The 57671-nt window shown below is 40.6% G+C and carries 61 protein-coding genes (2 of these 61 running past the window's edge); 34 read left to right on the forward strand and 27 right to left on the reverse strand.

Annotation, left to right across the window (positions count from 1 at the left end; genetic code table 11):
• The 3 genes in view from AC2D6U_RS12045 to AC2D6U_RS12055 are tightly spaced (each overlapping or abutting the next) and all read right to left on the reverse strand, a layout consistent with a single transcriptional unit that may run on beyond the window.
• On the reverse strand, positions 1-135 hold the beginning of the coding sequence (locus tag AC2D6U_RS12045) for an SAM-dependent methyltransferase (RefSeq protein WP_484721235.1). Its footprint begins 573 nt before the window's first position; the window shows 135 of its 708 coding nt (coding positions 1-135); its start codon is at positions 133-135; the stop codon falls past the left edge of the window.
• A complete protein-coding gene (locus tag AC2D6U_RS12050) occupies positions 125-895 on the reverse strand; it encodes an alpha/beta fold hydrolase (RefSeq protein ID WP_484721236.1) in 771 nt (256 codons plus the stop codon). The genes AC2D6U_RS12045 and AC2D6U_RS12050 overlap by 11 nt, the downstream gene beginning before the upstream one ends.
• A complete protein-coding gene (locus AC2D6U_RS12055; protein ID WP_484721237.1) occupies positions 892-1605 on the reverse strand; it encodes a pyridoxine 5'-phosphate synthase in 714 nt (237 codons plus the stop codon). The genes AC2D6U_RS12050 and AC2D6U_RS12055 overlap by 4 nt, the downstream gene beginning before the upstream one ends.
• Positions 1606-1673: 68 nt before the next feature.
• Between AC2D6U_RS12055 and AC2D6U_RS12060 the strand changes: the two genes are divergently transcribed.
• From AC2D6U_RS12060 to AC2D6U_RS12110, 11 genes are all read left to right on the forward strand, one after another.
• A complete protein-coding gene (locus AC2D6U_RS12060; RefSeq protein ID WP_484721238.1) occupies positions 1674-2129 on the forward strand; it encodes a GatB/YqeY domain-containing protein in 456 nt (151 codons plus the stop codon).
• 17 nt (positions 2130-2146) lie between these two features.
• Positions 2147-2650: a CvpA family protein gene (locus AC2D6U_RS12065; RefSeq protein WP_484721239.1), complete on the forward strand. Its 504-nt coding sequence runs from the start codon at positions 2147-2149 to the stop codon at positions 2648-2650.
• Positions 2647-3213, forward strand: a complete 567-nt coding sequence (locus AC2D6U_RS12070) for an anthranilate synthase component II (RefSeq protein ID WP_484721240.1) — start codon at positions 2647-2649, stop codon at positions 3211-3213. Before AC2D6U_RS12065 ends, AC2D6U_RS12070 begins: the two co-directional genes overlap by 4 nt.
• 45 nt (positions 3214-3258) lie before the next feature.
• Positions 3259-3924, forward strand: coding sequence for a CBS domain-containing protein (locus AC2D6U_RS12075; protein ID WP_484721241.1), 666 nt, complete (start codon positions 3259-3261; stop codon positions 3922-3924).
• Positions 3925-3928: 4 nt separating this feature from the next.
• Positions 3929-4804 carry an NAD kinase gene (locus AC2D6U_RS12080; protein WP_484721242.1) on the forward strand — a complete coding sequence of 292 codons (876 nt, stop codon included), beginning with the start codon at positions 3929-3931 and terminating at the stop codon, positions 4802-4804.
• Between the two features lie 49 nt (positions 4805-4853).
• Complete coding sequence (gene porG / locus AC2D6U_RS12085; protein ID WP_484721243.1) at positions 4854-5570, forward strand: type IX secretion system protein PorG; 717 nt, start codon at positions 4854-4856, stop codon at positions 5568-5570.
• Between the two features lie 71 nt (positions 5571-5641).
• The gene (gene uppS / locus AC2D6U_RS12090) at positions 5642-6379 is read left to right on the forward strand and encodes an undecaprenyl pyrophosphate synthase (RefSeq protein ID WP_484721244.1); all 738 of its coding nucleotides are present in this window, start codon (positions 5642-5644) and stop codon (positions 6377-6379) included.
• 8 nt (positions 6380-6387) lie between these two features.
• A complete protein-coding gene (locus AC2D6U_RS12095) occupies positions 6388-9039 on the forward strand; it encodes a BamA/OMP85 family outer membrane protein (RefSeq protein ID WP_484721245.1) in 2652 nt (883 codons plus the stop codon).
• Positions 9040-9056: 17 nt separating this feature from the next.
• Positions 9057-9587, forward strand: coding sequence for an OmpH/Skp family outer membrane protein (locus AC2D6U_RS12100; protein ID WP_484721246.1), 531 nt, complete (start codon positions 9057-9059; stop codon positions 9585-9587).
• Between the two features lie 21 nt (positions 9588-9608).
• Positions 9609-10187, forward strand: a complete 579-nt coding sequence (locus AC2D6U_RS12105) for an OmpH/Skp family outer membrane protein (protein WP_484721247.1) — start codon at positions 9609-9611, stop codon at positions 10185-10187.
• Positions 10188-10245: 58 nt separating this feature from the next.
• Positions 10246-11145 carry a S66 peptidase family protein gene (locus AC2D6U_RS12110; protein ID WP_484721248.1) on the forward strand — a complete coding sequence of 300 codons (900 nt, stop codon included), beginning with the start codon at positions 10246-10248 and terminating at the stop codon, positions 11143-11145.
• On the opposite strand, the gene chrA is transcribed toward AC2D6U_RS12110, so the two are convergent.
• From chrA to AC2D6U_RS12140, 6 genes are read right to left on the reverse strand one after another with little or no spacing between them, the layout of a single operon-like run.
• On the reverse strand, positions 11122-12300 hold the full coding sequence (chrA, locus tag AC2D6U_RS12115; RefSeq protein WP_484721249.1) for a chromate efflux transporter: 1179 nt from the start codon (positions 12298-12300) through the stop codon (positions 11122-11124). The two genes, AC2D6U_RS12110 and chrA, sit on opposite strands and share 24 nt — an antisense overlap.
• A gap of 6 nt (positions 12301-12306) precedes the next feature.
• On the reverse strand, positions 12307-13281 hold the full coding sequence (locus AC2D6U_RS12120) for an isopenicillin N synthase family dioxygenase (protein WP_484721250.1): 975 nt from the start codon (positions 13279-13281) through the stop codon (positions 12307-12309).
• Between the two features lie 43 nt (positions 13282-13324).
• The gene (recO, locus tag AC2D6U_RS12125; protein ID WP_484721251.1) at positions 13325-14017 is read right to left on the reverse strand and encodes a DNA repair protein RecO; all 693 of its coding nucleotides are present in this window, start codon (positions 14015-14017) and stop codon (positions 13325-13327) included.
• Positions 14017-16272 carry a type IX secretion system anionic LPS delivery protein PorZ gene (gene porZ, locus AC2D6U_RS12130; RefSeq protein ID WP_484721252.1) on the reverse strand — a complete coding sequence of 752 codons (2256 nt, stop codon included), beginning with the start codon at positions 16270-16272 and terminating at the stop codon, positions 14017-14019. The genes recO and porZ overlap by 1 nt, the downstream gene beginning before the upstream one ends.
• A complete protein-coding gene (locus AC2D6U_RS12135) occupies positions 16211-16810 on the reverse strand; it encodes a thymidine kinase (protein WP_484721253.1) in 600 nt (199 codons plus the stop codon). The genes porZ and AC2D6U_RS12135 overlap by 62 nt, the downstream gene beginning before the upstream one ends.
• Positions 16810-17133: a 2Fe-2S iron-sulfur cluster-binding protein gene (locus AC2D6U_RS12140; protein WP_484721254.1), complete on the reverse strand. Its 324-nt coding sequence runs from the start codon at positions 17131-17133 to the stop codon at positions 16810-16812. The genes AC2D6U_RS12135 and AC2D6U_RS12140 overlap by 1 nt, the downstream gene beginning before the upstream one ends.
• A gap of 33 nt (positions 17134-17166) precedes the next feature.
• Here AC2D6U_RS12140 and AC2D6U_RS12145 point away from each other — a divergent pair, with 33 nt between their 5' ends.
• Complete coding sequence (locus tag AC2D6U_RS12145) at positions 17167-18159, forward strand: hypothetical protein (protein ID WP_484721255.1); 993 nt, start codon at positions 17167-17169, stop codon at positions 18157-18159.
• Here AC2D6U_RS12145 and rodA read toward each other — a convergent pair whose 3' ends face one another.
• From rodA to AC2D6U_RS12235, 18 genes are all read right to left on the reverse strand, one after another.
• On the reverse strand, positions 18160-19434 hold the full coding sequence (gene rodA, locus AC2D6U_RS12150; RefSeq protein WP_484721256.1) for a rod shape-determining protein RodA: 1275 nt from the start codon (positions 19432-19434) through the stop codon (positions 18160-18162).
• A complete protein-coding gene (locus AC2D6U_RS12155; RefSeq protein ID WP_484721257.1) occupies positions 19431-21278 on the reverse strand; it encodes a penicillin-binding transpeptidase domain-containing protein in 1848 nt (615 codons plus the stop codon). The genes rodA and AC2D6U_RS12155 overlap by 4 nt, the downstream gene beginning before the upstream one ends.
• Entirely contained in the window at positions 21278-21748 is a 471-nt protein-coding gene (locus AC2D6U_RS12160) for a hypothetical protein (protein ID WP_484721258.1), read from the reverse strand. Before AC2D6U_RS12160 ends, AC2D6U_RS12155 begins: the two co-directional genes overlap by 1 nt.
• Before the next feature lie 38 nt (positions 21749-21786).
• Positions 21787-22632 (reverse strand): rod shape-determining protein MreC, encoded by an 846-nt coding sequence (mreC, locus tag AC2D6U_RS12165; protein WP_484721259.1) that lies wholly within the window; start codon positions 22630-22632, stop codon positions 21787-21789.
• Between the two features lie 6 nt (positions 22633-22638).
• Complete coding sequence (locus AC2D6U_RS12170; RefSeq protein ID WP_484721260.1) at positions 22639-23667, reverse strand: rod shape-determining protein; 1029 nt, start codon at positions 23665-23667, stop codon at positions 22639-22641.
• 73 nt (positions 23668-23740) lie between these two features.
• The gene (gene purH, locus AC2D6U_RS12175) at positions 23741-25270 is read right to left on the reverse strand and encodes a bifunctional phosphoribosylaminoimidazolecarboxamide formyltransferase/IMP cyclohydrolase (RefSeq protein ID WP_484721261.1); all 1530 of its coding nucleotides are present in this window, start codon (positions 25268-25270) and stop codon (positions 23741-23743) included.
• Positions 25271-25307: 37 nt separating this feature from the next.
• Entirely contained in the window at positions 25308-25883 is a 576-nt protein-coding gene (purN, locus tag AC2D6U_RS12180; RefSeq protein ID WP_484721262.1) for a phosphoribosylglycinamide formyltransferase, read from the reverse strand.
• The gene (locus tag AC2D6U_RS12185) at positions 25883-26743 is read right to left on the reverse strand and encodes a geranylgeranylglycerol-phosphate geranylgeranyltransferase (RefSeq protein WP_484721263.1); all 861 of its coding nucleotides are present in this window, start codon (positions 26741-26743) and stop codon (positions 25883-25885) included. The genes purN and AC2D6U_RS12185 overlap by 1 nt, the downstream gene beginning before the upstream one ends.
• A 53-nt stretch (positions 26744-26796) precedes the next feature.
• Positions 26797-27573, reverse strand: a complete 777-nt coding sequence (locus tag AC2D6U_RS12190) for a Rossmann-like and DUF2520 domain-containing protein (RefSeq protein WP_484721264.1) — start codon at positions 27571-27573, stop codon at positions 26797-26799.
• A 41-nt stretch (positions 27574-27614) separates the two neighbouring features.
• Complete coding sequence (gene tnpA, locus AC2D6U_RS12195) at positions 27615-28004, reverse strand: IS200/IS605 family transposase (protein WP_484721265.1); 390 nt, start codon at positions 28002-28004, stop codon at positions 27615-27617.
• A 115-nt stretch (positions 28005-28119) separates the two neighbouring features.
• On the reverse strand, positions 28120-29409 hold the full coding sequence (locus AC2D6U_RS12200) for an aminotransferase class V-fold PLP-dependent enzyme (RefSeq protein ID WP_484721266.1): 1290 nt from the start codon (positions 29407-29409) through the stop codon (positions 28120-28122).
• A 54-nt stretch (positions 29410-29463) separates the two neighbouring features.
• Positions 29464-32010 carry a cytochrome c biogenesis protein CcsA gene (ccsA, locus tag AC2D6U_RS12205; RefSeq protein ID WP_484721267.1) on the reverse strand — a complete coding sequence of 849 codons (2547 nt, stop codon included), beginning with the start codon at positions 32008-32010 and terminating at the stop codon, positions 29464-29466.
• A gap of 3 nt (positions 32011-32013) precedes the next feature.
• Positions 32014-32367, reverse strand: coding sequence for a four helix bundle protein (locus AC2D6U_RS12210; protein WP_484721268.1), 354 nt, complete (start codon positions 32365-32367; stop codon positions 32014-32016).
• A gap of 17 nt (positions 32368-32384) precedes the next feature.
• On the reverse strand, positions 32385-32813 hold the full coding sequence (locus AC2D6U_RS12215; protein WP_484721269.1) for a cytochrome c maturation protein CcmE domain-containing protein: 429 nt from the start codon (positions 32811-32813) through the stop codon (positions 32385-32387).
• Between the two features lie 24 nt (positions 32814-32837).
• Positions 32838-33095, reverse strand: a complete 258-nt coding sequence (locus AC2D6U_RS12220; protein WP_484721270.1) for a CcmD family protein — start codon at positions 33093-33095, stop codon at positions 32838-32840.
• A gap of 4 nt (positions 33096-33099) precedes the next feature.
• The gene (gene ccsA, locus AC2D6U_RS12225) at positions 33100-33762 is read right to left on the reverse strand and encodes a cytochrome c biogenesis protein CcsA (protein ID WP_484721271.1); all 663 of its coding nucleotides are present in this window, start codon (positions 33760-33762) and stop codon (positions 33100-33102) included.
• 94 nt (positions 33763-33856) lie between these two features.
• Positions 33857-33964 (reverse strand): four helix bundle protein, encoded by a 108-nt coding sequence (locus AC2D6U_RS12230; protein ID WP_484721771.1) that lies wholly within the window; start codon positions 33962-33964, stop codon positions 33857-33859.
• A gap of 302 nt (positions 33965-34266) precedes the next feature.
• Positions 34267-34935, reverse strand: a complete 669-nt coding sequence (locus AC2D6U_RS12235) for a heme exporter protein CcmB (RefSeq protein WP_484721272.1) — start codon at positions 34933-34935, stop codon at positions 34267-34269.
• A 21-nt stretch (positions 34936-34956) separates the two neighbouring features.
• On the opposite strand from AC2D6U_RS12235, the gene cysC reads away from it, so the two are divergent.
• The 22 genes from cysC to AC2D6U_RS12345 all read left to right on the forward strand — a co-directional run.
• A complete protein-coding gene (gene cysC, locus AC2D6U_RS12240; RefSeq protein WP_484721273.1) occupies positions 34957-35865 on the forward strand; it encodes an adenylyl-sulfate kinase in 909 nt (302 codons plus the stop codon).
• Positions 35858-36763 carry a sulfate adenylyltransferase subunit CysD gene (gene cysD, locus AC2D6U_RS12245; protein WP_484721274.1) on the forward strand — a complete coding sequence of 302 codons (906 nt, stop codon included), beginning with the start codon at positions 35858-35860 and terminating at the stop codon, positions 36761-36763. Before cysC ends, cysD begins: the two co-directional genes overlap by 8 nt.
• 64 nt (positions 36764-36827) lie before the next feature.
• Entirely contained in the window at positions 36828-37181 is a 354-nt protein-coding gene (locus AC2D6U_RS12250; RefSeq protein ID WP_484721275.1) for a four helix bundle protein, read from the forward strand.
• Between the two features lie 158 nt (positions 37182-37339).
• The gene (gene cysN / locus AC2D6U_RS12255) at positions 37340-38581 is read left to right on the forward strand and encodes a sulfate adenylyltransferase subunit CysN (protein WP_484721772.1); all 1242 of its coding nucleotides are present in this window, start codon (positions 37340-37342) and stop codon (positions 38579-38581) included.
• Positions 38578-39327, forward strand: coding sequence for a 3'(2'),5'-bisphosphate nucleotidase CysQ (gene cysQ / locus AC2D6U_RS12260; protein ID WP_484721276.1), 750 nt, complete (start codon positions 38578-38580; stop codon positions 39325-39327). The genes cysN and cysQ overlap by 4 nt, the downstream gene beginning before the upstream one ends.
• Positions 39328-40596: a nucleotide sugar dehydrogenase gene (locus AC2D6U_RS12265; RefSeq protein ID WP_484721277.1), complete on the forward strand. Its 1269-nt coding sequence runs from the start codon at positions 39328-39330 to the stop codon at positions 40594-40596.
• Between the two features lie 12 nt (positions 40597-40608).
• The gene (locus tag AC2D6U_RS12270; protein WP_484721278.1) at positions 40609-41667 is read left to right on the forward strand and encodes an NAD-dependent epimerase; all 1059 of its coding nucleotides are present in this window, start codon (positions 40609-40611) and stop codon (positions 41665-41667) included.
• Positions 41668-41751: 84 nt separating this feature from the next.
• Entirely contained in the window at positions 41752-42321 is a 570-nt protein-coding gene (locus tag AC2D6U_RS12275; protein WP_484721279.1) for an acyltransferase, read from the forward strand.
• Positions 42321-43295, forward strand: coding sequence for a Gfo/Idh/MocA family protein (locus AC2D6U_RS12280; protein ID WP_484721280.1), 975 nt, complete (start codon positions 42321-42323; stop codon positions 43293-43295). Before AC2D6U_RS12275 ends, AC2D6U_RS12280 begins: the two co-directional genes overlap by 1 nt.
• Complete coding sequence (locus tag AC2D6U_RS12285; RefSeq protein WP_484721281.1) at positions 43292-44422, forward strand: DegT/DnrJ/EryC1/StrS family aminotransferase; 1131 nt, start codon at positions 43292-43294, stop codon at positions 44420-44422. The genes AC2D6U_RS12280 and AC2D6U_RS12285 overlap by 4 nt, the downstream gene beginning before the upstream one ends.
• Before the next feature lie 344 nt (positions 44423-44766).
• Positions 44767-45237, forward strand: a complete 471-nt coding sequence (locus AC2D6U_RS12290; RefSeq protein ID WP_484721282.1) for an ArsR family transcriptional regulator — start codon at positions 44767-44769, stop codon at positions 45235-45237.
• Positions 45227-45736, forward strand: coding sequence for a UpxY family transcription antiterminator (locus tag AC2D6U_RS12295; RefSeq protein ID WP_484721283.1), 510 nt, complete (start codon positions 45227-45229; stop codon positions 45734-45736). Before AC2D6U_RS12290 ends, AC2D6U_RS12295 begins: the two co-directional genes overlap by 11 nt.
• A 5-nt stretch (positions 45737-45741) precedes the next feature.
• A complete protein-coding gene (locus AC2D6U_RS12300; protein ID WP_484721284.1) occupies positions 45742-48285 on the forward strand; it encodes an SLBB domain-containing protein in 2544 nt (847 codons plus the stop codon).
• On the forward strand, positions 48285-49460 hold the full coding sequence (locus AC2D6U_RS12305; RefSeq protein WP_484721285.1) for a hypothetical protein: 1176 nt from the start codon (positions 48285-48287) through the stop codon (positions 49458-49460). The genes AC2D6U_RS12300 and AC2D6U_RS12305 overlap by 1 nt, the downstream gene beginning before the upstream one ends.
• A gap of 42 nt (positions 49461-49502) precedes the next feature.
• Positions 49503-50483, forward strand: coding sequence for an NAD-dependent epimerase/dehydratase family protein (locus tag AC2D6U_RS12310; protein ID WP_484721286.1), 981 nt, complete (start codon positions 49503-49505; stop codon positions 50481-50483).
• Positions 50484-50486: 3 nt separating this feature from the next.
• Positions 50487-51689, forward strand: a complete 1203-nt coding sequence (lhgO, locus tag AC2D6U_RS12315; RefSeq protein ID WP_484721287.1) for an L-2-hydroxyglutarate oxidase — start codon at positions 50487-50489, stop codon at positions 51687-51689.
• A 108-nt stretch (positions 51690-51797) separates the two neighbouring features.
• Positions 51798-52634 carry an ABC transporter permease gene (locus tag AC2D6U_RS12320; RefSeq protein ID WP_484721288.1) on the forward strand — a complete coding sequence of 279 codons (837 nt, stop codon included), beginning with the start codon at positions 51798-51800 and terminating at the stop codon, positions 52632-52634.
• 5 nt (positions 52635-52639) lie between these two features.
• Positions 52640-53929: an ABC transporter ATP-binding protein gene (locus AC2D6U_RS12325; RefSeq protein WP_484721289.1), complete on the forward strand. Its 1290-nt coding sequence runs from the start codon at positions 52640-52642 to the stop codon at positions 53927-53929.
• Positions 53930-53938: 9 nt separating this feature from the next.
• Entirely contained in the window at positions 53939-55081 is a 1143-nt protein-coding gene (locus AC2D6U_RS12330; protein ID WP_484721290.1) for a DegT/DnrJ/EryC1/StrS family aminotransferase, read from the forward strand.
• 1 nt (position 55082) lies between these two features.
• Positions 55083-56981: an asparagine synthase (glutamine-hydrolyzing) gene (gene asnB, locus AC2D6U_RS12335; protein ID WP_484721291.1), complete on the forward strand. Its 1899-nt coding sequence runs from the start codon at positions 55083-55085 to the stop codon at positions 56979-56981.
• Positions 56982-56987: 6 nt separating this feature from the next.
• Positions 56988-57620 (forward strand): class I SAM-dependent methyltransferase, encoded by a 633-nt coding sequence (locus AC2D6U_RS12340; RefSeq protein WP_484721292.1) that lies wholly within the window; start codon positions 56988-56990, stop codon positions 57618-57620.
• Positions 57620-57671, forward strand: partial view of a GNAT family N-acetyltransferase gene (locus AC2D6U_RS12345; protein WP_484721293.1) — the beginning only. Its footprint extends 980 nt past the window's final position; only the first 52 of its 1032 coding nucleotides appear in the window; its start codon is at positions 57620-57622; its stop codon lies beyond the right edge, outside the window. The genes AC2D6U_RS12340 and AC2D6U_RS12345 overlap by 1 nt, the downstream gene beginning before the upstream one ends.

Here is a 57671-nt window from a genome sequence, read left to right on the forward strand (position 1 = left end):
GCGTCGAGCGGTACGAACATTTTCCACCAAGAAAAGGTCACATTGTTTAATGGTGCTTTCAACCTGAGGAGGTAAAACAGCATGCTGCGTTTCATCAGCGATGATCATCGGAATAAGAAAGACTTTACCTTTCATTCGCTAGGAATTTTATCACCATGTCATGAAAGTCCTGTGGTTTTTCTGCGTGGAGCCAGTGCCCAGCTCCTTTAATAGTTTGCAATTTCGCGCTTGGGAAAATACTATTGATCAAATTGAGGTCTCCGTCTTGAATATAATCAGATCTTTCTCCTCTTATAAAAAGTGTCGATTTGTCAAAATGTGCATTTTGATTGAGTCCTTTTCCTACCTCTTCGATGTGTTTTGCAATAACATCTAAGTTCATTTTCCAACGAAAGGTATTTCCATCCCTCAGGAGGTTTTTCAATAAGAATTGACGAATACCAACATCTTTGATAAGTTCACTCATTTTTTCATCAGCATCTTTTCTTGCATTCAACTCATCAAGTCTGATGGCATACAAGGCTTTAATGATTTGCGTGTGATGAACGGGGTAATATTTAGGACCAATGTCTGCAATGATCAGCTTATCTACTTTCTCTGGAAAGTTGGTGGCAAAAGTCATTGCCGTTTTTCCTCCCATGGAGTGACCAATGAGATGAGCGCTGTCAATTTTTTCTACTTTCATCAAATTGAACAGGTCATCGGCCATTCGTTCATAATTGAATTCATCGTCGTGGAATGACAACCCGTGGTTGCGTTGATCCACAATGTACACTCGGTAGTTCTCCGCGAATTTGCGTGCAAGCGTGATCCAATTATCCAAAGAGCCAAAAAGGCCATGCAAAATGATCAGTTCTTTTCCCTCTCCAAAAACTTTAAAATTCAATTGATTCATCTCAGGGCTCTCAAGTATAGTTGAATGGTATTTTCTAGTCCAAAATAAAGGGCGTCACAAATCAGTGCGTGACCGATGGAGACCTCTTTTAAGTTGGGTATTTCTTGTTTGAAGAAAGCAAGATTGTCCAAATCAAGATCGTGCCCGGCATTGACTTCCAGTCCAAGATCTTGCGCTTTTAGAGCTGCCTCCTTGTAGGCAACTATTGCCTTTTTCGGGTCAATACGATGCTGAGTGGCATACATTTCTGTATACAATTCAATACGGTCTGTTTCAACGGCAAGGGCACCTTCAATCATTTTCAATTGCGGATCGACAAAAATAGAGGTACGGACACCCATGGATTTAATTTCCTGAATGATCTCTTTCAGCAGTTGTTCATTCTTCAAAGTGTCCCATCCTGCGTTTGACGTCAAAACATGAGGAGGGTCGGGCACCAATGTCGCCTGATCTGGTCGCACGTCTTGAATGATCTTTAAGAAGCGTTCATCGGGGTAACCTTCAATGTTGAATTCAGTTTTCACCACTTCTTTCAGGTCATAAACATCTTTAGTTGTGATGTGCCTTTCATCGGGCCTAGGATGGATAGTAATGCCTTGCGCTCCGAAGGCTTCACAGTCCATGGCAACCTTGATCAGGTTTGGGTTATTACCTCCTCGCGCATTGCGAATGGTAGCGATCTTGTTGATGTTAACACTCAGCTTTGTCATGTATAAATGCTTTATTGCATAACTTCGTGTGCAAGTTAATGATTTAGAATCTTCAAAATAATTGTCAAATGAGTTTGAAATCGCAAATAGAGGCGGACATTAAAAAGGCAATGTTGGCCAAGCAAAAAGATGAATTAAAAGCACTAAGGGCTATAAAATCCATGATTCTGCTGGCTGAAACCGAAAAAGGATCAGCTGGTACGATTTCTGAAGATACTGAAATGAAAATGTTGATGAAGGCCGTGAAGCAGCGTAAAGATTCAGCATCCATTTATAAGGAGCAGGGAAGAGAAGATCTTTATGCAATCGAAATGTCAGAAGTGCAAGTAATTGAGCGCTATTTGCCTCAACCTTTGACGGAAGAAGAATTGAGAAATGAACTGCAACAAGTCATCAAGCAATCAGGAGCAGAAGGACCAAAAGATATGGGTAAGGTCATGGGTATGGCCAACAAGGTTCTAGCGGGAAAAGCGGACGGAAAAACAATTTCATCTTTAGTAAAGGAAATGCTTGCTAATTCTTGAAAACCCTTGACATAATATTGCTGATACCGTTGGTTTTTGGAGCCATTATGGGTTTCAAAAAAGGACTATTGATCGAAGTCATCGGTATTGTTGCATTTGTTTTAGCCATTATTGCCGGCTTTAAATTGATGGAAGTCGGCATTACCATACTTTCAGAGTACATTGATGGCTATTCTGAATTGCTTCCTTTCATCTCCTTCATTGTGATCTTCCTAGCAATAATTCTACTCATCAACATGCTAGGAAAGCTTTTGAAGAAAATGATCGATATGACTATCCTTGGAGGCTTTGATAGGGCAGCTGGGGCTGTTGTCGGTTTACTAAAATGGGCAATTGGTGTAAGCATTTTGCTATGGCTTTGCCTTAGTTTCGGCGTAGAACTTCCAGGGCAGGAAGAAGAGCTGATACTTTATCCGTTTTTGGCTGAACTAGGGCCTAATCTTATTTCAAAGTTAGATGCAGTGTTACCCTTTGCTCAGGACATGTTGGACTCCATAAAAGAAATGCTCTCACCGGTTTGATCCTCATCATCGATAATTACGATTCCTTTACCTATAACCTCGTCGATTATTTCGAGCAGTTGGGTTGTGAAACACGAGTAGTTCAAAATGACATTTCTCCGGAGAACCTGGTAATCGACGGAGTAAAAGGAGTTGTTATTTCTCCAGGTCCGGAATCCCCAAGTAAGGCAAATCATCTGACGGCATACCTTCCTTTGCTGGTTGGTAAACGTCCCCTATTGGGGATCTGTCTCGGCCATCAAGCGTTAGCAGAATATTTTGGGGCGAAATTGGTCAAGGCCACTAAACCCATGCACGGTAAAATCTCACAGATAGAGACCGCGGAGTCGGTTATTTTTAAAGGCATGCCAAATAAGATAGAAGTGGTGCGTTACCATTCGCTGATCATCCATGACTTACCCATGAGATTGAAACCCACAGCCTGGACATCAACAAATGAATTGATGGCATTTGAAGGCATCACCGACAAAGTACATGGCATCCAATTTCATCCAGAAGCGGCTTTAACTCAATACGGTTTGGATATGCTTAGAAATTGGCTGAGTTTTTATAATATTGTTTAAACCATCGCAGAACTGTGATGATACAATTTATGTTATACACTGTATATGATAGCACTCGAATTGATTAACCACATGATTCCACCACTGAAGCCAACTGACAATGGTCATAAGGCGATGGTGTGGATGGAAGAGCTACGTACCAATCAGCTTCCGGTTGTTGAACGTGGTGTTTTTCGAGGTTTCATTACAGATGAGGTCATACTCGAAGAGAATGACAATACGAAAAGTGTGGTTGACTATGAGTTGGAAGGAACGCAGTGTTTTGTCACCACAGATCAGCATTTCTATGATGTGATCAAGGCGGCGACCGATCACGACTTGCAAATGGTAGCCGTATTGAATGCAACGGGTCAATTCGAAGGCGTGATTGGATTGGAAAATACCATCAATGCTTTTGCCGAATCTACCGCTGTACAAGAGCCCGGTGGTATACTCGTTATGCTCATGAATCAGCGAGACTATTCATTGGCCGAAATTAGCCGCTTGGTAGAAGGAGAAAATGCTCGGATTCTTAGTGCTGCAGTCAATACAGACCCTAAAGACATGTCATTGCTTCGGGTCACTTTAAAATTGAATCAAACAGAAATTTCACACATCACCGCATCCTTGGAGCGATTTGGTTACAAGATCATTGGGCGCTTTCAAGAAGAGCAGATCAAATCTAACGATCAAGAGCGATATGATTTGTTAATGCGCTATCTAAACATTTGACCTAATGAGAATTGCCATTCATGGTAAGAGCACAGGACCTGAGGCACAAGAATGTATCAAGGGACTGTTAGAGATTGTTCGGTCAAATTCCGCTTCCTTGATGATTTCAGCGGCCTATAAGGCGGCTTTGAATGAAAAAAACTTCGACGTTGGAAACCTGCCTACCTTTGTGCAATCGGATGATCTTTCAAGCTGCGATTTTCTATTCAGCCTGGGAGGTGACGGTACCATTCTTGATTCCATTACTTATGCTCAGGCCTCTGAAATTCCGATCGTTGGCATCAACCTCGGTAGACTTGGTTTTTTATCCACCATTTCAAGAACCGAGATCTCTGAGGTAATGAAGCGGCTCAAAAGAAGAGAATTTAGAATAGAGTCTCGTTCATTGATTCACATGGATTCCAATCAGGGGCTTTTTGAACCGTTCAATTTTGGGTTGAACGAGATGACAATCACAAAAAAGGAAAGTTCGTCCATGATCGTGGTCCACGCCTACGTGGATGGAAGCTATTTGAATTCATACTGGGCGGATGGTCTGATCGTTGCTACACCCACCGGCTCTACGGGCTATTCACTAAGCTGTGGAGGTCCTCTGGTGCATCCGAGTCAGAAGAATTTCATTATCACACCAGTTAGTCCGCATAACCTCAATGTTAGGCCAATGATCGTTAGCGATCAGAGTAAAATTACTTTTGAAATTGAAGGTAGATCAAAAGAATTCCTTGTTTCATTGGATTCTCGTTCTGTACCGGTGGACGAAACGGTTGAAATATCTTTACAACGTGAGCAATTCGAGGCTAAACTCTTACGTTTTGCCGATAGTGATTATTTCGACACCTTGCGTAACAAACTCAATTGGGGCTTAGACGCACGCAATTGATTAACAATATTTAACTACGACACTAAATTAGGTTCTACAGATGTTCTCTATGTTGCGAACATATCAGAAGGGTATATCCTTCTCCGCTTTTTCGTTCTGCATTGGCTGCTGCTTGTCCTTTTTCACCTTGGATTCGGCAGCCCAGAATAGCGAAATTGGCATTGAGTTAGCAGGCCATCATTACCTGGGGGATGTCAACAGAAAATACGACATCAGTCAGGTAAAATTGGGAGGTCAATTCTTTGTGAGGCAGCATCTGAGTGATGGGTTAAGCATGAGGATGTCTGTTGGCGGTGGAGAGCTTCAAGGAATTGATGATGAAGCGTTTGACGTGTTTTCGGCAAATAGAAGGGCCTCATTCGACGGTCGGTTCATTAATGCAGATTTTCTACTGGAGTATCACTTTCTCAATTACCGCAACGAAAAATTGCAGCAGAACTGGACTCCCTATCTGTTCTTTGGATTAGGTGTTTATCGGATGCAAGGAAGCGATAATTTTGATGCACGCCTGGATACAGGAGCCAACTTTCGATTACCTGTTGGAGTTGGAATTAAATACCGCTTCAATAGACGTTGGATCTTAGGCATTTCAACTGCTGCTATAAAGACCAACTCTGACGAGATAGATAATGTCTCTATTGGAAATCCATCCCTCAAGAATTATCGAGGTGGAAATCCGAACGATGACGATTGGATGTTTTACACCGCCCTATCGATTAGTTTTACCTTTCATAAGATTGTTTGTCCTGAAGGTTGGTTTAGGTAATAAAGCCCAAGACAAAAATTTAATTTCTGATTCATTTTTGTACCTTCGTGGCTGCTTTTCGCAGAATGGAGATGAAGGAACTCATTAAGGCTGAAATACTTCCCAAGCATATCGCGGTAATCATGGACGGCAATGGACGCTGGGCCAAAGGAAAAGGCGCAGCCAGAGTCTTTGGCCATAAGAATGCCATTAAGGCGGTGAGAGACGTCACCGAAGGTTGTGCTGAGCTTGGTGTTGAGTACTTGACCCTTTTTGCATTTTCTACTGAAAACTGGAGTAGGCCAAAGCATGAGGTATCAGCTTTAATGGAATTGCTCGTCTCTACTTTAAGTTCCGAGATCAAAACATTGATGGATAATGACATCAAATTGGCCATGATCGGGGATTGGGAAAGTTTGCCGAAAAAGAACCAAAGAGAATTGACTGAGGCCATGCACAAGACCAAGGACAACCAGCGCATGACGTTGGTGCTTGCCTTGAGCTATAGCGGAAGATGGGACATTACCCAAGCCATGCAAAAAATGGCACGAGATATTGAGCAAGGAACATTATCTGCAGAAAGCATACGTCAGGAAACAGTCGATGAATACTTGAATACTTCAGGGATTCCAGACCCTGAGTTGTTAATAAGAACAAGCGGTGAACAAAGAATCAGTAATTTTTTGCTTTGGCAAATGGCTTACACTGAGTTCTTTATCACTGAAACACTGTGGCCTGATTTCAGAAAACAAGATCTGTATGAGGCCATAATTTCCTATCAAGAACGTGAGAGGAGATTTGGCAAAACGAGTGAACAGTTAAAGGGTTGAACCTGAACATGTATAAGAAGTATTGGTTGGTGTTGGTTTTATGCTTGTCGAGTGTCCTTGCAATGGCACAGCAACGATTTGGTATAAACACTGGTGAAGGAGTTCAGATAGATTATTCTAATCCAAAGGTATTTGAGGTTGCAGAGATTAAATACACGGGCTTAGTCGTACTGGATGAGCGTGCAGTTACCTCTTACGCAGGGATTCAGGTTGGTGATAGAATACCCATTCCTGGTAAGGAAATTTCAGATGCCATTAAAAAATTGTGGGATCAAGGAATTATCGCAGACGTGCAGTTTTGGTTAGTGCGCACCGATGGGGATAAAGCCTACATAGAAGTAAAAGTCACTGAGCGGCCAAGAATTCTTCAATTTCAAATTGACGGTGTTACTTCAACACAGCAAACAGAAATTACAGATCAACTAGGGATTATCGGAAAGGTGGCGAGTGCTCCTTTAATTAAGAATACAGAGATCTTGATCAAGAAGTACTTCGAAGAAAAAGGGTTTCTGAATACGGTGGTCAAGACTACGCAAGTGACGGACACCTTGATCAATGATGGTGTTCGTTTGAATTTTGAAGTGGATAAGAAAGCCAAAGTAAAAATCAACAAGATTCACTTTGAAGGGAATTCTAATTTTGAAGATGCCCAGCTCAAAAAGCCTTTAAAGAACACCAAAGAAAGGGCGCGTTTTTGGTTGATCGCTCAGCTGTTCGATCAGATATTTAAGACTACTCCAAAATCAACGGTAGATTACATCGTTAAATCCGATACGGTGTCAAAACAGGAGTTTAAGGAATTCATCAACGACAATGTTAAACTCAATTTCTTCAAGTCGTCAAAATACATCAAAGCAGAATTTGAAACAGACAAACAAGCATTGATCAGCTGGTATAATTCCAAAGGTTACCGCGATGCTGAAATCCTCGACCATGAAGTTGAAGGGGTCAATGAAGAGTACATTGATCTTCGAATCAAGGTAGATGAAGGGAATAAATATTACATCAGAAACATCGATTGGGTAGGAAACTTTAAGTACACGGACGAATTCCTCACGTCCAAGCTAGGCATAAAAAAAGGCGACGTTTACAACAAGGAAAGAATTGACCAACGAACTCTATTTGATGGAGAAGGCGGCGACGACATTAACTCGCTTTACTCAGACGATGGGTATTTGTTCTTCAGACTGGATGTGGTGGAGGTAAGGGCCGATAATGACTCCATTGACCTTGAAATGCGGATGAGTGAGGGAGAGCAAGCGACCATCAAACGAATCATTTTAAGAGGGAATGATCGGACAAGTGATCACGTGGTATTGAGGGAGATCAGAACCTTGCCCGGACAAAAATATAGCCGGAAAGAGCTGATCAGAACGATCAGAGAACTGGGCCAATTGGGTTATTTCGATCCTGAACAAATCAATCCGCAACCGGTTCCAAACCTTGCTGATGGTACGGTAGACATTATTTTTGATTTAGTAGAGAAATCTTCCGATCAGATTCAATTATCGGGTGGTTTTGGAGGTCCTTTTGGCTTTGTTGGAACCGTAGGGCTATCCTTGAATAACTTCGCCATAAGGAACATCAATAAGTTTGATAAATGGCGCCCTTATCCATCAGGTGATGGGCAAAAACTGTCTTTACAGATTCAATCAAATGGAAGAAGATTCCAAAGTTATTCCTTGATCTTCTCCGAACCTTGGCTAGGCGGACGAAAGCCAAATAATTTTACGGTCTCTCTTAATAGAACAGCCAATAGAAGCATAGACCCTTTTACTGAAGAGGTGTTTGGTTTCTTGAAGTCCTCAGGAGTTACCGTTGGTTTGGGTCGACGATTGAGGTGGCCAGATGATTATTTCCAAATATCGAATTCTCTTTCTTATAACTTATATGAGGTGGCGAATTTTGGCCAGACGCTGGGTTTTGAAAACGGACGTTCAAATATCGTGACTTTCAATACCATCATTTCAAGAGCCAATATTGACAATCCGCAGTTCCCTCGGTACGGTTCGCAGTTCACGCTGGCCATTAATGCAACCCCTCCTTGGTCAGCCTTTAATAGAGACTTTTATTCAAATCCTGAGCTAGATGAGGAAGACCGATACAGATTGGTAGAATACCATAAGTGGATGTTTGATCTTTCACTCTTTATTCCATTAAATACCAAATTTGTAGTGAATACTCGTGCGCACTTAGGGTTTATCGGTTCTTACACCAACTTGACCGACTCAGGCCCATATGAGCGATTCTTCTTAGGAGGTAATGGCTTGAATGGAGCGAATAATTTTGTAATAGGGCAGGACATTATCGCGTTAAGGGGATATGACGACAATAGTATTGTGCCGATAGATCCTCAAACAGGCTTTAGAGGGGGTATCATCTATAACAAGTTTGTGACAGAATTGAGGTATCCTGTTACGTTAGCACCTACCAGTACCATTTATGTGTTGGGCTTTGCGGAAGCAGGAAATGCTTGGAATCAATTCTCGGAATATACACCGAGAAAACTCTTTAGGTCAGCAGGTGTAGGCGCTAGAGTATTCTTACCCGCCTTTGGTTTGTTAGGAGTAGATTGGGCGTATGGATTTGATAGTTCCAGAGAGTTTGGTATTGAAGCCGGTTCACAGGTTCACTTTACTATTGGTCAGCAAATTAGGTAACATGTAAATTGCACATCATGCTTAAATCATTGCCAACCATAGTAATATTCCTATTAATATATAACTTTGCCGCGGCTCAGCGACCTCCCAAATTTGGGCATATTGATACAGAGTATATTTTGAATCAAATGCCGGAGTACGGAGAAAAAAAGACTGAATTAGAGGCACTTGCAGATTCTTACGATAAAGAGGTACGGAGTTTGTATGATGAGATAGAAAAAATGAAGGCTGCACTAAAAGCAGAGGAAGTTTTGCTCACAGCAGCCATGAAGGAAGATCGTCAGAAGGAGATCGAGCAAAAGGAACAAGAAGCTTTGAATAAGTACACGGAGCTTTTTGGGTATGATGGCCTCTATTACAAGAAGGTGGATGAGCTAGTGAAGCCCTTAAGAGATAAAGTTTCACAAAAGGTTGAAATTGTAGCCAAGAGATATGGCTTGGATTACGTTTTCGATAAGGCAGAGAACATTGGTATTATTTATTCGAACCCTGTGCATGATTACACAGAGTTTGTTTTAGAGGAATTAGGTTTAAAACAGAGAAATTAAAGACTCATAAAATTAATGATGATGAAACGTAAGTTTTTAGTGATGCTGGCCTTGGTGCTAGCAGTAGGAGCAAAAGCTCAGGATTTTAAGATTGGCTATACAAATATTGATGCCATCGTGTTCAACATGCCAGAGATGGAAGGTATTAATTCAGAACTAGATACCTATCAGCAGCAGTTGGGTACTCAGATTCAAACAAAGCAGCAGGAGATTCAGACCAAATACCAAGCCTTGGTTCAGATGTCTCAAGATCCTAACGCAGTTCAAGCTGTGATTCAGGAAAAGGACAATGAATTACAAAAGCTACAGAGAGACCTTCAGGCCTTTCAAACGCAAGCTGAGCAAGCATACAATAACAAGCAAAGCACGTTGATGAATCCGATCTATACCAAGGTTCAGGCGGCAATCGAAGCAGTTCGAAAGGAGAACGGATTCAGTTTGATTTTGAACGCGCAAGTTACTGGTGCTGGTCCTGTGATCATTGCGGGAGAAGACGATTTGAATATTACTGAAAAGGTATTTGAGAAATTGGGCGTACCTATGCCTCAATTGCCTGATGATGGTGGTGCACCAGCAGCTGGTAGCGGTGGAAATAATTAATTCCTAAGAAACTATTGGAAAAACCCCTTCGTAAGATGGGGTTTTTTTATTTTCAAACATGCCGAATCTAGCGCCACTTCAAGAAGGAGACCATGTCGCCATAATAGCGACTGCGAAACGCATCGAATTTGAGATAGAGCCAGCTCTAAATGTGATCAAGAGTTGGGGCTTAGTTCCGGTCTTAGGTAAGCATGCCCTTGGTAAGAAAGGCTATTTTGCCTGTCAACCAGAAGAGAGCTTGCAAGACTTACAGTGGGCATTGGATGATGCAAAGGTGAAGGCAATCATCTTTTTGCGTGGAGGTTACGGAACCACACGCATCCTCGATCAGGTGGTTTTCCCTCCTAGACCCAAATGGTTAGTGGGCTACAGTGATTTGACCAGCTTCATTCTACAACTTAACAGGTTGAACCATGCCATGGTACATGGAGCGATGTGCTCTACTTTAGGGAATGACGAGGGGTCAGACAATTATTTGAAGGCCATGTTATTTGGTCAAAAGCACTTTGTTTTTCCTCTTCACGCCAGTCAATTGACCTCTGTGGGGATTGTTGAGGGGGAGATGACGGGTGGAAACCTTAGCTTAATTTATGAATCGATAGGTGCCGCGAATCAGATCAATGCATCGGGTAAAATTCTTTTTCTCGAGGAGGTGGGTGAGCAAATGTACGCGATAGACCGTATGCTCAATAAATTGAAGCGTATAGGAGCCCTAAATGAGTTGAAGGGGTTGATCATTGGAAGTTTTACAGGAATTGGAAATAAGGACGATTACTATAAAGAGTCGGTTGAAGAGTTGATCTGTCACTATTGTTCCAAAGAGATACCTGTTGCTATGGGACTTTCATCAGGACATGATAAAGCAAATTATCCGCTTTTGCTTGGACAGCAAGCACGCATTTCCATTACCACAAAGGAGTTAACCATCCAGTATTTAGAGGACAAAGCCAGCAATTAGGCCAGCCAATATGATCAGAGGTGAAGGTACTTTGGTATAGGTTAGCAGTAAAAAAGTACCAATAACCACAAAAACATTCAGCGGGCTGTTTTCTATGGGTTCGAACAGAATGAAAGCCGCCGCAGCCACCATCCCGGCACTAGCTGCATGAATTCCTTCCAAAGAGGCTCGAACCACCCTAAATCGTTTGAGGCTATCCCAAAAGCGAATCACAAAGAAAATGAGAAAAGTACCGGGCAAGAAGATACCACATGCCGCAATAAAGCCTGCCATTATTTGTCCACCCACCCCTAGATCACGAACCGAAAGAGCCCCAACATAAGAGCTGATGGAAAAGACAGGACCGGGAACGGCTTGTACCATGCCTAGTCCGGACAGAAATTCCTCAGAGCTAAGGAAGCCTTTCGCCTCAACAAATTCAGAATTAAGAAAAGGGATCAGAACCTGTCCACCACCAAAAATGAGGCTGCCATTTCGATAAAAGTTTTCGAAAAGCAACACAAACCGGTCTTGGGTGAAGCCGCCAAGTAGAGCCGCTGCAATCAGCACTAGGCCCCAAAGAGTGAAATTTCCCCACTTGATTTTGATCTTTTCTTTTTCCTCAATGGCGTGCTTCTTGTATTTCGAGGCCGTTAGGGTACCGGCAAAAACCAAGACAATGGGAAGGGCAGCCGGCTTATTGATGAAATAAGTGACGATAGCCGAAAGGACCATAAGCCCCCCGGCGGTTTTTGTGTTGATGACTTTTGTGCCAATGGTGTATGCACCAAAGGAAATGAAGCCAACCGCCATGGGTTGAATAAATTTGGTGAACTCAAGGTCAAAGTTTTTGGCCTGGTATTGTCCGATGAGGATGGCGGCCGTTGTCATGATGGCAACCGCAGGTAACATCCAAACCAAAAGGGTCAGATAAGCCAAACTGGCCCCACCAATTCTAAAGCCAATTGCGGTGATGGTTTGAGTGGATGTAGGACCAGGTAATATTTGACATAGCGCATTGAGCTCTAGGAGATCTTCCTCTGTCAAGTAGGCCCGTTTCTTTACCAGGATCTTAATGAACATGGCAATATGCGCTTGTGGACCTCCAAATGCACTAACCGCTAAAACGAGGACGTCGCGTAAGAAAATATAATACCTAATGCGCTTGACAGCCATCAGAACCTATTTCTTGCGTAAACCTATCTCCGCCAATCGCTGCTCAAGAAAATCCCCTGCCGTGATGTCGTCGAATTGTTTAGGGTGTGCCTCATCGATGCAATTCTCTAAGCAACTTAGGTCCATTTCAGAACGCGGATGCATGAAGAAGGGGATAGAAAATCGTGACGTTGTCATTTGATGCCGAGGCGGATTGACGACACGGTGGATGGTTGACTTCAATTTATTATTGGTCAATCGCGCCAACATATCGCCAACATTCACAATAATCTGCTCAGGAAGCGCCGTTATGGGGATCCACTCACCATCTCGTCTCAACACCTGTAAGCCATCGGCACTGGCTCCCATCAAAAGGGTGATCAGGTTAATGTCTCCATGTTCTGCTGCGCGGACAGCATCATCAGGAATGGCATCAGGGTTTTCGATCGGGAAGTAATGGATCGGCCGTAAAATGCTGTTTCCATTATGTACTTTGCCTTCAAAGTAGTTTTCTTCAAGCCCTAAGTATAAGGCAATGGCTTTTAACATTTGTTTTCCGGCTTGCTCTAGCGTGCGGTAAGTCTCCAATGCAACCGACTTCATGTCGGGGATCTCATCGGGCCAAATATTGTCAGGGTATTGCGCTTTGATGGGGTCATTGTCGACAACTTCTTGCCCTACATGATAAAACTCCTTAAGGTCGCCAGTGGTGCGGCCCTTTGCGTGTTCCTTTCCTTTACCGATATACCCACGTTGGCCTGCAAGCTCCGGAACTTCATAAGTTGATTTGACATCTTCGGGCAGGCTGAAAAACGCTTTTATTGTACTGTACAATCGCTTGGTTAAATCGTCCGATAAGCCATGATTTTTTATGGCAACAAATCCAATATCATGGTAAGCTGCCCCGAGTGCATCGACAAAAGCTTGTTTTTGCTCTGCAGTTCCTGATGTGAAGTGGGCTAGGTCTAGGGAAGGTATTTCATCATAAAGTCTCTGTGTCATGGCCTTGGCATTTGAAGTTAAATTTATAAAGATTTGATGAGGTCTACGCCTTTAATACGGTTTTCAATACATCAATTGATTTGATTTCAAGTCGTTCCTGCAGATGGATTGCATAAAACTTGATGATCTGATCTAGAATTTCTCTTCGATAGTCACTGGTTAATTTGATTTCTGCCCCGAAAGGTTGTTTGATCAATTGCTCAATGAATTTCTCTTCATTTTCTAACACCCTGAAATGCATTCCTGCATCCGATAATTGTTGCAGAAAATCAAGGTCTCCTTGAGGTCCGTATCCAAAATGAATGGCAGATTTAAGCAATAATTGAAGATGAAAATTCTCAATACCGTTTTGCTGATGGTCTAAATAAGCAATGGCATGAAATAAGAATTCAAATAAATCTGCATTGACCTCTTCCTCTTTCAGCACTTTGGCAAAAAATTCCGTGAGAAAAAGACCTATCGTTCTTTTGATCGGGTGGAAAGGGATCTCCTCAAAAGGGTTGGTGAGTTTTGCCTCAGAAATTCGCATCAGACCTTTGCCTTCTTTGTAATAGATGACCAGGTCAAGAAGGGATAGAGGTTGATAGAGAGCGGCTTTTCCCTTTGATCGGCTCGATCGAACTCCATTGATGATGAATGCCTGTGTTCCGTGAGCTTCAGTGAAGATTTTGGTAATGATGGAAGTCTCTTTGAACTTCAAACTACCAAGCACGATTCCTCTTGTTCTTTTTAGCACTAGATGACGACAATTTTACCTACAAATGTTTCAGATCCGTCTGCATTGCTACTAAAGATCAAATATACCCCAGCGCTCACGCGATTCCCTTGCACATCTTTCACATTCCAAATGGCGGTGCTTCCATTTGCCTGAATAACTCGAGTCAGTTTTCCGCTTGTATCGGTAAGCCTCAATTCAACATTATTCGCTAAGCCTTCGATAATGACCAAGCCATTAAAATTAGGACCAACGGGGTTCGGATAGATCTTTACATCTCCATGCTCAGGAGCACCTAATGTGGCATCACTTCTAAATGACGCAATACCTTTCGTTGTGGTGAAGTATACTTCGCCAGAGCCTTCGTCGATGGAGATATCCAGGATGTGGTTCGAAGGCAAGGGACTATTTTCAGAAGTGAAATACTGGATGAGCTCTTCTCCGGTTTCGCTGAAAAGCCACACGCCATTATCCAAGGTACCGATCCATTTACGGTTTGCCGGATCTATGGCGATTTTTGTAATGTGTTCGTCTCGTAAAAGGAAACTACCCTGAAAAATGGGGATACTTGCAGTAAGGGTTGCATTGGTCAAGATTTGCTCGGGCAAAGAATAAAAACAGATGCCTTCATCAGTACCGATCCAAATAAAACGTTCTTGATCTTGTACCACATCATTCACCAAACTTCCTGGAAGGCCGCCTTGGCCTCCATTAATGGTCAAATAACGCTCCCGATCGCTTTCTTCATTGTAGACCAATACTCCACCGCCTCGAGCATCATCTACGGTCATCCACTTATCACCATTGTCCATGATGAAAAGGTTGGTAAGGTGGTTTGCTTGGGGGTGGGTTAGACGGTAGGCCTGCCAAGTATTATTGCGTTGATCCCATTGATGAAGCTGCGGCTCAAGTCCTGTCTGTACCGACCAAAGGTCTGCTCGTTCATCGGTTTGAATGGCAGCAATGTTGTATCGACCATTGATGCTTGTTAGGCTATTGTTAGGTGAAAAGGAGGAAATGGGCTCAAAGCCTTGTGGTTTTTCCACGAAAAGGCCTTCCTCAAAAGACGAAATGATGCTGTTGATGCTTTTGGAGAAGTCATTGGGATCAGTGATCGGTGCTAACGTACCTTCAACCAGCAGTTCTTTTGAAGACCATAGTTGTTCTTTTGGATGATATTGGGAGATCGCTTCATTTGAGAGCCAAAAGAATTGATTCGCCGAGTCTGCTGCTAGGATGTGTTGATCTCCTGCCGGCCCTTGAGGGAGTATTTGGGTAGGTTCGTTATTGGCATTTTCGAAAAAAAGCAGGCCATGATTTTCCGTACCGATCAAAATATGCTCTTGCTGAAGAGATAGGCTTAAGAATTTTTGATTCGTATCGGCTGCGAGGAGCTGAGTTAATGTACCGTTATGAAAACGGAAGAGCCCACTTTCGATAAGAATGTAAAAGGCATCGGGTGTTGCGATAATTTCCTCGATTCGTGATGATAAATTCGAATCGAATACCCACTCACCGTTATTGTAAAGGAAAAGGTCGGTATCCGAAGAAGCGAGGATTCCGGTTGTGTTTTGTGCAATGGCATGAAAGGGGAGACCACTGAGTTGGCGCCTCCAAAAATTAAAATCTTGCCTGTTGGTTTGGTCATCCAAGCTGACAGATAAAATGCCATCATCAGAAGCGGCATAAATGCTGTCGTTTTTCAGGACAAGGTTGCGGATCGCTAGCCTACTACCATTTGGTCCTATATTCTGATAGCTCTCCACAATTACACCTTCGCTAAGGTCATATTTGGCGATACCAAAGTCGCTGCTGACCCAGAGGAATTCATTCTCAAATAGGAAATCATTGATTCTTTTTTGCGGAATGTTTTCAGCGTTAAGGATGTCATCTACGTTCCTAATTTCACTACCATTGAGTATGTCAATGTTGCCATTTTCATAACCTATGGCAAAAAGTGACCCACTGGCACTGCTCCTAAGCGCTGTGATGGCGATGTAACTCAGTCCGGTATTTTTATTCAGTAGGTTGATGCTTTGATCTTGTTGATCGATAAAGTAGGCTGCCAGTGTGGAAGCGGCAACATAACGATCGTTGGAGGAAGCTACGAAAGGAATTTGATGGTAGCTAAAATGACTTTTCCAGCCAAAGACAGGAATATCCTGAGCCGTGATGCCTAAACATACAAGGATCAGGAAAAAGCTAAGGAGAGACTTACTTGCGTTTCTTTTTCTCAGCTTGGCCTTCATAAAAATATTTACGATTTCTTGCCTCATAGATGTCGGCTTCACCCAATTCAACGGTTTTCTCTGAGTCCGTTAATTTATAAGAGAACGAGGCCAATGAGCCACTTACTGTACAAATGGCATGTAATTTTGTGACGAATTCGGCTATTGCCAATAAGTAAGGCATTGGACCAAAGGGTTCTCCCTGAGCGTCCATGTCTAACCCTGCGATGATCACGCGCTTGCCATTGTTGGCCAGTTTCCTGCAAACCGCAACAATTTCCTGATCAAAAAATTGCGCTTCGTCAATGCCAATGACATCGCTATTCCCGGCAAGCAATAAAATGTCAGAAGCAAATTGAACCGCAGTTGACCGGATAGTTGTCTTATTATGAGACACCACGTTTTCTTGATCGTACCGCGTATCAATAGCCGGTTTGAAGATCTCGACTTGCTGTTTTGCAATGGTCGCTCGTCTAAGCCGACGGATCAGCTCTTCTGTTTTGCCGGAAAACATACACCCACAGATCACCTCAATATGTCCTGAGGCATGCTTATCGGTAATATTGGTTTGCGGCTCTACAAACATTAATCGGAATAATTGATGTGCGGAAATTTGTTGTTATCAGCAACTGAAATCTCAATATCGTCATTTAGTTTGTTTTGACAGGCGAGTCTTTCGTTTTTCGCTAACCGTCCATTTTCTATGAGTTTTTGTTCGGCCTCATTCGGGGTATCGAATGAAGCTAAGCCCTCATGCACGATCATTTTGCACGTTGTGCAGCGTCCTTTGCCACCGCATGAATGCATCCAGTCTAATGGTGCCTCATGAATAATATCCAAGATGCTCTTGGAGTTATCATTACTGACAACCTCTTGATTGTTCAGATTTCTGATTCGGATCTTTGTCATATTGCTTAATTTACAAATCAAAATAATTCACTGATGCCCTACAAACTAAAGATTGATGCTGTTGAAGCTGTAGCTACTCAAATTGCAAAGCGAACACTTGATAAGACATTCAAAGAAACGCAAAAGGTAGATGGTGAAAAATTAATTTCCTTAACTAATTCTAGGCAAATCAATTCTTTTTTGATTCGGTCATTGTTTCATCAATGGAGAAGGGAAGTAGAGCATTTAGAAAGTCCTTATTTTGATTTTAAACATGAAAAGGTAAAAGATGCCCTCAAACAGTTCATGAATGTGCTGTCCAACCACATCAGCATTGATGAGGAACACTTAAGGCCTTTGTTGGAGCGTGCCGTGCGCGATGCTTTTCTGATCAGCTTTGAACCGGGCGAATACCTGAAAGGAACACTTGAAAGAGCAGATAAGCCGATAGATGTCAAAAGGGAATTAAAGTACATCAAAACCAATAGAACGGTATTCAAGCAACTTTTAGAGCAGATTGATGAATTCAGTACCAAGGACCTTGTTTTGGGGGTTTTTGATCAATACAGCAAGGAAGGATTCGAAGAGGTGGATGCCAAAGAATTGTTGATCAAGCTTGAGGCAGAGCATTTGATCGATGAGCTTTTTGATTTTGAAAAGCCTCCCGTTGAACCAGATGTTGCTGCTCCTCTTCAAACAACCGCTAGTTCGAATGAGGAGCAGAAGACAGAAAAGGTGCCAAAAGTGGATGTCACGCTGAATGATCAGTTTCAAGGCAACAAACAAGCCATGACCTTGGCAGAAAAGCTCCAACAAAAGATGAAAAAGAGCATTGAGTCTGGCCTCACACTCAATGAGAAGTTCATGTTTCAGAATGCTTTATTTGGCGGAGATGCGGCTAAAATGAGAGAAGCCCTACGTGCCTTAGATACCGCAAGCTCATTGAATGAGGCCTTGGAAAAAGCAAATGCCTTTAATCAAGGTTGGGACATGGAAAGTGAGGAAGTTGAGGCTTTGATGTTTATGCTGCAAAAAAGATTCAGCTAATTAGAATCTCATCAATACCTGACTTCTGTGCATGTCGATCTTCAAAAGTACAAAAAGCATGATCGTAAATGACCAAAGAGAAGAACCACCATAGCTAAAGAAGGGCAGCGGAATTCCGACCACTGGGAAGAGGCCGATCGTCATGGCAATATTGATGGCAAAATGAAAGAACAGAATGGATGCCACGCTGTATCCATATATTCGTGAGAACTTAGATTTTTGTCGCTCAGCGATGACGATAATTCTCATGATGAGGACTAAGAACAAGGCAATCACCAAGGTGCATCCTAACCAACCATGCTCTTCCGCCAAAGTAGAAAAAATGAAATCTGTGCTTTGCTCGGGTACATAACCAAATTTGGTTTGTGTGCCCTCTAAAAAGCCTTTGCCGGCAAAACCACCAGAGCCTATCGCTATTTTGGATTGTTCCAGGTTCCAGCCTTCCGCTTGAGGGTCCACCAGTTCAGGTCTAAAGATCGCTTCAATTCTACTTTTTTGGTAAGGCTTGAGTACTTCATTCAGTAGATAGTCTGTGGCAAAAATGAACCCGCTGATCACGACAACCACGAAGATGATGGACGGGATTCTTTTGCGCTGTTTTAATGAAAAAAGGATCAGAACAATACCCAGGCTTATGATGCCGATCAATAACTGAAACTTTGGGATCAGTAGCGTAAGGATAAAGAAAACGACAACGCTGATGCCAATGATCAGGTAAATGGCAGGAAAGCCTTCTCGATATAAAGGGATAATGAGCGCAAAGAAGATGATGGCGGAGCCGGCATCGGGTTGAAGCAGGATAAGTGCAATGGGTAATCCTAAGATGGCCAGAGCCTTAAGCTGGGAGCTAAAATCGGTGAGTTTTACTCCTGTTCCCGCTACAAATCGTCCTAGCATAAGTGCAGTAGCCATTTTGGTAAACTCTGCAGGTTGTAACCTCAGGAAGCCAAAATCGAACCAGGCCCTTGCCCCATTGATCTTAACCCCAAAAAGGAGCACCCCAACCAGTAGGGCAATCATGAGTCCATAGAAAATTGGACTAAAGGATGCGTAAATGCGAAAATCTAGCAATAAGATGACCGTAATCAAGATGACTGTGGCGCCAATGAAAAGCATTTGCTTTCCGCTGTTGAGAGAAAAGTCCAGAATACTCTGATTCTGAACAGGATCATAGACAGAGGCAAAAATGTTGAACCAGCCAAATAAGACCAGCAGAAAATAAATGAGTACAACTAACCAGTCTAGTTCAGAAAATAAGCCACCCTCTCTTCTCACTCGTCAGTATTCTTGAGGTTATCGAGGAATTTGCTATTGAGAATATAGTCCTCCTTGTCAAACCAGCCTTTTTTGATATATCCTCGGATGTACTTTTCGATGATCAAGGTGGCGGTTACGCCTGCGGCGCCACCTCCCCAGCCTGCATTTTCTACATATACAGCGATCGCGATCTTTGGATCATTGGCCGGAGCAAAAGCCATAAACACAGAATGGTCCAACGATTCGTCTTTGACTCCGTTCTCGGCAGTTCCGGTTTTACCGGCTACCGTGATATCTCCCATGTTGAGGATCGCTACTTTGGCCGTTTGCTTGGGAGCCCTGATCATTCCTTCGATCACAGCGGGGTAATATTCGTTACCCTTTCCGGGGTAGATCTTCTCAAATTCCAACGGTCGGATCTCGCCATCTTCTTCTAATGCTTTCACCAAATGCGGTTTGATGTAGTAGCCTCGGTTAGCGATGATCGCAGCAAGATTAGCCACTTGAAGTGGAGTCACTAAGAGTTCACCCTGTCCAATCGACAAAGAGTAGATGGTACTGTATGCCCATGTCCCTGTCTCCTTAGGGTACATTTTGTGATAGAACTGGTCATCGGGTACTAGTCCGGGCTCTTCACCATCAATATCTAAACCTAATTCTTGGCCAAAGCCAAATTTTTTCACAGCTTTTGCCCATTTCGCCATACCGATATGTGTGTCAGTAAAAATGTTGTCGCCAATGCCCTGATTCACTGTTCGGCGCATCACTTCCCAGAAGTAATTGTTGGAGGAGTATTCAATGCCCTTGGTCACGTCGTATCTACCCAAGGCAGCGTGATCCCCTAGATTGTATTTTTTTAACAGAATGTCTTCATCAGTGCTGATCACCCCTTCATCTAAAGCGATCAAGGCTTGCACTGTTTTGAAGATGGATCCAGGGGGATAGGTTGCTTGAATCGCTCGGTTGAAAAGAGGAGCAGTGGTATCACTTTTGATTTTTTCAAAGTTTCTTCCAAACTCTCTTCCTCTAAGCAAATTGGGGTCATAAGAAGGTGCTGATGCCATTACGAGCACTTCACCTGTGGCCGGCTCGATGGCCACCACCGAGCCTCTCTTTCCTGCCAATAACTTTTCTGCATAGGCTTGTAATTCAAAGTCTATGGTGGTATGTAAGTTCATGCCTGGAATAGAAGCGGTATCATAAGCTCCTTCTTGATAAGAGCCTTTTTCGATACCATTCACATTGACGATCTTATGACTTACCCCACGTCTGCCGCGCATTTGTTCCTCGTAGGTTTTTTCCAAACCTGTAATGCCCACAAAATCGCCCGCTTTGTAATAATTGGTGCTGTCTGAATCAAGCTGTCGAGGACTGATTTCTCCTGTATAACCGATCACATTTGCGAGAATATTATCTTCGTACTTACGCACGGTTCTTGGGTTGACATAGAATCCTTTGAACTCAAAAAGCTTATCCTGAATCCTTGCGTATTCTTCATGAGAGATCTTTTGGACAAATGCTGAAGGTTTTACGGCTGAGTACTTTCTGCTCTTTTGCATGCGCTCATTGAAGCTTGCTCTGTCGATGTTGAGCAATTGGCAAAATGCGGTGGTGTCTTCGATGTACACATCGCGAGGCACGACCATGAGGTCATAAATGGGTTCATTGTAAACGATAAGACTGTCATTCCTATCATATACTAATCCTCTAAATGGGTATTCAACGATGCGTTGAACGATGTTCCTTTCCGCTTTGATCCTGTAGGTATCGTCCACAACCTGAAGAGCGAAAAGCTTCACTAGAAATACGACACCGACCAGAATGAAGGCGCCTTGAATCACATATCTTCTACTTTCAAACATCACCGGGCTTTTTTAAAGAAGAAATACTGTGTTAGCACTATAAAGATGAAGCTAATTACGGCTGTAATCAAGCCTCTTAACAAACTTTGACCGATCAAATCTGCATTGCTGGCTTCCATTAGGAAAACCATGACGGAATGGGCGAGGATCAGAGGCATAGCATAGGTCAAATACCATGAAAAGCCATAATTGGCAATGGTGGGCAATTGGTTGACTTCATAACCACTTCTGGGTCCGTTGATGCGTAGCCAATAATACCGCAAGAACATCAGCAACACGGAGGCGGCTGCATGAATACCCAGGGTATGATAGAATAGGTCAATGATTAACCCAGTGGCAAAAGCAATGAGCATACCCACGACTGCGCTCATTTCTACCGGCAGTAATAGCAAGCAAAACAGGTAGAAGAAATTAAAACCGGTGCCGTAGAGTACAAAGTTTCGAAAGACCAACACCTGTAGTGGTAGCAAAAACAGAAAGCTCAATATAAGGGTTGAATAACTCCTGTTCATGGTTGCTGCAAGGGGTTATTATTTACTAATGAATCCAATTGAGGCTTTGCTTCATTTTTTACCACATACACTTGCGACAGTCTGGCAAAATCCACTGAGAGTGCAACCTTTATGTTCAAGTAGGTACGATTGGCATCCGTTTCTACAGCGGTAACCGTCCCTGCCAGGATCTCTTTAGGATAGATGGCATTATAGCTTGAGGTGACGATCGTGTCTCCTTCCAATACCGGTACATCGGGAGTCATGTACAGCACATCTGCCGTTTTTGCATCTACTCCGTTCCATAATAAGGTACCAATTCTTCCCGAAGGCTTATGTTTGATGGAGACAGGGTTCTTGGTGTTTAGAATGGAGATGCCTTGAGCGAAATTCTCACTAACTGACCTGATCTTTCCGACGATCCCAAGGCTACTGATCACTCCCATTCCTGGTGCAATACTATCTGATGACCCCTTATTGATCATGAAGAAATTATTTGCTAAGCGAAAATTATTTTGAACAACCTCAGCTGGAATATACCGGTACTGGATCGAGTCGATATCATCTGCTTCGCGAAGTAGTTGAGCTAAGGTATCCACGCTAATGGGCTTTTGGCTTTGGAGTAACATTCTAAGCTTTGCGTTTTCCGCAGCCAACTCTTCGTTTACTCCCTTTAGCTCGAAATAATCTTGGATGTTCCTGGATGTATTGCTAACAGAACCAATCAGTCCTGAGGCCCCATTGATGAATGCAGTCTTTTGATAATCATTATTGCCAATAAGAAGCCATACACAAATGGCTTCAAGCCCAAGGAAGATAAGAACGATCCTTGATCTTATTAGAAATGCAATTAATTGACTCATTCATTTTTAGGTCATCAATACAGCTCTGTAGCTATTGATGTTTTTTAATGCCTCTCCAGTTCCTCTAACTACTGCTCTTAACGGATCATCCGCAATGTGAATAGGCAGTTTTGTCTTGAGCGCTAAACGTTTGTCCAGCCCTTTCAACATGGCGCCACCACCGGTTAGGTGAATGCCTCTATCATAAATATCGGCAGATAGTTCTGGCGGTGAAATTTCCAATGCTTTCAATACGGCCTCTTCGATCTTTGATACCGATTTGTCAAGAGCAAATGCGATCTCGGAATAAGAGATCTTGATCACTTTTGGTATTCCGGTCATTAAGTCACGACCTCTGATCTCGTAATCTTCTGGTGGATCGTCTAATTCCGTTAGTGCAGAACCGATGGCCATTTTGACTTTTTCAGCGGAACGCTCACCGATCAACAGGTTGTGCTGACGACGCATGTAATCTAGAATATCTTTGGTGAAGGTGTCCCCAGCTACTCTGATCGATTGATCACAAACAATGCCGCTCAGGGCAATTACAGCGATCTCCGTCGTTCCACCTCCGATATCTACGATCATTGAGCCAACAGGCTCGTCGATCTTGATCCCGGTTCCAATAGCTGCTGCGATAGGTTCGTAGATCATGTAGACTTCTTTTGCGTTCGCATGTTCTGCGGAGTCACGCACAGCTCGTTTTTCTACCTCGGTAATGCCGGATGGAATACAAATGACCATGCGATGAGAAGAGGGCATAAAGCTTCTCTTCTTGAGGTCGATCATTTTGATCATCCCCTTGATCATCATTTCAGCTGCTTCGAAATCGGCGATAACGCCGTCTTTGAGCGGACGAATCGTTTTGATGTTATCATGGGTCTTTTCATGCATGTTCATCGCCTCTTTTCCGATGGCAAGAACTTTATTCGAGTTCTTGTCAATGGCAATGATCGATGGTTCATCCACCACGATTTTATCTTTATGAATGATCAGGGTATTTGCCGTACCGAGGTCAATTGCTATATCACTTGTTAGAAAGTCGAAAAAACCCATTCAAATGGTCTCCTTATCTGATTTAATGTCTAAAATTGTATCTATTTACTAAAAAAAACGCCGTATCAAAAACTTAATGTTTGAAATGGCGAGTATCCGTAAATACCATGGCCATATTGTGCTCGTCACAATAGGCGATCGATAGTTCATCCTTGATCGATCCGCCCGGTTGTATTACTGCAACAATGCCTTCTCCGTTAGCGATCTCTACGCAATCCGGGAAAGGGAAAAATGCGTCAGAAGCCATTACAGCGCCTTTCAAATCGAATCCAAACGTTTTGGCCTTTTCTATGGCTTGTCGAAGCGCATCAACGCGCGAAGTTTGTCCTACGCCACTTGCGAGCATTTGTCCTTCATTTGCCAACACAATGGTATTTGATTTTGTATGCTTACAAATTTTTGAGGCAAAGACCAAGGCGCGCTTTTCTTTTTCAGAAACACCTCGCTTTGTCACCAATTTGAAATTTTCTGATGTGTCGGTCACCAAGTCTCTGTCTTGGACGATGACACCATTTAACAAACTTTTGAACTGCTTTTGAGCAGAAAGTTGCTGTTTCTTCACGAGCAAGATTCTGTTCTTCTTGCCTTTCAATAGGTCAAGGGCATCAGAGTCAAATCCGGGTGCGATCAACACTTCAAAGAAGAGTGTATTCAGTTCTTCTGCAGCGGCAAGGTTGATGGGTTGATTACAGACCAAAACCCCGCCAAAAGCACTTACCGTATCTGCTGCGAATGCTTTCAAGTATGCCTCTTGGACAGTGGCTCCTGTTGCCACACCACAGGCATTTGTGTGTTTTAATATCGCAAATGCATTTTCCGAGGCGTCAAATTCCTCTATTAAACAGACGGCTGCGTCAATGTCCACTAGGTTATTGTAGGAAAGTTCTTTGCCATTCAATTGGTCGAAGAGGTCGTTCAGCGGACCATAGAATTCGCCTGCCTGGTGAGGATTTTCACCATATCTTAGTGTTCTACCTTCTCTTTCGCTGACCTTGAATTTATCTAGTCCTTCCTCTTGATTGAAATAATTGAAAATCGCTGAGTCGTAGTGAGATGAGATGTCGAAGGCTTCGGCAGCAAACTTTCTCCGATCGCTTAGGTCAGTTGAACCGTCTTTTTCTTTCAATAAGGATTCCAGTGCACCATATTGTTCTCGTGAAGAAACGATTAAGACGTCTTTGAAATTCTTTGCTGCTGCTCTGATCAAAGAAATTCCTCCGATATCGATCTTCTCAATAATGTCTTGCTCAGAAGCACCGGAAGCAACGGTTTCTTCAAAGGGGTAAAGGTCAACGATCACTAAATCGATCGAAGGGATCTCGAACTCTTTGGCTTGACCTAGATCACCTTCATTGTCTCGTCGATGCAGAATCCCGCCAAATATTTTGGGGTGCAATGTCTTCACTCGGCCACCAAAAATGGAAGGGTAGCTGGTCAAGTCTTCCACAGGAACAACATCTGCTCCCTGTTCTTCTATAAATTTTTGCGTTCCGCCGGTTGAATAAATGGTGACTCCGTTGGCTTTTAATAGCGAGATGATCGGTGCCAGATTGTCTTTGTAAAATACTGAAACTAAAGCGGATTGAATTTTTACCTGCGACATGTTCGAGGGGATTAATTAGGTCGCAAAACTAGGCATTTTAAATGGATTTGAGAACTTCTCGCTCAACCACTTTTGGATAATTTTTATGTTCAATGGCAAGAACTTTTTTAGCAATGTCTTCGGCAGAATCGGTGGGGCTAATGGACACCGTTTCTTGGTAAAGAATTTCTCCTTGGTCGTATACTTCGTTGACAAAGTGGATGGTGATTCCAGTCTCTTCTTCTTGGGCGTCCTTGACGGCTTGATGAACATGCATGCCGAACATGCCTTGGCCGCCATACTTAGGTAGCAAGGCCGGATGAATATTGAAGATCTTATTTGAAAAGCGCTTGACTAAGGCTTCAGGAATGAGCAACATAAAACCTGCCAGCACGATAAAGTCGACACGTTCTTTTTCAAGATGTTCAATGACAAGTTCACCATCAGCCCAATAGCTTCTGTTGTAAATATAGTGCGGAATGCCAAAGCGTTCAGATCGTTGGATAACACCTGCGGATTTGTTATTGGTGAAGACAGATACGATTTCAATGGAAGGGTGCCCTTTGAAGTATTCAAAGAATTTTTCGGCATTGGAACCGCTGCCAGAGGCAAATACTGATAGTCTCTTTTTCATTAGATCCAAATCATGCTAAGTACGCCAAGTAACATAATGAGTTTGCAATAGCCGCTCAATCGATGAAAACCTTTCACAGTATCAGCCTTGGCAATCCCATAACCCAAAGCACTTAGCGTCAAAAGTAAGACCATTGGTAGTATGAATGAAATGTTGTGCAGTAAGATGAATACGGTAATGGCAAAAATGGCCATGACGACAAGCAGGAAAACTTTTGTTTTGGCGACGCCATAAATGATCGGAATCGTCTTACAGCCGAATCGTTCGTCTCCTTTGCGGTCTTCGATGTCTTTGATGATCTCTCTTACCAACGTGATAAAGGCAGCAAAGACTGCATAGCATGCGATAATGTAGGTTCTTTCCTGAAAGTATTCGGCAACAAGCACTAAGGTCAATCCTGTTAAAATGGCAATGGATAAATTCCCGACAAGTGGCAGTCTTTTCAGTTGATTAGAGTAGAGCCAAAGTAGGAAAGCAGCACCAAACATGGTCACACCAATAGGCCATGAGATGTAAAAGCCCAGGCCAATGGCTCCAAAATTCAAAGCGGTGTGCCCAGCCAATACCCACCTTCTTTTAAGCTTTTTGCCCACGACAACGCGTTCGGGTTTATTCACAAAGTCGATCTTAACGTCATAATAGTCGTTGATCAAGTAGCCTGCTGCCGTGATCATCACCGTGGCCGAGACCATGAGGAAAAAGCCTTGATCCGTTAAAACTTGTCGCCAGGAATCTCTTGTGCCTACCAAAAAGATGGCTGTTAAATATTGGGTTAAGGCCACCATGAACAAATTGATCCCTCTTATGAATTTGAGGTAACCAATGATGTAGGATGGTTTAAAGAGGGCTGTGAGTTGCATCAGTAGTGCTTACGTAACAAAGCTACGCTTGTTTGGCAGAATCTGGTAGCCCTTTATTCCGAATAATAGTCTAAAATGTGTTGAGAGATCATTTGGTAGAGCTGAGCAGTCTCAGGATCACCGGTTAATGCTTGAAATTGTTTATCCAATGTTTCGAGGTCTCCTCTTTTGGCAGGGCCTGTTTGTGCAAATTCGGGCCCATTACTCAACGATTTATTGATGGTTTCAGTGATCAAAGGTTTTATCAGGTCATAAGAGAGGTCATTGTGCTCCATAATTCCTTTCGCGATCGTCAGCATGTGATTGGAGAAATTACTAGCGAAAACAGCTGAAAGATGGAGCACTGCTCGCTCCTTGGAGCTTAATTCTACAATAGTTTGTGAGATGCTTTGTGCTAAGGACTTCAGTTGTTTCAATGCATGGTTGTTATCGGCTTCAACACAGATCGGAATGTGTTGAAAATCTACTTTTTTGCCGATGGTGAAAGTTTGTAAGGGATAAAAAACGCCAATATTCTCCGTTTGGGCATAACCTAAGCTAGACAAGGGTTTCGTTCCTGAAGTATGTGCCAAAATGCAAGTTGGAGGTAGGCTAAGGCCTTGAGCTACGTCTTCTATGGCATCATCACTGATGCAAATGAGCACAATGTCGGCTTGGACTTCAGAAAGATCTGTTCCTATAATGCCCTCAGCTTGATAGAAATTCGAGGCCAGTTTGTCGACGTTGTTTTGGTTTCTTCCTGCGATTGCAGTCACAACATGTCCAGCATTCTCTAGTGCCAGGCCTAAGTGCCAGGCAACATTCCCCGTTCCGATGATTGCGATCTTCATTGACGTAAAGATAAGACATCTCGTTCACACCAGCCACGGGTTTAAACCCGTGGCTGGTGTGAACAATTTTTCTTTTGATTTTGAATATATTTCTTAATCCTAAGCCGATCATTGTAGGAAACTGAAAAGGCAGAATAGCCATTCTGCCATTGAAATTTCTCTTCTAATTTAAAACTTGAATTAAGAAAGAATGAGGCCCCTCCCTTAAGTTGCTTTGCAATTTGAGCAATACTGAGCTGTTTGTTCTGTTTGAATAATATGTGAACGTGATCTTCCAGACCATTGATTGCTTCTAGATCACATTTCAATTCTTCTAATTTGCTTGTCAAAAATTGATAAATCTCTTTTTCAATTTCCCTATTAATAAATTTTTTTCGATGTTTCGTCACAAGGATGAGATGAATCCAGATGTGACAATATGAATGTCCCATAGTGTGTGTTTTATTCGAATATAATCAATATGGCCACGGGTTTAAACAATCTAGCCACGGGTTTAAACAATCTAGCCACGGGTTTAAACCCGTGGCTAGATTAGCCATTTTTGAATTATGATTTAGCCACCAACTCAATCGCCTCCACTAACCTGTCCAATTCATACAAGGAGGTATACACATGCGGCGTTACCCTTGGGCCGTTGACCTGCTCCCATTTGATCGGACTCGTATGCACCTTATGTGTGCTAAAAAGGGCATTATGGACAGGACCTGCGTCCATCCCTTCAATGCCAAAATTGAAAAGGGCACAGGTGTTTTCAGGTTCCTGACTTGAATATAAGTTAACCTTTGCCATGTCTTTTACCTGATGGACCCAGTAATTTTTGAGGTAATTCAATCGAGCTTCCTTTTTATCAGCTCCAATAGCTAAATGGAAATCAATAGCGGAACTGATGGCTTGCTCGATCGCAAATGATCGCGTACCAATGTTCTCAAACTTTCTGATGTTATCCTCTTGCCCTTCAGGGGCCGCCAGCAGTGGCCAAACATCAGCGATCTTATTTTTATTGATATAGAGCATGCCGGTGCCAAAGGGTGCGCAGAGCCATTTGTGTAGACTTGTGCCGTAGAAGTCACAGCCGAGATCGGAGATCTTAAAATTGAGATGGGCGAAGGTATGTGCTCCATCCACAATAGAGTAAATGTTGTTTTGGGCAGCCAACGAACAAAGGGCTTTTGCGGGCATAATATGACCCGTCCAGTTGATCATGTGCGTGATATGAAAAACTTTCGTTCTTGCGGTGATCGCATTTCTGAATTGATCAACCACCGTTTGATTGTCTTCCATCGGGATATCAAAATCCAACCAAACCAGCTTAATGCCATCTCGCCTTTCCCGCTGTTTCCAGGCATTGATCATATTAGGATAGTCGTATTTCGTGAGTACCACTTCATCTCCCTTTTTCAGATTAAGACCAAAAATGACATTGTTAATCGCTTCTGTCGTGTTTCGATTGATGGCGATCTCATCCTTGTCCACTCCTGCAAGATGTGCCAATTTGGCACGCAATGGCTCTCTCCCTTGATCCAAAATCCGCCACATGTAGTAGGAAGGGGCTTCATTGGAGTAAGCGTAGTAGCGATTGGCAGCTTCTTGTACGACCTTAGGTTGGGGACTAACTCCTCCGTTGTTCAAATTGATGATCTGATTCGAGGTAGTGTAAGCTTGCCGAATTCTCGCCCAAAGCGCCTCATCTTGGATGGCTTGTTCAACTGATAACTGATTAACGGTTTGAATGGCATCGGCCACATCTTCTGCCACCGAGTGCGAGAAGAATTTGGCTAATGATAAACTGCCTCCTGTTAGAAAGGCCTTTTTGATAAAGCTTCTTCTGTTCTTCATGAGCAGAAGTTAATGAATTCTTGACTTATGAGCGACTCAGAATAATGTAAGTGTTTAGGCTAAGCCTTTATTCCTCATTTTCACAAACTCCACATACCTTCTTCTTGTGGCGATGATGAAGCCAATGATCATGACAATTGTTCCTATCCACAAAATATTGATCTGAGGTTTTTCGATGGCTTGTAAAATGATCCAGTCTTTTTGGGTGGTTTCGATACCAAGATCAATAGAGCCGTCAGTTGGATTGATGTTTTCTAATGTCACTCGTGTTGCGATCTCTTGATTCAGTTCAACAGGTCTCCCCACATTGTTGTCCTTAATAATAAATTTTGGTTGCAACACAATGCGCTTGTCATTTTCTGCATACACTGAAATATTGGCTTGCACCGCAGCATCATTAGGGCCCAGATCTACAAAATTCACATTAGGAAGTCTTTCTAAGCCTTCAAAAACGGCAACATAATCATTGATGAAGAATTGTTCTCCTTGTTGAAGTGGCTTGACCTCTTTTTCACTCCATTCAGTGAATTCATCTTCAAAGTCAGACTGCAGGGCGACGAAAGTATAAAGGTCACGATTCCAAAGTTTTTTAATGTCAGGTGAAACAATGGTGCTGCCCATTTCTTCATTCACCTGAGTGCGAGGATAAAGCGTAAATGTCCTTCCTGTCTTGTTAGAAACATACTGCACCTCATGATAGGTGTTTTCAGGATTTCTGAAGTAAAGGGTATCTCCTTCTTTAGCGTAGATTTCTCCATCAACTACAATTTCTTGTTTTGCTACCTTGTAGTGAGGCGCTTCGGTATCTACTAAGTTCGATTTACTAATAAATCCCGGAATTCCTTCAGCTTCTACATTCTCACTCTTGTAAGTGAGTTGGTAGCCTGCCATTGGTTTTGGATCGTTGAGGAAGAGCACGATCATGTTGGAATTTTGCTCTTCAGTAAAATCACGGCTGATGATCGTTGTGTTCTTTGATACAATTCTTGAATAGCCTTCAGAGAACATAATACCGATCAATATCATGGCAATGCCTATGTGTGCCACAGAGCCACCAGTCAGTTTATAGCTACCCGATTTCATCAGATCGATCAAGATCTTGCCATTTGAAACGATAGAATAGACGCCTGCCAGTAGGACAATGATGTACACTGGGTTATGAATATCAGCTAACATAAATATGATCGCGGAAAGCAGTAGACTTATGATGACTGGAATGGTCAATGCCGCTTTCAGCTTTTCCTTGTCCATTTTCTTCCAGAAAAAGAATTGTCCAGTACCGGAAAGGAAAGCAATACCTATAGCGAACCAAACTTGCCATTTGGAATAAAAAGCTACCTGATCAGCTGGCGGCGCTAAGCTCGACAGGCCGCCAAATAGCTCCACAATTTTGTTAAAAACAGGGAAGGATGTAGGCACAATGACCTGAAAAGCCATTAAACAAAGGGTTAAGGCACCGATGAATATCCAAAACTCTCTTGAGTAGGTTGAAGCTTCTTTTTCAGAAGTCGGAATCTCTTTCCAAACCCTTCCAGCGATGATTACGGTGGCGATGATAAAGAAGAAAAGATAGATCAAGAGCTGACCAGAAAGACCAAGATCGGTAAATGAGTGCACCGAGGCATTACCAAGAATTCCGCTCCTGACCAAAAAAGTAGCGTAAAGGATCAACAAGAAAGTTGAAATCACAAGGACAAAAGATGTCTTTAAGGCTGTATCGCTTTTCTTGAATACGATCATGGTATGCATGCTGGCGATCAAAACCAACCAAGGAACGTAAACAGCATTTTCAACAGGGTCCCAGTTCCAATAGCCTCCGAAATTCAGGGTTTCGTAAGCCCAATATCCACCCATGATGATGGCAGTACCTAAGATCACCCCACCAAAGATGGTCCATGGCAGTGCCGGACGTATCCAATCTCTAAAGTCTCTTTTCCATAGTCCCGCAATGGCAAATGAGAAAGGAACCAAGGTACAGGCGAAACCTAAAAAGGTCATTGGTGGATGAATCACCATCCAGTAATTTTGCAAGAGAGGATTGAGCCCGGTTCCATCTTCAGGCACAAAATTAGGGTTGATGAGAAAAACAGGGTCGTTGATCACATCCCTCAGCAGCATAAAAGGAGAACTTCCAATTTTTAAATCACCGATGACTACGCCCAGAATCATTGAAGCTAGGAAAGCCTGCACTGCTGCAAAAACCGTCATCACGGGAGCCTCCCATTTCTTATTCGTTTTGATGAGGATGAAGCCGAGCAAGGCGTTCCAAACTGACCAAATTAGAAAAGAACCTTCTTGACCTTCCCAAAAACAGGCGATCATGTAATGCGTAGCCAAATTTACAGAAGAGTGACTCCACGCATAATGGTATTCGAAGTAATGGTTATAAATGATCGTAAATAAGACGACTGCACTTCCAAGTACCGCCAATCCATGGGTTAAGAAACTGATTCTACCAAACTTGGTCCAGGAGTTATTGAGTTCATTGCTCAAGGATGCTTTTCCATAGGCGACCGCGGCGATGATGGCACCAATAAAAGAGATGATGACTAATAAATGGCCGAGATTTCCTATCCCTGTATGTATAGTGTTAAGGAGCAAGGTTTAAGGGTTTTGGTTTCGCATTAATACAAATAGCATTGACTTAATTTCTTCGATCACTCCAATGTTTTGAGTGAAAACTTTGTTCGAAATTAAGCCATAATCATTAGAGAAAGTCAATAGGTATTCTGTTTCATGAGCAGAACCCATGGCAACGTTGAAGAAATACTTACGTTCCTTTTGACTTTTTCTTCCTGTTCCTTCCGCAATATTGGAAGGAATCGAAAGGCTCGCTCTTCTTAATTGAGCAGTCAATGTATACTGCTCGGTTGTAGGAAAATCTTTAGTCACGCGGAAAATGTCCAATGCCAATTGATGAGACTTTTGCCAAACTATCAGACTCCTGAACCCCTTCATCCTTATTCCCTAGGTCCTTACTGCTTAATCGTCGTTTCTTCGTACTTAGAAGGGCATTTCAACAAGACCTTATCCGCAACAAACTTATCATTCTTATAGCCACCGATCACCACTACTTTTTCAGAACGTAGCAGATCAGATGGCATGGGTTGATTGAGGTAAACGATCTCTTCTTTTTGTTGATCATCAACTAGGACAAAATTCACTGAAAGTCGATCTGCACTGGGATTTACTCCCACAATTTCGCCATTGGAATTCTTTTTCAGTTCTCCAACCACATGAATGGAGTTGGCATTCCCGACGCTTGACATAGAATATGCTTCATCGAAGGATACATATTCACTTGCATTTTCTCTAGTTGAAACGATGACCGCAATGGCGATCGCAATGACAATTAGACCTATGATACTCGATTTCTTCATCTCCTCTTCCTTTGCTTTGGCCAAAAATAATGTTCAAGTTATGATTTATTAAGACTTATTGACGAAAACCTCTTTTTCTAGTTTCGTAATTTTCCGATCAGTTTGAATCAGATATAGGATCAGACCGGCAAAGATCACCATTACTACGGCAACCACTACATAGATCTTACCATTTGACCTCATCATATCTGCCATTTCAATGTTCGTATTGCTGTAGTCTTCATCTGTGATCTCATACTTATCTTGAGCAATGGCGCCAAAGTTGAGGGTTAGAAATAGTGTTAAGACAAATAGTATTCTTTTCATGTGATTAATCTTCAATGTTTGCTTTCAGCCTTCTAATTCTTACTCTTAGTGAAACGATCCAAACGCCCAATAAGGTCCAAGCGATCACTGCCGGATAAAATACTAGCCTTAAGCGGCTATCAAGATCGTAGGCATTGAACCCCGGGTTACCTCCATTGCCCGGATGAAGGGAGCTATCGGTCATTCTGGGAAGAATGAATAATAAAGGAATCAGTGCGGCAAAAGCAAAGATATTATAGATAGCACTCACCCGTGCTTTTTGAATTGGGTCTTCCAAGGAGTTCCGAAGCACCAGATAAGCAAAATAGATCAATAAGGCGATGGCGGAACTATTTTGTTTTGGGTCGCCGCTCCATGGCTCACCCCAAGTATAGTTAGCCCAAACAGCTCCAGTGGTGATGCCTAAGATTCCTAGCAGAACGCCTGCATTCGCAAACTCCACGGAAAAGTCATCATGTTTGAGGTCTGTACTTCTTAAGTACCGGATAGCGTAAATCGCAGATGTGGTCAGCAGGATGATCATACCGAACCACATGGTGACATGGAAGTGCAGGTTTCTGATGGTTTCGTTGAGGATGGCCAAACGTGGCGCATCAAATAGCAAAGCACCAAGAATGCTGTAGGTCAGTAAAATGACGGTCAATATCTTCCACCAGACTTTTTTCATTTTCAAGCTTTTCGCTATTGGCCAATGGCCTTTATGAGTTTATGAAGCATTTTTATTTCAATATTTATATCGCATAACATCGAATCAAAACTGCTTATTGGCAACAAAGATAAATGAAAGATAGAATTAGTTGAGTTTCTAGTTCAAAACATGAGCCAAGAGCGTATTCCAAGAATCTTATGTAATCTTTGTCACCTGTTATTAAACCTAGAGAAGTGACTTAAAATGTGTCGATAGGTCGTCTTTCATTCCCATGCCGTCATTCAGAGGGAGGTACGACCTAAGAATCTCAAACCCTCCTTATTATTTGATGTATTTCTCTTTAGAAATAATTTTTCAAAACGTTCGATGTATGCAATTACATACTAAGAAGCAATCTATTCGGGAGACTCTTCGTTCCATTGCATTTCACTCTGGGTGACGTTCTTTTTTAGTTCGTCTTTAGAGTGATGTGCTCTTATAGGAATCCTAATTCAGTCTTTTCAGAAAAAGAATATGCGGCCTTTAGCTCCTCCATAAATATGGAAACAACATATATGAAATGGTAACCACAATGGCATTTATGGCTGCTAGAATCAGGAGATCATCATAATAAAGGCTTCTTTCTATTCCATCTATGGCATTTTTTGAGCATTTGATCAGTAGCAGTAGCAATGGGATCAAAACTGGAAAGCTCAAAACAGCCACTAGCGTGCTGCTATTGGGTGTTTTGGAAGCGATACCTGAGATCATCGTAAGTGATGCCGCCAAACCAACAGCCCCTAGCGCAACGGTGACTGAGAATATGAAAAGGTCTTGGATCGGATTTCCCATCACGAAGCTGTAAAGCAGAAAGCCAGTAATGGTTAAAATGAGCATTAAAACACTGTAATAAATGGTCTTAGCAATGATGATCTGCTCAGGTTGCGCCAAGGTATAATAGTAGAGCAATCGACCTTCTCTTTCTTGAATGAAGCTTTTAGAAATTGAGTTTACTGCTGTAAACAACACAATGATCCAGAATAGCGCATTCCAAGTCACAGGTTGTATCGTTCCTGTTTTTATGTTAAAACTCAGGTAGCAGACAAAAATGGTTGAAGCGAGATAGAGCAGAATGCCATTGATGGCATATTTCTGCCGCCATTCGAGAAGTATTTCCTTGCGAACTAGGTCATATGTTTGTGAAAGATTCATTAGGTGATTCAAATATATCATATGTTTGCCGCATTAATACTCCATAGGAATTATAAGGTGATAAATATGGAAGTGTTTTTAATGGCAGATAGTAGAAAAAGACATTTAGCGAAAACGCTAACTTGGAGAGTATTAGGCACTGCAGACACTATGTTATTGGCATGGATCATTTCCGGCAGCCCAATGACTGGTCTTCAAATCGGTGCGGCAGAGGTGATCACCAAAATGATCTTGTATTATTTCCATGAAAGAGTTTGGTATAAGTTTAACTTTGGCATCGATAGAAGAAAGGAGCGTAAGAAAAGGATGTCTAGGGGAAAAGAAGTTTCAGATAACATAAAACATCAATCTTTTAAGGTTGATGCTAACGGGAGACAAGTTTTGCTCCAACAAAGGCCTCTTGTTGTTTGGTTCACCGGCTTATCTGGGTCTGGAAAGTCAACGCTATCCAATTTACTAGAAATTGAATTGCATAAAATGGGTTTTAAAACTTACGCAATAGATGGTGACAATGTGCGCAAAGGATTGTGTAAAGATCTAGCTTTTTCTGATGAAGATAGAGTAGAAAATATTCGACGCGTTGGAGAAGTTGTCAGATTGTTTCTAGATTCTGGGCTTATCGTCTTATGTTCTTTTATCTCTCCATTGAAAAAAGATCGCGAGATGGTTCGAGCTTTGGTTGGTGATGAACGTTTTGTGGAAGTTTTTGTAGATTGTCCATTGGAAGTTTGTGAAAAAAGAGATGTAAAGGGACTTTACAAGATGGCCCGAAAAGGTGAGATTAAGAATTTCACTGGAATTAGCTCGCCCTTTGAAGCTCCTATAAACCCTGATCTTCGGATAAAATCGAATAAAGAAGACACAAAGGAGTCTCTTCAGTATTTAATGGAAATTGTTTTACCCAAAATATCTTGTGCCGCCCATGCCTAGATACAACCTGACCCATTTGAGGGAACTCGAATCGGAGGCGATCTACGTGATCAGAGAAGTGTATGCCCAATTTGAAAAAGCGGGAATTCTATTTTCTGGTGGGAAAGATTCGATCGTGGTGACTCACTTGGCAAGAAAAGCATTTTATCCGGCCAATATTCCTTTTCCACTAGTACACATTGATACTGGCCATAATTTTCATGAAACCATAGCATTTAGGGATAATTTGGTCGAGGAGATTGGAGCAGAGCTCATTACTCCCCTTGTTCAAGATTCGATCGACAAAGGAAGAGTACGCGAGGAGACAGGCAAGGATGCCTCGCGCAATTGGTTGCAGATCACAACCCTATTAGATGCCATCGAAGAGCATCAATTTGATGCCTTGATGGGAGGAGCCCGAAGAGACGAAGAAAAGGCAAGGGCTAAAGAGCGTTTTTTTTCGCACAGAGATGATTTTGGTCAATGGGACCCCAAAAATCAGAGACCGGAGCTTTGGAACATTTTTAACGGGAAGAAGTACAGTGGTGAGCATTTTAGAGTGTTCCCAATTTCCAATTGGACTGAAATGGACGTCTGGCAGTACATTTTATTAGAACAAATCAAAATTCCTTCTCTATATCTCGCACATGAACGAGAAGTGATTTGGAGAAAAAATACTTGGCTGCCTAATTCGGAATATATCTTTTTACGCGAAGGAGAAATAGTTGTCAAAAAGCGTATCAGGTTTAGGACCTTGGGAGACATTACCATTACTGGAGGAATTGAGTCTGAGGCAGACACACTGGAAAAGATCGTTGCTGAAGTCGCGGCAGCCCGTCAAACAGAAAGAGGTAATCGTGCGGATGACAAGCGTTCAGAAACCTCTATGGAGGATAGGAAGAAAGAAGGATATTTTTAATGGACAGTTTGGCCATTTGCTTTTAGCCGTTAGCCATTGGCAGGGAATTAAATGAGAATATCAATTGAGAGATTTTACAAAATATAAAGTTTGGAACGAGGCATTAGAAATAGCGGTTGAAGCCTACAGGCTGACTTCTGAATTACCTGAGGAAGAGAGATTTGGATTAGTCAGTCAAATACGAAGGGCTAGTATTTCAATTTCCTCTAACATAGCCGAGGGATCAAGTCGTTCTTCTCAAAAAGATTTTTGTCGTTTTGTTGAGATCGCTATTGGATCAGGTTTTGAAGTGAAATCTCAATTAATTCTTTGCGAAAGGTTAGAACTACTAAAGATTGATCAGCTAATATCCTTTCAAACCAAACTTGATTCATTACTAAAACAATTAAATGCACTAAGAAGTAAACTTAAGGATTGATGAGTGAGGAACTAGATAATCTGAATGTAACGCAAACAAAAGGCCAACAGCCAACAGCCAACAGCCAACAGCCAATCGCCAACAGCCAACAGCCAACAGCCAGCAGCCAACAGCCAAAAGCCAACAGCCAACAGCCAAGAGCCAATAGCTACTTAAATATGGAACTCCTCCGCTTCACCACCGCGGGAAGCGTAGATGATGGGAAAAGCACCCTAATTGGTAGACTCCTTTTCGACAGTAAATCGATCTTTGAAGATCAATTGGATCAAATTGAAAGTTCAAGTCGAAAAAGAGGACTCTCTCATAAAGATCTAGCATTACTTACTGATGGATTGAAAGATGAGAGAGAACAGGGAATTACCATTGATGTAGCTTATCGATACTTTGCAACACCCAGGCGAAAATTCATTATAGCTGATACGCCAGGGCATATTCAATACACGAGGAATATGGTTACTGGCGCCTCTACTGCCAATCTTGCTTTGATATTGATCGATGTCAGAAAGGGTATGTTAGAACAAACCTGTCGACATAGTTTTATTGCATCCCTCCTTCAGATTCCTCATATCATTGTTTGTGTGAATAAAATGGATCTGGTCGATTACAGCGAGGAAGCTTTTGAAAGCATCAAGTCTCAGTATCAGGACTTTGCTGCTAAGCTCGACGTCAAGGATATTCGATTTATACCGATCTCAGCATTGAATGGAGACAATGTGGTCAATAAGTCTGAGCATATGCCTTGGTATCAAGGTTCAACCTTACTGTATACCTTGGAAACCATTCATATTGGAAGTGATTACAATCACATAGATTGTCGTTTTCCTGTGCAGACGGTAATTAGACCAAAGAATGATGATTTCCATGATTATCGAGGCTATGCAGGCAGAATAGCAGGTGGAGTTTTCAAAGAAGGAGATGAAGTAGCCATATTACCTTCTGGATTTACTTCCAAAATAAAATCTATTGATACCATGGATGGGGAAGTGGAGGAAGCTTTCGCACCTATGAGTGTGTGCGTCACTCTAGAGGATGAGATTGATATCAGCCGTGGGGATATGATCGTTCGTCCACACAATCAACCGCAGATGACACAAGACATTCAGGTCATGCTATGCTGGTTCAATAAAACCGGACCAAAGGTACGTACCAAATATACATTGATGCATGCCACTAATGAAGTCAAGGCCATGATCAAAACCATTCAATATAAATTAGATATCAATTCTTTACATCGACAAGAAGAATACGATGAGATTGGAATGAATGATATCATCAAAGTGAATCTTAGAACTACCAAACCACTGCTATTCGACAGCTATCGTAAGAATAGGATGACAGGATCGCTGATCTTAATAGATGAAGCTACCAACGAGACCGTGGCTGCGGGTATGATCATATGATGAATTTGCATCAGCTTTTACAATTGGCTCGCAAAGCTTCGGCAGAAGCAAGCGAAGCTATTATGAAGATTTATCTCTCAGGTGATTTTTCCATTGAGGCCAAGTCGGATAATTCTCCATTGACTGCTGCTGATCAAGAAGCGCATCGAACTATTGTTAATCACTTAGAGAAGACAGGTATACCTATTCTTAGTGAGGAGGGCAGTCAAATTCCATATGAAATCAGAAAAGACTGGGAATATTTGTGGATCGTTGATCCTTTGGATGGTACAAAAGAATTTATCAAAAAGAATGGAGAGTTTACAGTCAATATTGCCCTAGTTAGGGATCAGAAACCAATTTTAGGTGTTGTGGAAGCACCTGTACTGAATAAACAATTTTACGGGGTGGTGGGGAAAGGAGCTTGGGTCAATGATAAAAATTTAGCTAAACTAAATCCTCTCGATCCGAAGCAGAAGAACTTAAGAGTAGTGGCTTCAAGATCGCATATGAATCATGAAACAAGGTCTTTTATGGCCACTTTGGATGATTTTGAACTGATTACAATCGGTAGCTCTCTGAAATTCATGGCAATAGCTGAGCAAAATGCAGATTTTTATCCTAGATTTGCGCCTTCAATGGAATGGGACACCGCTGCGAGTCAGGCGATTCTCAACTCAATCCATGGTAAGGTGGTAGATTTAAAAGGTCATCCGCTCATTTATAATAAAAAATTTTTACTAAATCCTTTTTTTAAGGCGTATTAAATGAACGATAAAATTGCAATAATTGGTTTAGGCTATGTCGGTTTACCGCTCGCTGTAGCGTTTGCACAGGAAAATGAAGTGGTAGGGTTTGATATTAATGAAAAACGCATCAAAGAGTTGAATGATGGAAAAGATCATACACTTGAAGTTGAAGAAGATGAACTGAAAGGCGTATTGAGTTCCCCTGGTCATAAAGGGTTGTACAACACTTCTACTTTAGAGGAGATCGCCTCTTGCAATATTTATATCATTACCGTTCCGACGCCTGTTGACAGAAATAATAATCCTGATCTTACTCCATTGTTGTCATCTTCAAGAATGATTGGGAGTGTTTTGAAAAAAGGAGACCTGGTTATTTATGAATCTACGGTTTATCCTGGTTGTACAGAAGAGGATTGCGTTCCAGAATTGGAGAAAGCTTCAGGCCTTAAATTCAATACAGATTTTTATTGCGGATACTCACCTGAACGCATAAATCCAGGGGATAAGACGAACACCTTGAGAACCATTAAAAAGGTGACTTCTGGAAGTACTCCTGAGATTGGAGAGAGGGTTGATGCTCTCTATAACAAAATCATTGAAGCAGGTACGCATTTGGCACCGAATATGAAAGTTGCTGAAGCATCAAAAGCAATTGAAAATGCACAACGAGACATTAATATTTCTTTTGTCAATGAATTGGCACTCATTTTTGATAGAATTGGTATTGACACGAATGATGTTTTGGAAGCGGCAGGGACTAAGTGGAACTTCTTGAAGTATAAGCCAGGGTTAGTCGGTGGTCATTGTATAGGAGTAGATCCCTATTATTTGAAGCAAAAAGCAGAATCCTTAGGTTACTTTCCTGATGTTATTTCTAGTGGAAGAAAGGTAAATGATGCCATGGGTGAATTTATCGGCTCCAAGCTGGTAAAACTTTTAATTCAAAAAGGGTTAAGGGTCAGTGGTAGCAAGTGTCTTATCATGGGGATAACCTTTAAAGAAAATTGCCCAGATATTAGAAACACTAGAGTCGTTGACATTATCGAAGAGCTACATGACTATGGAGTCTTGGTCGATGTTTATGATCCATGGGCAGATAAAAATGAAGTGAAAGTTGAACTGAACCTTGATCTTATTGAAGATTTGAAAATGGATGATTATGATTCAATTATCTTGGCAGTTTCACACAACGAATTTCTTTCTTTTGATTGGTCTGCTGTGAGAGATAAAATCATTTATGATGTCAAGGCTGTTCTGCCAAGGGATATCGTAAGTGCACGTCTTTAGAATTGCTTAATCATGTCCAAAAAGATCTTGGTTACCGGTGCTGCTGGCTTTATCGGGTTTCATGTAAGCCAAAGGTTGGTAGGTCTAGGATATGAAGTTGTTGGGCTTGACAACTTGAATGACTACTACGATCCTTCGCTAAAATTGGATAGGTTAGCTCAATGTGGGATTCAAGGAAAGATCAAATATGGTGAGTTGGTTGCAAGTAACACTTTTGAGAATTATAAATTCATCAAAATTGCATTGGAAGACGATGCCGCTTTAAATTCACTATTCGAATTCCAAAAGTTTGACAAAGTTATAAATCTCGCGGCTCAGGCTGGTGTTAGATACAGCTTGGAAAACCCCAAGACCTACATAAATAGTAATGTGGTGGGTTTCCTTCATGTTTTAGAAGCGTGCAGAAACCATAAAATTGGTCATCTGTTGTATGCATCTAGCAGTTCTGTTTATGGTCTAAATAAAACCCAACCTTTTCGCACAACTGATAATGTGGATCACCCAATAAGTCTTTACGCCGCAACTAAGAAGAGCAATGAATTGATGGCACATACTTATAGTTATCTATATGGACTACCTACAACGGGGTTAAGATTCTTTACAGTATATGGACCATGGGGAAGACCTGATATGGCTTACTTTTCATTTACTCAATCCATTCTAAGGGGTAAGGAGATAAAAGTCTTCAACGATGGTAAGATGTCTAGGGATTTTACCTACATAGATGATGTTGTTGAAGGGCTCACTAGGCTTATCGAGCATCCGCCAAAAAATCAGGAGGAAAGAAAAAGTGAAAATGGTCTGTTTGCCAATGCTCCATATAGACTATTCAACATTGGCAAAAACGCTCCAGTAAACCTCCTCAGCTTTATAGAAACGATAGAGTCGGAGTTAGGTATTGAAGCCAAGAAGACATATCTCCCCATGCAGCCCGGAGATGTCGTCTCCACTTATGCAGATGTCGATGATTTGATTAGGACAATAGATTACAAACCTGAAACATCACTGGAAGTCGGAGTTAAAAGTTTCGTCAACTGGTTTAAGGAATATTATTCTGAAGAATTGGGATAAAGTTTAACGATATTTATTTCTTTTGCCATTTATATGAACGAATTCATATTGTCGCTTAGGTACTTGTATATTAAATAATTAGTGATGGGATATTTTGCTCACGAAACAGCTGTTGTTGACGAAGACTGTCAGATTGGTGATGGAACTAAAATATGGCACTTTAGCCATATCATGTCCAACTGCATCTTAGGAGAAAATTGTAATATTGGACAGAACGTTGTGGTTAGTCCCGGTGTCCAATTAGGAAAGAATGTCAAAGTCCAGAATAACGTGAGCCTTTATACTGGCGTTATCTGTGAAGACGATGTCTTTTTGGGCCCAAGTATGGTGTTCACGAATGTGATCAACCCAAGAAGTGGTGTCAACAGAAGAGGTCAGTACACCAAAACGATCGTTAAAAAAGGGGCAAGTATTGGGGCAAATGCTACTATTGTATGTGGTCACGATATCGGAGAATACGCTTTTATAGGTGCCGGTACGGTTGTGACTAAAGAGGTACCTGCCTATGCCTTGGTTGTAGGAAATCCTGCTCGACAGATCGGATGGATGAGTGAATTTGGGCATAGATTAAATTTTGATGAAAACGGTTTAGCTGTTTGTGAAGAGTCTGGTGAAGAATATCAGCTCATAAATGGTGTAGTTAAGAAAAAATAATGAAAAATTTTACATTGATAGGGGCGGCCGGTTACATCGCTCCAAGACATTTGCAAGCAATTAAAGAAACACAGAATAACTTGGTTGCTGCGGTCGATAAGTTTGATAGTGTTGGGGTAATTGATTCTTATTTTCCCAATGCTGATTTCTTTGTTGAGTTTGAAAGATTTGATAGGCATATTGAGAAACTCAAGCATCAGGATGGTACTAAGATCGATTACACTTCAATTTGTACTCCAAACTATCTGCATGATGCGCACATTCGATTTGCGCTGAGGGTTGGATCTGATGCTATTTGTGAAAAGCCTCTAGTCTTGAACCCTTGGAATATAGATGCGCTACAATCTATTGAGCGAGAAACCGGAAAGAAAGTTTGGAATATCCTTCAATTAAGGGTTCATCAAAGTATTATCGATTTGAAAAGAAAGATCGATAATGGTCCTAATGATAAGATCTATGATGTTGATCTCACCTATCTGACATCAAGAGGAAGCTGGTATTACACGTCCTGGAAGGGAGATATTGAGAAGTCTGGAGGCATCGCTACTAATATAGGTGTGCATTTTTACGACATGTTGGGATGGTTATTTGGCGACATCAAGGGGAATGCAGTTCATGTGCATGAGCATGACCGAGCAGCCGGATATTTGGAATTTGAAAAGGCTAGGGTGAGATGGTTTCTATCAATCAACGAGGATGTCCTACCAGATGAGATAAAAGCTAAAGGACAAAGAACTTTCAGGTCTATTCAGATTGAAGGTGAGGAAATAGAATTTAGTGGTGGCTTTACAGACCTGCATACCACATCTTACCAAGAGATCATCAATGGAAATGGATTTGGATTGAACGAGGCGAGGAAAGCCATTGAAATCGTTCACAATATCAGGCATAGTAAGCCCAAAGGACTGCAAGGAGAATACCATCCTCTTGCTAAGTTACCACCTAGTAATCACCCATTCTATCCAAAATCATGAGTAAAATTCAAATGGTTGACCTAATTGGTCAATATGAAAATATTAAACAGGAAGTTCAAGAAGAACTGAACAAAGTCCTTGATTCTGCCACATTTATCAATGGGCCTGTAGTAAAAGAGTTTCAGTCTGACTTGGAGTCGTACTTAGACGTCAAGCATGTCATTCCTTGTGCCAACGGTACAGACGCTCTTCAGATCATTATGATGGCATATGATTTTCCCAAAGGTGCCGAGGTGTTAGTTCCATCTTATACTTATGTGGCCACCGTTGAAGTAATTGCTTTACTTGGATTAAAGCCAGTTTTTGTGGAGGTATGCCCCAAATCTTTTAATATTGATATTGAGGACTTAAAGGCGAAGATAACCAGTAATTCAGTGGCTGTCGTTCCTGTACATTTATATGGACAATGCGCACAAATGGAGCAATTGCTAGCATTAGCCAATTCACATGATCTAAAAGTCTTTGAAGACACAGCTCAAGCTATTGGAGCAGAGTACACCTTCTCCGATGGTAGCGTTCAGAAAGCAGGTACCATCGGTCATGCAGGTTCGACATCTTTTTTCCCTTCAAAAAATCTGGGTTGTTATGGTGATGGTGGGGCTATCATGACAAATGACGATGACTTGGCAATCAAATTGAGGATGATCGCTAATCACGGTCAGTCCAAAAAATATTATCACGATTCGATAGGTGTTAATTCAAGATTGGATAGTCTTCAAGCGGCCATTCTGAAGGTAAAGTTGAGACACTTAGATCAATATAATCATGCGCGTTATCAAGTTGCTCAGAAATATACAGATACATTCAAGCAAACGGATTGGATCGCACCACCTTTTGAGTCTGATTTTAGTTCACATGTTTACCATCAGTATACAGTTAAGCTTGCAGATCATATTGATCGCCAGGCCTTAATTGACCATCTGAATTCCTATGAGATTCCTTCTATGATCTATTATCCTGTCCCAAATCATTTACAAAAGGCCTATGCCTATTATGGTTATAAGGAAGGAGATATGCCGAATACGGAAAACCTATGTAAAAGGGTGATCTCATTTCCAATTCATACTGAAATGGATGAGGAGCAGCAAAAGTATATTATTCAAAGTATTCTGTCGTTTAGGGCTTAGTTAAATTGGTCTTAGGACTAAGGTATAAGGTCCGTACTGATTCTATGCCAGTGTTTATTATTACGCAATACATGAATTGCAAATCAAGATATTTTCCTTATCAATTTATGCCAATTTTAGTTTTTAGTTTATCAATAATGAGTAAATTTGTAACTCATTGACGCTAGGTCCTTGTGACTGACCGGGCGAAGCTGTGGCAATTTGTTTATGGGTAAATTTGATAATTTCTCATGCTTTTCTGTCTTGAATTTTCAAGTCAGCTCATCTGTAAAAAATCAAATAGAACATTGTTAGAAGCATTAATTTCTTCCAAAACTAGAATTAAGCTGCTGCTTAAGTTTTTTTTGAATCCGAATACTGGTGGACATCTGCGAGGCTTAGCGCAAGAGTTTGAAGAAAGCACAAACTCAGTGAGAGTGGAGCTGAATAGGCTTGAAGGTGCCGGAATGATAAGCTCTGAAAATGTTGGGAATAAGCGAATTTTCAAAGTGAACCAGAGCTTCCCTCTTTTTAAGGAAGTAAGAGGCATAGTGCTTAAACAAATTGGATTGGATAAGATCATTGAGGGGGTCATCGTTAACCTCGGTGATTTAAATGTGGTATACTTAACAGGTGATCTTGCAAAGGGCAAAAGCACAAATGAAATAAGTCTTATTCTAGTGGGTGATCCAGATCGAGAATACCTTACCAGACTGGTGGATAAGGTTGAAAATGTTATTGATAAGAAGATTCAATACCTAATATATAGTGAAGAGGAATTCGCAAAAAGAGCCTCCGATCCCTCAGAATTATTGCTGCTTTGGAATGAAGAGTGATGTAGATAAATATTGGACAGCTTTCTACACAAAGCCTAGAAGCGAGAAAAAGTCAGCCGAAAGACTTATGGAAGACGGTTTTACGGTTTATTGTCCGACGCGCACGATTTTAAAACAATGGTCCGATCGAAAGAAGAAGGTCAAAGAGCCACTTTTTACCTCTTATATTTTTGCTAAAGTAAACGAGGATGAATGCTTGTCTATATTAAAGGACAAAGGTATCGTAAGTTCAGTTACTTGGTTAAAGAAACCTGTGAGAATCCCGGATAAAGAGATAGAGTTGATTCGACGATTCATTGGGGAATTTCCAAATGCGAGTTCATCTGCAAATTTGGATCTTTCACAAGGAGATTTTGTTGAAGTCAATCGAGGTTTATTGAAAGGCCTCAAAGGTGTTATTTACAAGATCAAAGGAAATACAGTTGGATTATATTTAGACGCGATAAGTCAGTATATTCACGCCGAATTAAGTAAAGATCATTTGAAGACATTGAGTTGATATTTATGAACGTTTATAATTTCTTTTTTAAACGGATTTCCAAGTTAGTTCTAGGAATTCTTGTTTTCTATATTTTCGTCGGTTCCGAGAATCGCTTGGTGGCCCAAGCTGTAGATGCGAGACAGATCAATGGTGAGATCCAACTCTTATCTGAAGAACAATTGAATGCCTTTTGGACGAACGCTAAAAGGAGAGGTTATAATTTAAGAACGGTACCTGTCCTTCTTGAGAATAGTGGTTATACATTTGAAGAATCTGCAAGAATTGTTGAAAGACTTAGAATTTTAGAACAACAGCAGATTGCGAATGATTATTCTGGAAATTTAAACACCTTTGAACAAAAGATCTTTGGGCTACAACTGTTTGAAAATAGCTTCAATTTTACAAGTTTTAATTATCTCCCTACCCCTGGTAATTATGAATTGGGAGTAGGAGATGCATTAAGTGTTGTACTCTATGGTGAAACGGATACCAATTATACATTATCAATTGATAAAGAGGGTCAGGTCAGACTGCCTTTTGTTGGGCCATTCTCTTTGATTGGCCTTTCGCTTGATGCTGCAAGATCATTGATAAAGCAAAAGTTAGAAGTAATTCACGCCGGTCTAGGAGGTGAAAATCCAAATGTCTTTATGGATCTTTCATTGACAAATGCACGCTCGATCACTGTTTCCGTACTTGGAGAAGTTGATAATCCTGGTTATTATTCCATTCCTTCCACATCTACAATTTTTAGCCTCTTATACAGCGCTGGGGGCCCTACGTCTAATGGTACGCTGAGAAATGTAAGGATATTTAGGTCTAATCGACTGATCAAAGAAGTTGATCTTTATGATTTTATTACAAAGGGCTATATTGATCAGTCTTTTGTTTTTAAAGATCAGGATGTAGTCGTTCTACCTACTTATGAATCAAGGGTAGAGTTGGCAGGTGCTGTAAAGAATCCAGGAATTTATGAGCTCAAGTCTGAAGTGAACCTAAACGATCTGGTTTCTTTAGCCGGAGGTTTTGAGCCTGGAGCTGATACTTCAACTTTTGTTCTAAAAAGGCTCACTGGGAATAGCCAATTTGCCAAATCCATTGGTACGAACTTTGACCTCAATGAACTGAAAAATGGTGATCTAATTGAATTTGTGACTGCACAGGACTATATCCTCGATAGAGTCGAAGTTACAGGAGCAGTGCGCAAGCCTGGAATCTTAACTTTTAAAGAAGGCATGACATTACAAGATGTTTTAGATCAGGTTGGAGGTTTGAGAGAAGATGCTGCTCAACAAAGAGTTACTATTTTTCAGGTCGAATCTGATCTTGATCATGTTTTAAAGTCTATTAATACGAGCGATGTCGATCCAAAATCTATAGAGATCGCTGAGCGAAGCTTGATATTCGTGCCAAGTAGAATAATCATAGCAGAACTTGGCACCATTAGCATAGATGGTGCAGTTAAAAGAGAAGGCGAGCTGCCTCATTATGAGGACATGACCTTATTGGATGCTTTGATCTTGTCTGATGGAATTGAGGCTACCGCTTTTGGTGGGAACATAGAGATCGCTAGAATAAAATCAACCGTTCAAAATTTGGGTAATGATTTTATCAATATAACAATTCCTGAGTCGATAGATGATTTTGGAGTATTAGATGATTTTCAATTAGAATTAGGGGATAGAATAACCGTAAGAAATAATCCTAATAGAAGAACTAAAAACACGATTTTTATTCGGGGAGAAATTTTAAAAAGTGGAGAATACGTGATCGATCCTGGGGCAACACGAGTCTCTGATGTTGTTGAGCGGGCAGGAGGCTTTTTGAGAACAGCAAACTTGAATGGACTTAAATTATACAGAAGAGTCCAAACTTTAGATGAGGAGTCAGATAGTTCGATCTACAAAAGGAAAGAGTCCATTACGGATTTTATCAATGACCCAAGATTTGATGGATCAGTCTCAAAATTGCAATATGATGCTACTAATAGTGCGTTCAATAAATTAGAAAAAGAACGCGAATTGGCGATTAGACAATTCGGAACTACAGACAGATCAGGACAAGACAGTATTAGCGTTCTCAATAATTTTCAGCTATCTAAATCCTTTATTGTTGACGGTAAAGTAACGGAATTGTTGGAAATAGGACTTTCCTATGAGGAGATTCTTCAAGATGCCAATTCTCAGTATAATGTTACTTTGCTCGAAGGAGATATCTTGTTTTTACCTCCAAGATCTTCTTTGGTTGAGATAGATGGAAATGTATTTCGTCCAACTCAGGCAATATTTAGAGAGGAGAAAACCTTTTTGGATTATGTAGAGACTGCGGGTGGCTTTAAGAGACGATCTGATAAGAAAAGAGCTTTTATAGAATACAGTAATGGAGAAGTCAAGAGGGTGAGGGGATTCCTATTCTTTAAAACCTATCCTAAGGTGGAAACAGACTCAAGAATTATCATTCCGGAAAGACCTCCTTCACCACCTTTAAATTTTGAAAGAATAATTGCACTGATTACAACGACAATCTCCACCTACTTACTCATAGAAGCAGTCACAAATAATAATTGATGAAGAATTTAATGAAGATTTTTCAGGCAATAAAGACGGGTAAAAAGTATCTCTTTATTGCACGAGTTGTAGAAACGGAGCAGATTTCGGTCTTAGAGGCGCTTAAATATTTCTGGTCTTTTTGGAGAGTAATTGCCTATACTATAGTCTTTTTTTTGCTTCTTGGAATTTATATGAGCACAAGGAAGCCACCAGTAATTTTTACTTCTACTTCGGTAGTTATACCTGAAGGTGGTACACCTCCCAAGATGATGGAATCTACAGGGTTTGAAGGATTGCTCGAGGGTCAACTTCCAGTCATTCAAAAAGGAGAAAGCGTCGGTATAGAGTCATTTCCAGGGTTACTAGACAATGTGCCTTTTCGGCAAAAATTATTAAAAAAGGAAATATTTTCTGAGAAATATGGAGAATCTATTACTATTGGCCAATACATTGGTGCAATGGACAGCTCTACGGCTTGGAGTAGAATGATAAGTAAGCTCCAAGGAATACCTGATTTTATCGAAGGTCTTTTTAGAAGTAATGACAATGATAAAGGAGGGAATGAAAATGTGGTTAATGCTCCAGATACTTTAAATACAATTTCTGAGGTGGAGCTTGGGTTGATTCAGGCGCTTTCTTCACATGTAAGTGTTGAAGGTACCGGATTCATAACTATTGTAACGAAAATGCCCGAGGCCAAGGTTAGCACTAGATTGAACAATGTGGTTTTTGAAAGTTTGGTTACAGAAATTACCAAGCTTAAAACGGCAAAACAACAGAGGAATGTAAAGTTAATCAAAAGTCAGCTAGATACGGCTAGAGTGAACTTTATTGCTAGTCAAGCAGAGCTTGCGAATTTTCGCGATAAGAATAAAGGTAACCCTTCGGCCAAGGTTCAATCGACATTGGAAAGATTGAGCTCGGATTATCAACTTTACTTTAGTATATATTCTAGTTTGGCGAATGAGTATGAAATGTCCAAAATTGAATTGATCAAGCAAACACCTTTTTATGATATTGCGGAGCCAGCATTTGTTCCGAATAGACCTGATCAGGAGGGAGGTATAAACATTTCTAGTATCATTCGATACCTTCTATATGGCGTTGCTTTTGGAATCTTCATAGCTATAGCTTTTACTGGATTTTTGATTATCAGTTTAATCAAAGAAAAGTTCGAAGAAGTCAATGTTTAGTTCAATTAATATAAAATCAATAAGTCAATAAATATTTAAGAAATGGAATTGAAAGATTCAAAAATTCTAGTCATTGGAGGTGCGGGTTTCATAGGTAGCTTTGTTGTTTCTGAACTTTTGAAGGAAGATGTAGCTGAAGTAGTTGTTTATGACAATTTTGCAAGAGGTCAAGCTGCTTATCTCTCAGAGCAATTAGAAGACTCAAGGTGTTCTATCTATCCAATTGGTGGAGACATAAGAGAGGTAGATATCCTTAATGAAGCCATGAAAGGAAAAGACTATGTCATCAGTTTAGCCGCTATGTGGCTCTTGCACTGCAAAGACTTTCCAAGAACAGCCTTTGATGTCAATATTGCTGGTACATTTAATATACTTGAGGCATGTGTAAAAAACAATATTAAAAAGCTCATCTGGTCTTCCTCAGCCTCTGTTTATGGAGACGCTGTTGAATTACCAATGACTGAAGATCATCCATTTAATAATAAGAATTTCTACGGTGCATCTAAAATTGCAGGTGAAGCCATGTGCACGGCTTTTAATGATCGATATGGACTTGAAGTTATTGGTTTGAGATACATGAATGTTTACGGACCACACCAAGATCAAACTGCAGCATATACAGGCGTTGTACCAATAATGCTAAATAAGATTGAGGCAAATGAAGCACCAATAATTAATGGAGATGGTAGTCAGTCATATGATTTCATATATGTGGAAGATGTGGCTCGTTGTAATGTTCTGGCATTAAAAAGCGATAGATCTTACGGAATGTATAATGTTGGCACAGAAGTACAGACTTCAATCAAGGAATTATGTGATACTATTCTTGCCTTAAAGAATTCTGACCTGAAAGTACAATATAATCCTTATTCTGAACATGATGCGAGAGCTCTGGTTCAAAATAGGATCGGAAGTAAGAAAAAGGCTGAAGAAGAAATTGGATTTACCTATAAATATAGTTTGGAAGAAGGTCTTCAAAAATTAATCGATTGGAGAATTGAAACAGGTCTTGATAAAGGCTAAATTTTGAAAGAAATTACAATAATAGGTGGGGGAATAGTTGGTTTAGCAGTAGCTTATAACCTGAGTTTGTCTGAAAAAAGTCTAAAAATTAGGCTTTTGGAGAAAGAGCACAGTGTAGGAGCGCATCAATCAGGAAGAAATAGCGGGGTGCTTCACTGTGGACTTTATTATAAGCCAAACTCCTTGAAGGCTAATTTGGCCATCGATGGCATTCAACGAATGACCCAATTTTGTCGAGACTTTGACGTGCCTCATGATATCTGTGGTAAAGTTGTAGTTGCAACTAATAAAGAAGAATCTCAAAGGTTAGATGCTCTTTATGAAAATGGCATAAAGAATGGCTTGAAAGGGTTAAAGTTTCTAAGTAAAGAGGAACTTCAAAGAAGAGAGCCATATGTTTTGGGTGAGAAAACTTTATTGGTTCCTGAGGAGGGGATAGTTGATTATAAAGAGGTAATGCGCGTTCTGAAAGAGAAATCTCAGGAAAGAGGTGTAGAATTTCATCTTAATTGTGAAGTAAAGGGTATCTCAGCAACTGATTCAAGGAAAATTGGAATTGAAACATCAACCAATATATTTTCAACGGACTACCTAGTAAATTGTACAGGTCTTTTTACAGATAGACTCTTTAAAAAGCTAAGTGGAAATAGACCTCCGTTGAAGATTGTGCCTTTTAGAGGAGAATATTTGAGTTTTAGACCAGAGTTTGAAAACAGAATTAATCATCTTGTGTATCCCGTTCCTGATCCGAGTTTCCCTTTCTTAGGCGTTCATTTTACAAGAATGGTTTCGGGAGAAAGAGAAGTAGGCCCAAATGCAGTTCTGGCCTTAAAACGAGAAGGATATACCAACAGAGCTTTTTCTTTCAAAGATTCTATAGAAACTTTGACTTACCCGGGGCTTCTACGTTTTGTAGCCAAGAATTTTCGATTCTCAATTGGAGAGTTTTATTCATCTTTATCTAAAGATGCATTTATGAGGAAGGCTAGAAAAATGATGCCAGGCCTGGAATTGAAAATGCTGCAAAAAGGGAATGCTGGAGTAAGGGCACAGGCAATGGAAATGGATGGCAGACTTAACATGGACTTTAGTATTGAAAGATCTGGTAATCAGGTACATGTTATAAATGCTCCATCACCAGGTGCAACTTCTTCATTAGCCATTGCTCATTATATTATTAATAATTACCTATCAGAACTAAAATGATTTTAGATTCACGCAATTTGAAATCTCCCTATGATGTAGTTGCGCTAGTTTTTGGGATTCAATGTGTGTATAGAATATTGTTGTGAGGGGGTACTATTTAAGAGTGAAATGGATTGGGATATAGTTTTAGATGCTGATAAAGGTAAGGGTAGATCCAGTTTTAAATCAATTTGGAATTACCGTGATTTACTTTTCCTCTTGGTAAGAAGAGATTTTGTTTCATTCTACAAGCAGACAGTACTTGGTCCTATTTGGTTTTTTATAAAGCCTATTTCAAGTGCTCTTGTTTATTTTTTCCTTTTTGGAAAGGTTGCAGGATTATCTACAGATGGTATTCCACCTGCATTATTCTACATTACAGGTGTAACAATATGGTCTTATTTTCAAGAAACTGTTGCGTTGACATCTGATGTTTTGAAGTCAAATGCATCAATTTTTGGTAAAGTATATTTTCCGAGACTGATAATGCCAATCAGTATAGTTTTTTCCAATCTTATTAAGCTTGGAATACAGATTATAATGGTCCTCTCAATCTTTCTTTATTATCTCACCTTTTCAGATAATGTTGAACTCACTGCTAGGCTATTTTTAATTCCTTTAATCATAACAGTTATTTCGCTTCAAGCTTTTGGCATTGGATTATTTGTTACTGCTGTTTCGGTGAAGTATAGAGATTTATCAATGTTATTGGGTTATGCTTTACAGTTGGGACTTTTCGTGACTCCTGTGGTTTACCCCCTATCTAGTGTCTCAGGTACTTATTATACTTTAGCTTGTCTTAACCCACTAACATTCCCTATTGAATTATTCAGGTTCTCTTTTTTTGGAACCGGAAGTTTTCCTTCATGGTATTTTGGCTATATGGTTTTAAGTACTATTACTATTTTAATGGTAGGCTTTTTTGCATTTAGCAAAGCGGAGAAGTCATTTGTAGATACAATTTGATCTAAATGGAAAAGGCAATTAGTTTATCCAAAATTTCTAAGGCTTATCAACTAGGTGTTTTTAATACAGGTTCTTTTTCATCGGACCTGTCAAGGTGGTGGGCATTGTCAAGAGGAAAGGAAGATCCCTATTTAAAAATTGGTGAGGAGAATGACAGATCATCAAGTGGTAAAAGTAATATAGTTTGGAGTTTAAAGGATCTTAGCTTTGATATTTATCAAGGAGAAACTGTTGGCATCATTGGACGCAATGGTGCTGGCAAAAGCACATTGCTCAAAATTCTATCTCAAGTTACCCAACCCACTACTGGGCAAATGAGAATAAAAGGTAAAGTCGCAAGTCTTTTAGAGGTTGGTACAGGATTTCATCCAGAACTTACAGGCCGAGATAATGTTTTTCTAAACGGGGCTATTCTTGGTATGAGAAAAAAGGAAATCAAACGTAAGTTTGATGAAATTGTGGCTTTTGCAGGTGTGGAGAGATACATCGATACACCCGTTAAAAGATATTCATCCGGTATGTATGTGAGATTGGCCTTTGCTGTCGCTGCACACCTTGACTCTGATATTTTAATCGTAGACGAGGTGTTGGCTGTGGGTGATGCAGATTTTCAAAAGAAATGCCTTGGTAAGATGAATGAGATAGGCGACGGTACTGGAAGAACTATACTTTTTGTGAGTCATAATATGAGTAGTATCAAGGCATTATGTAATAGGTCCATATTTTTGGATAAGGGCTCAATCGTAAGCGTTGGCAATACTCCTGATATCATAGCAGAATATTTAAGTACATATTCACCAAAAAGATCCAAGGATGGTTATATTTCTTCTGCTCTTAGTTTAAGCGGAACTGGAGAAATGAGGTTTATTAGATTCATGCCTTGTAATTTCGAAAAGGAAGGAAGAGAGGAGTTTTTCTTTGGTGAAGAAATTAATTTTATAGTTGAACTTGAGGCTTATCAAACAATTCAAGATGTTTCTATTGGGGTTTATATAATGAGTATTTATGGAGAAACAATTGCCATGTTGACTCCTCAACAAAATTATAAGCCAGTTCCATTATCTAAGGGAAAACATCGATTTGAAATTAAACTTAATGAATTGTTGATGCCTGGAGAATATTCTTTCAATGTTTCTTTGTCTAGGTTCAATTCAGGATCCAATATTGACTTTCTTGAGGCTGTTAGTACTATTAGGATTTTAAAAGAATCTAATAATAAAGGATTAGATTATCCATGGCCTACCGTACATGGTTATGTCAAGCCCCGTTCAAATTGGAAAATTGATCAGATTTAAATTATTAGAATGATGCACAAAAGAGAAGTTGCAATTTCTTTACCGTCTCTCGGTGAAGAAGAATGGAATGCTGTTAGAGAGCCGTTAATGACTGGATGGATAACTTCGGGCCCAAAAGTGAGAGGTTTTGAAGAGGCTTTTGCAGCTAGGCATAATGTTAAAAATGCAATTGCGGTAACTAGTGCTACAACTGCTTTACATCTTGCAGTAGTTACATTAGGAATTGGGCCTGGAGATGAGGTGATTGTTCCTGCATTTACCTGGGTTTCTACAGCCAATGTAGTAGAATATCAAGGGGCAAAAGTTGTTTTTTGCGATGTAGATACATCTACATTTAACATTGATCCATCAAAACTATCAAGGTTAATAACTGAAAGGACTAAGGCAATTATTGCAGTTCATTTATTTGGATTATGCGCGGATATTGACTCAATAAAGACAATTGCACCCAACATACCTATAATTGAAGATGCAGCATGTGCTACTGGATCTGCCTACAAAGGAGTTCCTGCAGGAGGGTTAGGAACAATGGGATGTTTCTCATTCCACCCTAGAAAATCAGTAACTACTGGCGAAGGTGGCATGATAACAACTCAAAATGCAGATTTAGCTGCTAAATTATCAATTCTACGAAACCATGGTGCATCTGTTTCTGAGGAGCAAAGACACAACGGTCCAAGACCATATATTCTTCCTGAATTTGAAGTATGTGGTTTCAACTATAGAATGACAGATATTCAAGGAGCAATAGGTATAGTTCAATTAAGTAAATTGGATGAGTTCATTAATGAAAGGTTTCATTGGGCTAAATATTATAAGCGAGAACTTGAAAATATCAAATGGCTAACTCTTCCTGAAATTCATAATGATTATAAGCATGGGTGGCAAAGCTTTGTTACAATGGTAGATGAATCTAAAGCGCCCTATTCAAGAAATGAAATAATGGAAAGGCTTCAAAAATTAGGTATATCAACTAGACCAGGTACACATGCAGTACATATGTTAGGCTATTATGCCAAAAAATATGATTTAAAGGAAGATGATTACCCCGGAGCAAAGTCATGCAATAATTTATCCATGGCTATACCATTACATAATAAAATGGGGAAGGATGATTATGACTATGTAATTAACTGTCTTAAAAAACTATAAAATGTGTGGATTAGCAGGAGTATTTAATATAGATAAAAAACCAGTACCCTCTCAGTTACTTAAGGCGATGGGTGAGAGTATCGCCCACAGAGGGCCAGATGGTGATGGTATATTTATTGATGAAAACTTAGGTTTCGTACACAAGAGGTTGGCGATTTTGGATACTTCAGATAATGGGGCACAGCCGATGCCTTCATCAGATGGTCGATATATCATTGTTTTTAATGGGTGCATTTACAATTACTTAGAATTAAGACAAGAACTTAGAGCAAAGGGTCATAGTTTTCATTCAGGGTCTGATACAGAAGTACTTGTTGAGGGGATTTCTGCTTTTGGAATTGAGTTTGTCCATAGGTTGAATGGTATGTTTGCCATTGCCTGTTGGGATACAAAAGAAAGAAAACTTTATCTGTTCAGAGATCGATTTGGAATTAAACCATTGTACTATTGGTTTAATGGTCGCTCACTTGTTTTCAGCTCCGAGATCAAAGCAATTCTAAAGCATCCAGATTACAGCATGGGAGTTGATCTAGGTGCGCTCAATGAATATTTTACATTTCAAAACCTTTTTACTTATCGGACTTTATTTAATGGAGTTACTATGCTTCCGCCAGCAAACTCCGTTGTGGTAGACACTCATACAAAAAGTGTTAAACATCATTCATGGTGGGACTACGATTTTACTCAACCCGATTCAACATTAACCTTTGAAGATGCGAAGTTAGAAACGGAAAGATTAATGGAACAAGCTGTCGCTCGTCAGATGGCCTCAGATGTTCCTGTTGGTAGTTATCTTTCTGGCGGAATGGATTCCGGAACAATCACTGCCATCGCTTCCAAATATGTGCCACGCATATCCACTTTTACCTGTGGTTTTGACATGAGTGAAGTCACAGGAGTAGAAGCTAACTACGATGAAAGAAGGGATGCTGAATTGATGGCTAACAACTTCAAAACGGAACATTTTGAGCAGGTCATGAATGCTGGAGATCTACGTTGGTCACTACCGAAATTAGTATATCATTTGGAAGACTTAAGAGTGGGTATGTCATATCCCAATTATTATATTGCTCGATTAGCTTCCAAATTTGTAAAGGTATGTCTTCAAGGTACAGGAGGGGATGAACTTTTCGGAGGTTATCCATGGCGCTATTACAGAATATTTGATTCCATTAGTCAAGAGAATTTTTATGATCAATATTATGCTTTTTGGCAGAGGCTTGTGCCTGATGATCAAAAGTCTGATCTTTTCAATTCAGATAAGCTAATACAAATGGATTTATCCGAACCAAGAATGATTTTTGAAAGGGTTTTTAGGTTTAATAAATCTTTGAAGTATGACAGTCCGGAGAATCATATACAGAACTCATTGTATTTTGAAGCAAAGACTTTCTTACCAGGATTATTCTTGGTCGGTGATAAACTTGCAATGGCAAATGGTTTAGAGGAGAGGTTTCCGTTTATGGATAATGATTTGGTTAATTTTGCACAGAGAATTCCCGTTAAATATAAGCTTGGAAATCTCAATGATGAGATTAAAAGAATAGATGAAAATGTTAATATGAAACTTCGGTACCGAAATTTTGATGACGGTAAAAAAGTACTTAGAGAAGCAATGAAGGACTATATACCTTCAAAAATTATCGAGCGAAAAAAGCAGGGATTTTCAGCCCCAGACGAAAGCTGGTACAGAGGAGAGAATATGGGATATGTGAAAGAACTTTTGTTGGATAAAAAAAGATCAATTTCTTCAGAATTCATTAACTATAATTATGTAGAAAAGATTATCAAGGAGCATACGGAACAACATATTAACCATCGACTTTTGATTTGGTCTTTTATGAATTTTGAATGGTGGTGTAGAATCTTCTTAAATGGAGAAACTGAAGGCTTGAAGTAACGCAGCATGATTGAAAAAGTAAAAGACCAATATCAAAATGCATTTAATAAACACGGTAATTCTTTAAATGCCGTCTTTATTCCAAAAGGTAGACAGATCGAAAGATTCGATTCACTTTTTACCTATGTAAATTTGGATCATTTTTCTGTACTAGACTATGGTTGTGGTTTAGGCCAAATGTCGAATTATGTCAAAGATAATTATCCTAGTGCCAAGTACACAGGAGTTGATATTGTGGAAAGCTTCATCAAGGAAAATAAAAATAATTACACTTTTGGTGAATTTTTAACAATTAAAGATTGCTTTGACATAAATGATAACTTTGATGTGATCGTTGCTGCTGGTGTTTTCAATTTACTCTATGTTGACAATCGGGATGAGCATCAACAAATTGTTTATGATAATTTAATACATCTTTTTAATCGAACTAATCACATCCTTTCAGTCAACTTTATGACAGATCAAGTGGACTATATTCAAAAAGGAGCTTTTCATCAAAACGTACTTGAGCTTTACATGTTTGCAAAAAGCACATTGACCAAAAGAGTGGCTATAGATGAATCTTATATGCCTTATGAGCTCACCTTTCATTTTTTCAAGGATGAGACCATCCTTAAACCTGATAATATTTACAAATAGTGATTAGAAAAATTACATCTCTTGATCATAGAGCATTTCAAGATTTTCTGA

The sequence above is a fragment of the Roseivirga sp. YIW32 genome, assembly GCF_057219245.1.

Coding starts and splice junctions, on each gene's coding strand:
- AC2D6U_RS12270 (WP_484721278.1), top strand. CDS start 40,609: ATGTCCAAAAAGATCTTGGTTACCGGTGCTGCTGGCTTTATCGGGTTT.
- AC2D6U_RS12320 (WP_484721288.1), top strand. CDS start 51,798: ATGGATTGGGATATAGTTTTAGATGCTGATAAAGGTAAGGGTAGATCC.
- AC2D6U_RS12135 (WP_484721253.1), bottom strand. CDS start 16,810: ATGTTTGTAGAGCCGCAAACCAATATTACCGATAAGCATGCCTCAGGA.
- AC2D6U_RS12325 (WP_484721289.1), top strand. CDS start 52,640: ATGGAAAAGGCAATTAGTTTATCCAAAATTTCTAAGGCTTATCAACTA.
- chrA (WP_484721249.1), bottom strand. CDS start 12,300: ATGGCTGTCAAGCGCATTAGGTATTATATTTTCTTACGCGACGTCCTC.
- porG (WP_484721243.1), top strand. CDS start 4,854: ATGTTGCGAACATATCAGAAGGGTATATCCTTCTCCGCTTTTTCGTTC.
- AC2D6U_RS12145 (WP_484721255.1), top strand. CDS start 17,167: ATGCCCTACAAACTAAAGATTGATGCTGTTGAAGCTGTAGCTACTCAA.
- AC2D6U_RS12305 (WP_484721285.1), top strand. CDS start 48,285: ATGAAGAATTTAATGAAGATTTTTCAGGCAATAAAGACGGGTAAAAAG.
- ccsA (WP_484721271.1), bottom strand. CDS start 33,762: ATGAAAAAAGTCTGGTGGAAGATATTGACCGTCATTTTACTGACCTAC.
- cysQ (WP_484721276.1), top strand. CDS start 38,578: ATGATGAATTTGCATCAGCTTTTACAATTGGCTCGCAAAGCTTCGGCA.
- tnpA (WP_484721265.1), bottom strand. CDS start 28,004: ATGGGACATTCATATTGTCACATCTGGATTCATCTCATCCTTGTGACG.
- AC2D6U_RS12280 (WP_484721280.1), top strand. CDS start 42,321: ATGAAAAATTTTACATTGATAGGGGCGGCCGGTTACATCGCTCCAAGA.
- asnB (WP_484721291.1), top strand. CDS start 55,083: ATGTGTGGATTAGCAGGAGTATTTAATATAGATAAAAAACCAGTACCC.
- porZ (WP_484721252.1), bottom strand. CDS start 16,272: ATGAGGCAAGAAATCGTAAATATTTTTATGAAGGCCAAGCTGAGAAAA.
- AC2D6U_RS12200 (WP_484721266.1), bottom strand. CDS start 29,409: ATGAAGAACAGAAGAAGCTTTATCAAAAAGGCCTTTCTAACAGGAGGC.
- AC2D6U_RS12100 (WP_484721246.1), top strand. CDS start 9,057: ATGCTTAAATCATTGCCAACCATAGTAATATTCCTATTAATATATAAC.
- AC2D6U_RS12295 (WP_484721283.1), top strand. CDS start 45,227: ATGAAGAGTGATGTAGATAAATATTGGACAGCTTTCTACACAAAGCCT.
- AC2D6U_RS12185 (WP_484721263.1), bottom strand. CDS start 26,743: ATGCAACTCACAGCCCTCTTTAAACCATCCTACATCATTGGTTACCTC.
- uppS (WP_484721244.1), top strand. CDS start 5,642: ATGAAGGAACTCATTAAGGCTGAAATACTTCCCAAGCATATCGCGGTA.
- AC2D6U_RS12120 (WP_484721250.1), bottom strand. CDS start 13,281: ATGACACAGAGACTTTATGATGAAATACCTTCCCTAGACCTAGCCCAC.
- AC2D6U_RS12055 (WP_484721237.1), bottom strand. CDS start 1,605: ATGACAAAGCTGAGTGTTAACATCAACAAGATCGCTACCATTCGCAAT.
- AC2D6U_RS12275 (WP_484721279.1), top strand. CDS start 41,752: ATGGGATATTTTGCTCACGAAACAGCTGTTGTTGACGAAGACTGTCAG.
- AC2D6U_RS12310 (WP_484721286.1), top strand. CDS start 49,503: ATGGAATTGAAAGATTCAAAAATTCTAGTCATTGGAGGTGCGGGTTTC.
- AC2D6U_RS12170 (WP_484721260.1), bottom strand. CDS start 23,667: ATGGGTTTTTTCGACTTTCTAACAAGTGATATAGCAATTGACCTCGGT.
- AC2D6U_RS12155 (WP_484721257.1), bottom strand. CDS start 21,278: ATGTTTGAAAGTAGAAGATATGTGATTCAAGGCGCCTTCATTCTGGTC.
- AC2D6U_RS12110 (WP_484721248.1), top strand. CDS start 10,246: ATGCCGAATCTAGCGCCACTTCAAGAAGGAGACCATGTCGCCATAATA.
- AC2D6U_RS12080 (WP_484721242.1), top strand. CDS start 3,929: ATGAGAATTGCCATTCATGGTAAGAGCACAGGACCTGAGGCACAAGAA.
- cysD (WP_484721274.1), top strand. CDS start 35,858: ATGCCTAGATACAACCTGACCCATTTGAGGGAACTCGAATCGGAGGCG.
- AC2D6U_RS12220 (WP_484721270.1), bottom strand. CDS start 33,095: ATGAAAAGAATACTATTTGTCTTAACACTATTTCTAACCCTCAACTTT.
- AC2D6U_RS12075 (WP_484721241.1), top strand. CDS start 3,259: ATGATAGCACTCGAATTGATTAACCACATGATTCCACCACTGAAGCCA.
- AC2D6U_RS12300 (WP_484721284.1), top strand. CDS start 45,742: ATGAACGTTTATAATTTCTTTTTTAAACGGATTTCCAAGTTAGTTCTA.
- AC2D6U_RS12330 (WP_484721290.1), top strand. CDS start 53,939: ATGATGCACAAAAGAGAAGTTGCAATTTCTTTACCGTCTCTCGGTGAA.
- purN (WP_484721262.1), bottom strand. CDS start 25,883: ATGAAAAAGAGACTATCAGTATTTGCCTCTGGCAGCGGTTCCAATGCC.
- cysN (WP_484721772.1), top strand. CDS start 37,340: ATGGAACTCCTCCGCTTCACCACCGCGGGAAGCGTAGATGATGGGAAA.
- AC2D6U_RS12050 (WP_484721236.1), bottom strand. CDS start 895: ATGAATCAATTGAATTTTAAAGTTTTTGGAGAGGGAAAAGAACTGATC.
- AC2D6U_RS12105 (WP_484721247.1), top strand. CDS start 9,609: ATGAAACGTAAGTTTTTAGTGATGCTGGCCTTGGTGCTAGCAGTAGGA.
- AC2D6U_RS12210 (WP_484721268.1), bottom strand. CDS start 32,367: ATGAAGGGGTTCAGGAGTCTGATAGTTTGGCAAAAGTCTCATCAATTG.
- cysC (WP_484721273.1), top strand. CDS start 34,957: ATGTTTGCCGCATTAATACTCCATAGGAATTATAAGGTGATAAATATG.
- AC2D6U_RS12235 (WP_484721272.1), bottom strand. CDS start 34,935: ATGAATCTTTCACAAACATATGACCTAGTTCGCAAGGAAATACTTCTC.
- AC2D6U_RS12095 (WP_484721245.1), top strand. CDS start 6,388: ATGTATAAGAAGTATTGGTTGGTGTTGGTTTTATGCTTGTCGAGTGTC.
- mreC (WP_484721259.1), bottom strand. CDS start 22,632: ATGAGTCAATTAATTGCATTTCTAATAAGATCAAGGATCGTTCTTATC.
- AC2D6U_RS12190 (WP_484721264.1), bottom strand. CDS start 27,573: ATGAAGATCGCAATCATCGGAACGGGGAATGTTGCCTGGCACTTAGGC.
- AC2D6U_RS12140 (WP_484721254.1), bottom strand. CDS start 17,133: ATGACAAAGATCCGAATCAGAAATCTGAACAATCAAGAGGTTGTCAGT.
- AC2D6U_RS12340 (WP_484721292.1), top strand. CDS start 56,988: ATGATTGAAAAAGTAAAAGACCAATATCAAAATGCATTTAATAAACAC.
- AC2D6U_RS12060 (WP_484721238.1), top strand. CDS start 1,674: ATGAGTTTGAAATCGCAAATAGAGGCGGACATTAAAAAGGCAATGTTG.
- AC2D6U_RS12265 (WP_484721277.1), top strand. CDS start 39,328: ATGAACGATAAAATTGCAATAATTGGTTTAGGCTATGTCGGTTTACCG.
- AC2D6U_RS12285 (WP_484721281.1), top strand. CDS start 43,292: ATGAGTAAAATTCAAATGGTTGACCTAATTGGTCAATATGAAAATATT.
- purH (WP_484721261.1), bottom strand. CDS start 25,270: ATGTCGCAGGTAAAAATTCAATCCGCTTTAGTTTCAGTATTTTACAAA.